This is a genomic window from Nostoc sp., from assembly GCF_036917155.1.
In the GTDB taxonomy this organism is placed as follows: Bacteria; Cyanobacteriota; Cyanobacteriia; order Cyanobacteriales; family Nostocaceae; genus Nostoc.
This window is the reverse complement of the sequence record NZ_JBALDZ010000198.1, coordinates 1-48,637: the sequence shown is the minus strand read 5'-3', so window position 1 is coordinate 48,637 and position 48,637 is coordinate 1. Positions and strand designations below refer to the sequence as shown.

At 41.0% G+C, this 48,637-nt stretch carries 44 protein-coding genes and 1 tRNA gene; 17 read left to right on the top strand and 28 right to left on the bottom strand.

The window, feature by feature from the left end:
- Nucleotides 1-198 precede the first annotated feature (198 nt).
- Both V7K67_RS25305 and V7K67_RS25300 read left to right on the top strand, forming a co-directional pair.
- Nucleotides 199-816, top strand: a complete 618-nt coding sequence (locus V7K67_RS25305; protein WP_334729101.1) for a hypothetical protein — start codon at nucleotides 199-201, stop codon at nucleotides 814-816.
- Between the two features lie 174 nt (nucleotides 817-990).
- Nucleotides 991-1,815: a M90 family metallopeptidase gene (locus tag V7K67_RS25300; RefSeq protein WP_334729100.1), complete on the top strand. Its 825-nt coding sequence runs from the start codon at nucleotides 991-993 to the stop codon at nucleotides 1,813-1,815.
- Nucleotides 1,816-2,046: 231 nt separating this feature from the next.
- On the opposite strand, the gene V7K67_RS25295 is transcribed toward V7K67_RS25300, so the two are convergent.
- From V7K67_RS25295 to V7K67_RS25280, 4 genes are all read right to left on the bottom strand, one after another.
- Nucleotides 2,047-4,572, bottom strand: a complete 2,526-nt coding sequence (locus V7K67_RS25295) for a choice-of-anchor D domain-containing protein (protein ID WP_334729099.1) — start codon at nucleotides 4,570-4,572, stop codon at nucleotides 2,047-2,049.
- Between the two features lie 392 nt (nucleotides 4,573-4,964).
- Entirely contained in the window at nucleotides 4,965-5,144 is a 180-nt protein-coding gene (locus V7K67_RS25290; RefSeq protein WP_334708053.1) for a hypothetical protein, read from the bottom strand.
- 50 nt (nucleotides 5,145-5,194) lie between these two features.
- Nucleotides 5,195-6,730, bottom strand: a complete 1,536-nt coding sequence (locus V7K67_RS25285; RefSeq protein WP_334729096.1) for a hypothetical protein — start codon at nucleotides 6,728-6,730, stop codon at nucleotides 5,195-5,197.
- Nucleotides 6,731-6,989: 259 nt separating this feature from the next.
- Nucleotides 6,990-7,193, bottom strand: coding sequence for a hypothetical protein (locus tag V7K67_RS25280; RefSeq protein ID WP_334729095.1), 204 nt, complete (start codon nucleotides 7,191-7,193; stop codon nucleotides 6,990-6,992).
- 448 nt (nucleotides 7,194-7,641) lie between these two features.
- Here V7K67_RS25280 and V7K67_RS25275 point away from each other — a divergent pair, with 448 nt between their 5' ends.
- The 4 genes from V7K67_RS25275 (at nucleotide 7,642) to V7K67_RS25260 (ending at nucleotide 10,403) form a co-directional block, all read left to right on the top strand.
- On the top strand, nucleotides 7,642-7,764 hold the full coding sequence (locus V7K67_RS25275) for a hypothetical protein (protein WP_334729094.1): 123 nt from the start codon (nucleotides 7,642-7,644) through the stop codon (nucleotides 7,762-7,764).
- Nucleotides 7,765-7,831: 67 nt separating this feature from the next.
- On the top strand, nucleotides 7,832-8,665 hold the full coding sequence (gene thiD / locus V7K67_RS25270) for a bifunctional hydroxymethylpyrimidine kinase/phosphomethylpyrimidine kinase (protein ID WP_334729093.1): 834 nt from the start codon (nucleotides 7,832-7,834) through the stop codon (nucleotides 8,663-8,665).
- Between the two features lie 199 nt (nucleotides 8,666-8,864).
- A complete protein-coding gene (locus V7K67_RS25265; RefSeq protein ID WP_335168887.1) occupies nucleotides 8,865-9,476 on the top strand; it encodes a cell division protein ZapB in 612 nt (203 codons plus the stop codon).
- A 588-nt stretch (nucleotides 9,477-10,064) separates the two neighbouring features.
- Complete coding sequence (locus V7K67_RS25260) at nucleotides 10,065-10,403, top strand: P-II family nitrogen regulator (protein ID WP_012410794.1); 339 nt, start codon at nucleotides 10,065-10,067, stop codon at nucleotides 10,401-10,403.
- A 173-nt stretch (nucleotides 10,404-10,576) separates the two neighbouring features.
- Here V7K67_RS25260 and rdgB read toward each other — a convergent pair whose 3' ends face one another.
- Entirely contained in the window at nucleotides 10,577-11,152 is a 576-nt protein-coding gene (gene rdgB, locus V7K67_RS25255) for an RdgB/HAM1 family non-canonical purine NTP pyrophosphatase (RefSeq protein WP_334732037.1), read from the bottom strand.
- Nucleotides 11,153-11,237: 85 nt separating this feature from the next.
- Nucleotides 11,238-12,674, bottom strand: coding sequence for a phosphoglucomutase/phosphomannomutase family protein (locus V7K67_RS25250; protein WP_334732038.1), 1,437 nt, complete (start codon nucleotides 12,672-12,674; stop codon nucleotides 11,238-11,240).
- Between the two features lie 309 nt (nucleotides 12,675-12,983).
- On the opposite strand from V7K67_RS25250, the gene V7K67_RS25245 reads away from it, so the two are divergent.
- A complete protein-coding gene (locus V7K67_RS25245) occupies nucleotides 12,984-14,174 on the top strand; it encodes a DNA cytosine methyltransferase (protein WP_335168884.1) in 1,191 nt (396 codons plus the stop codon).
- A gap of 301 nt (nucleotides 14,175-14,475) precedes the next feature.
- Here V7K67_RS25245 and V7K67_RS25240 read toward each other — a convergent pair whose 3' ends face one another.
- From V7K67_RS25240 to V7K67_RS25215, 6 genes are all read right to left on the bottom strand, one after another.
- Nucleotides 14,476-16,131, bottom strand: coding sequence for an IS1634 family transposase (locus V7K67_RS25240; RefSeq protein WP_335168882.1), 1,656 nt, complete (start codon nucleotides 16,129-16,131; stop codon nucleotides 14,476-14,478).
- A 351-nt stretch (nucleotides 16,132-16,482) separates the two neighbouring features.
- The gene (locus V7K67_RS25235) at nucleotides 16,483-17,175 is read right to left on the bottom strand and encodes a SinI family restriction endonuclease (protein ID WP_335168880.1); all 693 of its coding nucleotides are present in this window, start codon (nucleotides 17,173-17,175) and stop codon (nucleotides 16,483-16,485) included.
- 433 nt (nucleotides 17,176-17,608) lie between these two features.
- Nucleotides 17,609-18,088, bottom strand: coding sequence for a plasmid segregation centromere-binding protein ParR (locus V7K67_RS25230; RefSeq protein ID WP_334710333.1), 480 nt, complete (start codon nucleotides 18,086-18,088; stop codon nucleotides 17,609-17,611).
- A gap of 5 nt (nucleotides 18,089-18,093) precedes the next feature.
- Nucleotides 18,094-19,248: a ParM/StbA family protein gene (locus V7K67_RS25225; protein WP_334732040.1), complete on the bottom strand. Its 1,155-nt coding sequence runs from the start codon at nucleotides 19,246-19,248 to the stop codon at nucleotides 18,094-18,096.
- Between the two features lie 239 nt (nucleotides 19,249-19,487).
- Nucleotides 19,488-20,111, bottom strand: a complete 624-nt coding sequence (locus V7K67_RS25220) for a DedA family protein (protein ID WP_335168878.1) — start codon at nucleotides 20,109-20,111, stop codon at nucleotides 19,488-19,490.
- A gap of 459 nt (nucleotides 20,112-20,570) precedes the next feature.
- The gene (locus V7K67_RS25215; RefSeq protein WP_334695759.1) at nucleotides 20,571-21,653 is read right to left on the bottom strand and encodes a Gfo/Idh/MocA family oxidoreductase; all 1,083 of its coding nucleotides are present in this window, start codon (nucleotides 21,651-21,653) and stop codon (nucleotides 20,571-20,573) included.
- 338 nt (nucleotides 21,654-21,991) lie between these two features.
- Between V7K67_RS25215 and queC the strand changes: the two genes are divergently transcribed.
- The gene (queC, locus tag V7K67_RS25210) at nucleotides 21,992-22,669 is read left to right on the top strand and encodes a 7-cyano-7-deazaguanine synthase QueC (RefSeq protein WP_334732041.1); all 678 of its coding nucleotides are present in this window, start codon (nucleotides 21,992-21,994) and stop codon (nucleotides 22,667-22,669) included.
- A 111-nt stretch (nucleotides 22,670-22,780) separates the two neighbouring features.
- On the opposite strand, the gene V7K67_RS25205 is transcribed toward queC, so the two are convergent.
- Nucleotides 22,781-24,175, bottom strand: a complete 1,395-nt coding sequence (locus tag V7K67_RS25205) for a hemolysin family protein (RefSeq protein ID WP_334732042.1) — start codon at nucleotides 24,173-24,175, stop codon at nucleotides 22,781-22,783.
- A 129-nt stretch (nucleotides 24,176-24,304) separates the two neighbouring features.
- Nucleotides 24,305-25,006 carry a hypothetical protein gene (locus tag V7K67_RS25200; RefSeq protein WP_334710338.1) on the bottom strand — a complete coding sequence of 234 codons (702 nt, stop codon included), beginning with the start codon at nucleotides 25,004-25,006 and terminating at the stop codon, nucleotides 24,305-24,307.
- Nucleotides 25,007-25,302: 296 nt separating this feature from the next.
- On the opposite strand from V7K67_RS25200, the gene V7K67_RS25195 reads away from it, so the two are divergent.
- Nucleotides 25,303-25,375 (top strand) — tRNA-Ile (locus V7K67_RS25195).
- A 91-nt stretch (nucleotides 25,376-25,466) separates the two neighbouring features.
- On the opposite strand, the gene V7K67_RS25190 is transcribed toward V7K67_RS25195, so the two are convergent.
- Nucleotides 25,467-25,901 (bottom strand): hypothetical protein, encoded by a 435-nt coding sequence (locus V7K67_RS25190; RefSeq protein ID WP_334710339.1) that lies wholly within the window; start codon nucleotides 25,899-25,901, stop codon nucleotides 25,467-25,469.
- A 100-nt stretch (nucleotides 25,902-26,001) separates the two neighbouring features.
- Here V7K67_RS25190 and pyrE point away from each other — a divergent pair, with 100 nt between their 5' ends.
- The gene (gene pyrE / locus V7K67_RS25185) at nucleotides 26,002-26,625 is read left to right on the top strand and encodes an orotate phosphoribosyltransferase (protein ID WP_334732043.1); all 624 of its coding nucleotides are present in this window, start codon (nucleotides 26,002-26,004) and stop codon (nucleotides 26,623-26,625) included.
- Between the two features lie 318 nt (nucleotides 26,626-26,943).
- Here the strand turns inward: pyrE and V7K67_RS25180 are convergent, their stop codons facing one another.
- From V7K67_RS25180 to V7K67_RS25140, 9 genes are all read right to left on the bottom strand, one after another.
- Nucleotides 26,944-27,126: a hypothetical protein gene (locus tag V7K67_RS25180; protein ID WP_334710341.1), complete on the bottom strand. Its 183-nt coding sequence runs from the start codon at nucleotides 27,124-27,126 to the stop codon at nucleotides 26,944-26,946.
- Nucleotides 27,127-27,221: 95 nt separating this feature from the next.
- On the bottom strand, nucleotides 27,222-27,653 hold the full coding sequence (locus V7K67_RS25175) for an HNH endonuclease (protein ID WP_335168875.1): 432 nt from the start codon (nucleotides 27,651-27,653) through the stop codon (nucleotides 27,222-27,224).
- 5 nt (nucleotides 27,654-27,658) lie between these two features.
- Nucleotides 27,659-28,021, bottom strand: a complete 363-nt coding sequence (locus tag V7K67_RS25170) for a hypothetical protein (RefSeq protein WP_335168873.1) — start codon at nucleotides 28,019-28,021, stop codon at nucleotides 27,659-27,661.
- Between the two features lie 456 nt (nucleotides 28,022-28,477).
- A complete protein-coding gene (locus V7K67_RS25165) occupies nucleotides 28,478-28,741 on the bottom strand; it encodes an AbrB/MazE/SpoVT family DNA-binding domain-containing protein (protein WP_335168871.1) in 264 nt (87 codons plus the stop codon).
- Nucleotides 28,742-28,932: 191 nt separating this feature from the next.
- Nucleotides 28,933-30,336 (bottom strand): ferredoxin:protochlorophyllide reductase (ATP-dependent) subunit N, encoded by a 1,404-nt coding sequence (locus V7K67_RS25160; protein WP_179074414.1) that lies wholly within the window; start codon nucleotides 30,334-30,336, stop codon nucleotides 28,933-28,935.
- A gap of 176 nt (nucleotides 30,337-30,512) precedes the next feature.
- Entirely contained in the window at nucleotides 30,513-31,298 is a 786-nt protein-coding gene (locus V7K67_RS25155; protein ID WP_334732047.1) for a DUF5331 domain-containing protein, read from the bottom strand.
- A gap of 32 nt (nucleotides 31,299-31,330) precedes the next feature.
- Complete coding sequence (gene bchL / locus V7K67_RS25150; protein ID WP_012410753.1) at nucleotides 31,331-32,197, bottom strand: ferredoxin:protochlorophyllide reductase (ATP-dependent) iron-sulfur ATP-binding protein; 867 nt, start codon at nucleotides 32,195-32,197, stop codon at nucleotides 31,331-31,333.
- A 665-nt stretch (nucleotides 32,198-32,862) separates the two neighbouring features.
- Complete coding sequence (locus V7K67_RS25145) at nucleotides 32,863-36,558, bottom strand: PAS domain S-box protein (RefSeq protein ID WP_335168869.1); 3,696 nt, start codon at nucleotides 36,556-36,558, stop codon at nucleotides 32,863-32,865.
- Between the two features lies 1 nt (nucleotide 36,559).
- Nucleotides 36,560-36,880 (bottom strand): helix-turn-helix domain-containing protein, encoded by a 321-nt coding sequence (locus V7K67_RS25140; protein ID WP_334732049.1) that lies wholly within the window; start codon nucleotides 36,878-36,880, stop codon nucleotides 36,560-36,562.
- Between the two features lie 1,087 nt (nucleotides 36,881-37,967).
- Between V7K67_RS25140 and V7K67_RS25135 the strand changes: the two genes are divergently transcribed.
- The 3 genes from V7K67_RS25135 to V7K67_RS25125 all read left to right on the top strand — a co-directional run bounded on the left by V7K67_RS25135 (nucleotide 37,968) and on the right by V7K67_RS25125 (nucleotide 39,686).
- Nucleotides 37,968-38,144 carry a hypothetical protein gene (locus V7K67_RS25135; RefSeq protein WP_334732120.1) on the top strand — a complete coding sequence of 59 codons (177 nt, stop codon included), beginning with the start codon at nucleotides 37,968-37,970 and terminating at the stop codon, nucleotides 38,142-38,144.
- On the top strand, nucleotides 38,069-38,314 hold the full coding sequence (locus V7K67_RS25130) for a VOC family protein (protein WP_335168867.1): 246 nt from the start codon (nucleotides 38,069-38,071) through the stop codon (nucleotides 38,312-38,314). The genes V7K67_RS25135 and V7K67_RS25130 overlap by 76 nt, the downstream gene beginning before the upstream one ends.
- A 466-nt stretch (nucleotides 38,315-38,780) precedes the next feature.
- Entirely contained in the window at nucleotides 38,781-39,686 is a 906-nt protein-coding gene (locus V7K67_RS25125; RefSeq protein ID WP_334732051.1) for a bestrophin family protein, read from the top strand.
- A 163-nt stretch (nucleotides 39,687-39,849) separates the two neighbouring features.
- Here V7K67_RS25125 and V7K67_RS25120 read toward each other — a convergent pair whose 3' ends face one another.
- From V7K67_RS25120 to V7K67_RS25110, 3 genes are all read right to left on the bottom strand, one after another.
- On the bottom strand, nucleotides 39,850-40,761 hold the full coding sequence (locus V7K67_RS25120; RefSeq protein WP_335168865.1) for an XcyI family restriction endonuclease: 912 nt from the start codon (nucleotides 40,759-40,761) through the stop codon (nucleotides 39,850-39,852).
- The gene (locus V7K67_RS25115; protein WP_335168863.1) at nucleotides 40,758-42,206 is read right to left on the bottom strand and encodes a site-specific DNA-methyltransferase; all 1,449 of its coding nucleotides are present in this window, start codon (nucleotides 42,204-42,206) and stop codon (nucleotides 40,758-40,760) included. The genes V7K67_RS25120 and V7K67_RS25115 overlap by 4 nt, the downstream gene beginning before the upstream one ends.
- Nucleotides 42,207-42,322: 116 nt before the next feature.
- Entirely contained in the window at nucleotides 42,323-43,171 is an 849-nt protein-coding gene (locus V7K67_RS25110; RefSeq protein WP_335168861.1) for a M28 family peptidase, read from the bottom strand.
- Between the two features lie 426 nt (nucleotides 43,172-43,597).
- On the opposite strand from V7K67_RS25110, the gene dnaK reads away from it, so the two are divergent.
- Nucleotides 43,598-45,679, top strand: a complete 2,082-nt coding sequence (dnaK, locus tag V7K67_RS25105; protein WP_334710353.1) for a molecular chaperone DnaK — start codon at nucleotides 43,598-43,600, stop codon at nucleotides 45,677-45,679.
- Nucleotides 45,680-45,801: 122 nt separating this feature from the next.
- Complete coding sequence (locus V7K67_RS25100) at nucleotides 45,802-46,797, top strand: J domain-containing protein (protein WP_334732055.1); 996 nt, start codon at nucleotides 45,802-45,804, stop codon at nucleotides 46,795-46,797.
- 126 nt (nucleotides 46,798-46,923) lie between these two features.
- Here the strand turns inward: V7K67_RS25100 and V7K67_RS25095 are convergent, their stop codons facing one another.
- Nucleotides 46,924-47,271, bottom strand: a complete 348-nt coding sequence (locus V7K67_RS25095; RefSeq protein WP_334732056.1) for a type II toxin-antitoxin system Phd/YefM family antitoxin — start codon at nucleotides 47,269-47,271, stop codon at nucleotides 46,924-46,926.
- Nucleotides 47,272-47,410: 139 nt separating this feature from the next.
- Between V7K67_RS25095 and V7K67_RS25090 the strand changes: the two genes are divergently transcribed.
- Nucleotides 47,411-47,926, top strand: a complete 516-nt coding sequence (locus tag V7K67_RS25090; protein ID WP_334732117.1) for a J domain-containing protein — start codon at nucleotides 47,411-47,413, stop codon at nucleotides 47,924-47,926.
- 31 nt (nucleotides 47,927-47,957) lie between these two features.
- Nucleotides 47,958-48,230, top strand: coding sequence for a DUF3143 domain-containing protein (locus V7K67_RS25085; protein WP_334732057.1), 273 nt, complete (start codon nucleotides 47,958-47,960; stop codon nucleotides 48,228-48,230).
- The last annotated feature ends 407 nt before the right edge of the window (nucleotides 48,231-48,637 follow it).

Genomic DNA, 48,637 nt, shown 5'->3' with positions numbered 1-48,637 from the left:
AAATAGAATGCCTGCTTTATCACAATATAGTTAACTCTCATGAAATCGAATGTTAGCAACTTTTATTCGCTACCCCGACTTATTGAGCCGATACATGTCTAATGGCTAAAAATAATTTTTTTAGGCTCTTTTAACGTCAGAGTTTATAAGTTGCGAATCTAATGTAGAGTTTTTTATAAGTGATATTTAGGAAACAACGTGGAATTTCAGAAGTTATTGTATATTTTTACTCTAGTAAAGATTGCTACGTTCCCTCTGGGTGTACCTGTATTTGCTCAAATCACACAGACTATCTCCAATTCTTCACAGTCGAGTTGTCGTGCAATTAAAGTAGATACTCCAATTTTTCAAGAACCTTCAACATCATCGAAGGCTATCAGAATATTGTCGGCAAAAACAAAGATTAATTTAGCATATATACCAGCTAGTGGAGATAGATTTGTCAGAATCAAATCTCCGACTTCAGGATTTATTCAAACTGCTGTGCTGAAATTTTGTCAGACGAATAACAACGCTCAAAACCTATGGACTAAACCTACTATTGGCAGTGCATGTCGGCAAATTGTACAACCTGTAACTTTACTTCGCCAACCAAGTACAAAAGGAGCTTTTATTACAACACTTAATCCCAACGCAATCGTGTTTGTGAACTTGGTTACAGGTAATATAGTTAAGTCATACAAATCTGAAAATTACATTTGGGTAGAAATCGACCTTTCCAGAAGTTTCCCTGGAGAGTTATCCGGTAATGGTTGGATAGCCAATACTGACTTAGTAAATACTCCCGGATTAAGCAATCTGGCTTATTGTAGCTAGTAGCTTATTTCGCTCAATATCTCCACTCGACATGAGTTTTTCCATGCGCTTTCTTTGCACCTTCGACTGCACAGCAATAGCCTTAACATTTTTCAGTATTTGCTATGGGCAACGTAAAACAAGTGCCTTTATGACAATCTTTCGGCTCAACACTTGTAACCTGTTCAAAAATTAATGATTAAAACAATAATTTTCTTTTTCACCATTGGGCTAATTATTGCTGGGATTTTAGTCAATCCCATTCTAGTTAAAAGGCGAAGAAAGCGTCTCAAACATCGTCCTTTTCCTCCCCTTTGGAGTGCCATTATTGAGAATAATCTTCCTATTTACCCTTGTCTTTCTCCCGATGAAATCAGACGACTTCAGGGACATATTCAAGTGTTTTTAGCAGAAAAGCAATTTATTGGCTGTAGAGGATTACAAGTTACAGAGGAAATGAAACTGACCCTTGCTGCTGTTGCCTGTTTACTCCTACTTAATGAACGTGGGCAGTACTTTCCTAGACTTCGTTCAATTCTGATGTATCCCAATGCTTATTTTGTTCAGGAAACGACTGCTATTGGAAATTATGTTGTTGAAGAAAGGCGTGTGGCAAGATTAGGCGAATCGTGGACAACTGACCAAGTAGTAGTATCTTGGGAACAAGTGAAACAAGACACTGGTAACTGGAGGGATGGACGTAACGTTATACTTCATGAATTCGCCCATCAGTTGGATCAAGAGGATGGTAAAGCTGAGGGAGTTCCTATACTGCAACATAACTCAGACTATCCTATTTGGTCAAAGGTGATGACAGAAGCATATCAGCAACTTTGTAACGATCTTCTACAAGGGGTAAAGACAGTAATGGATAGCTATGGCGCAACAAATCCCGCAGAATTTTTTGCTGTGGCGACTGAGACATTCTTTGAGAAACCGCACCAATTGTTGTCCAAGCATCCAGCACTTTATGAGCAATTACAACGTTACTATCAATTAGATCCTGTGCAATGGGTTTAAACTACAGCGGATTGCAAGTCAATATATAGGGACACAATAAATATATTAGACATCTCCAGAAATTCAATATGCGTTACCCAAAACCTTTGTAGAGACGTAGCAGTGCTACGTCTCTACATTCTTTTTCGGAGATGTCTATTGCGCCCCTATAAGTGCGATCTATTTAATTGAAAACCATCTTGAAAGTGAATTCATCCTTGGATTACACTTCTACCCAGTTGACCCAACTAACTATGCTTGAATGATGAAGTCGGAGGCAGTAAGAGTAGGCTTACCAGTCAGTTGTGCAAATTGACCACCACTGCCGAAACCAGCAGCGCTACCATTTTGATTGTATAGTAATTGCCCAGTTGCAGGGTCGTAGATAATTACAGCATTACTAACTGCCCCTAAACTAGTGATTTGAAAATCACTGGCGTTACTAAAACCTGTTCCTACAATAGAAGTAATGGCATTAAAGGTGGTCTTATCTAGAACAATCTTATCACCTTCAGAGTGATTGAAGTCAGCGATCGCATCAATACCCACAGCAGCGCTAGTAAAAGCAGCATCGGTGTTGTAGATGAAAGAGTCAGCACCTATACCACCCACAAGAGTATCATTGCCTTGTCCACCAATAAAAAGATCATTGCCAGCACCACCCCGTAGCAGGTCGTTACCACCGTTGCCATTGATAGTGTCATTACCCCCTTGACCATTAATCACATCGTTAGAATTATCAAAACCGGTAATGTTATTGTTCAAGTCATTGAGGAAAGTAACGCTGTTTGTATTGAAAATGCTAGTTTGAGTGGAGTTAGCATTAATCACATCAAAGCTGTCGCTAACACTGGCTTGTCCGTCAAATATGATATTACCGATGGCGGATTGTGTTTTTGATGCAGCTAAGTTCTCTAGGTTTTCTAACTGAAAGTTTTGCAGAGTGACTTTGGTATTAGCCACATCTTCAAAGGTAACTTCTAAATTATTGCCATTTTGAGTTAATTGCAGATTTCTCGCAGTCAAGCCAGCCCCAATAAATTGCAAGGTATCTACTTTGGCAATCACCGCAGCCGAAGGATTTGAGCTAGTCCCTACACCACCAAAATCGCTGATGATGTCATTGCCATTGTTTGGTCGGGTAATAAAGATGTCATTGCCGGCTGTGCCATTAATGATTTTGGGTTTAACTGTGCCACTGATGGCAAAGTCAAAGGGACTTTCATTACTATCGTTGTTGTTTAAACTAAAACTGCCACTATAGATGCCGGGTGTAGTGGTGTTGAGTGCCACCGATATAGTGGTGGAAGCATTAGCAGCTACACTTGTTGGAAGAGTCCCAACCAAACTAAATCCGTTGGGAAGTTGAAGATTACTCAGGTTGAGTGCAGCTGTACCGGTGTTCTTGATGGTAAAGGTTTTGGTTAAAGTGTTACCAGCAATGATATCGCCAAAGTTAATCGCAGTAGTGCTGCCATCGGTAATATCAACTGTGCCATTGAGAACTTGAATTTCTGGAGCAGTAATGGTGATGCGCGGAGCTTCGTATGCGCCAATGTCAATCAATGCAGTACCATTGCCATCACCATCTTGAATAATGTTCGTACTGATGCCATTGAAAAGACTAGAACCAGCATCAATCGCAGCACTTCCAGGTTTAAGTGCAAAATTCTTTCCAGCCGCATTCACAAATTGGGGATCTTTACCCAAAATATTCTGTAACCCAGTGACGTTTGGATTACTTGAAGCTTGGAAGGCATTAGAGTTATAAACAAGGTTGCGATCAAAGGTTATATCTGTGGCGTATTTGATCACATTGGCTTTTTGATTGTCGCTTGCATACAGAATGTTGTTGTTGACACGTACATTGTCTGAGTAAGAAACACCAATCTCTCCAGAATTTGTGAGAACACGGCTATTTTGATAAAGCGTATTATTGACAACGTCTACATTAACCGCTTTAAAAACGTCAATGCCAGAGCTACCATTGTTATAGACTATGTTATTTGCAATTAATGCCTTACCGTTATAGGTTACACCACCTTGAGCCTGCATAGTGGTGTCAAGCATAATACCATGCCCTTCAGTAATTTTACCAGCTGCATACCACGGAACCAGACTTTGATTATCGTAGACAATGTTATCTCTAATAATCATCTTGTAGTTAGTAGTATTGTTATCTGAATTAAAACTGCGAAGAGCAGTAATTCCCTGATTACCATAAGGCGAGTACCAAGCGTTTCCTGACACAACATTCTTCTCAACTGTGATGTAGTCTGCATTACTGATTGCAATACCCCCACCTGAAAAGTTACTAACTGTGTTACCAGTGATGACAATGTGATGAGGATTAGTACCACCCACTCCCTGGCTATTTTTCCAAGATGTTACATAAATTCCATTGGCATTAGTTAAGGGGTTACTCAGATTATCCTTCTGTTGTAAGGCATAAGCTAGAGTGATGTTTTCCCGATTGCCCTCAAAGACAAGTCCTTCAACCCGCACGTAGGATGAACTAAATATATTCATCCCACTTGTCGTCGTTTTTATCTTAGGCGTAGCTCCTGGATAGGCTTTGATTGTTGTCCAGTTGTCTGGTGAGCCATTTTTGTTAAAAAGCGTAAATCCTTTGTCATAAGTTCCGTTCATGACATATAGTGTGTCACCTGTTTGCAGTTGAGACACGGCTTTTGTCAGGGTGCGAAACGCATTTTCTTCGTTTAAACCATTACTTCTATCATTGCCTGTTCCAGAAACGTAGTATGTTTTGCCAGCCATTTGTTTTCTCCGAATGTGTGTAAGGGGAATTAATTGGTAATACACTCTCAGCAACTTTCTTCAGTCGCTAAGTAGTTGTTTGAATAAGTCATCTGTCTGGACTGTTACAGACAGTCATAGTTGTCCAAGGCGACTTGAAATCGCATCGGTTGTAAAAATGCTGTTGTAAAACTGGAAATATTTCTCTTGTCAACCGTTGATGGTTGAACTAGGGGTATTGATACCGTCAATCGTCAGGGTTTTGTTGAGGGTAATCGGACGATTAGCGGGTAAATACTTTGTTTCTAGATTTGTCGTCAGATATCGTTTGATGAGCAAGACTTGAGGTCGAATTGAATCGTATTTTCATCTGTAGTAGCTGCGATCGCTACTCTTTGTAAACTGGCTATTTTTTAGGCTATTTCGTCGCCCCGACTAACAGTGCTGCTATCAGTAATGTCATTTGTGCCATTATTTGCATAGTTAAATGGGCTTTCATTACTATCGTTATTGTTTAAACTGAGGCTACCACTATAAGTGCTTGGTATATTAGTGATGGGAGTATTAGCAGCTATACTCCCTGGATTTCTCATCACAATTCTCAAAGCCTTATCAAATCTAGATTCCAGTTTTTCACACTGCATCAAAAATAATCTTTCAAAAATGCCCTAAATATATTTCGGACAAGGATGATGAGGACTAAAATCGCGGAACTTGTGAGCAATGCGGGACTCATCGGAAGAGTACCGACCAAACTAAATTCTTCGATAAGTTGAAGATTATTCAGGTTGAGTGCAGGTGTAGTAGTATTATTGATGGCAAAGGCTTTACTTATTAGGGTGTTACCAACTATAGTGTCACCAAAATTAATCCCAGTAGTACTACCATCTGCAATCTCAACTGTGCCATTGAGAGCTTGAATTCCTGGGGTGGGAACTTGGTATGTACCAAGATGAAGGTATGCACCAAGATCAACCGCTGCAATGCCAGTACCATTACCAGTGATGCTATTGAAGGCATTGGAGCCAGCACTGATCGCAGGACTTCCAGGTTTGAGGGCAAAATTACTTTGAATCGCATTAACAAATTGGGGATCTTTACCCAAAATATTCAGCAACCCTGTGGCCTTTAAATTATCTGAAGCTTGAAATATGTTGGAGTTATAAACAAGGTTGTGATCAAAAGTTACATTTGTAGCGTACTTGATGGAATTGGCATTTTGATTGTTGCTTGCATACAAAATGTTGTTGTAGACACGTACACTGTCTGAGTAAGAAACACCAATTTCTCCATTATTTGTGAGAACACGACTATTCTGATAGGCTGTGTTGTTAATAACATCTACATGATTAGCCTTGAAAACATTAATACCAGAACTACCATTATTGTAAGTTATGTTATTTGTAATCAAAGCTTTCCCTGTATAAGGTACACCGCCTTTAGCTTGAATAGTAGTATCAAGCATGATACCGTGCCCTTCAGTAATTTTACCAGCTGCATACCACGGAACCAGACTTTGATTATCGTAGACAATGTTACCTCGAAAAATCATCCTGTAGTCAGTAGTATTGTTATCCAAATTAAAACTGCGAAGAGCGGTAATTGCCTGATTACCATAAGGCGAATACCAAGCATTTCCAGACACAACATTTTTCTCAACTGTGATGTAGTCTGCATCACTGATTGCAATACCCCCACCTGAAAAGTTACTAACTGTGTTACCAGTGATGACAATGTGATGAGGATTAGTACCACCTACTCCCTGGCTATTTTTCCAAGATGCTACATAAATTCCATTGGCATTAGTTAAGGGGTTACTCAGGTTATTTTTCTGTTGTAAGGCGTAGTCTAGAGTAATATTTTGCCGATTGCCCTCAAAGATAAGTCCTTCAACCCGCACGTAGGATGAACTAAATATATTCATCGCACTTCCCGTTGTTATGATCTTAGGCGTAGCTCCTGGATAGGCTTTGATTGTTGTCCAATTGTTTGGTGAGCCATTTTTGTTAAATATCACCCCTACGCTACCGTAAGTGCCGTTCATGACAAGGATTGTGTCGCCTGCTTTCAATTGGGGAAGGTAAACTGCTTTGGCTATTGTGCGGAAGGGAGTTGTCGTAGTCAAGCCATTGCTATTATCATTGCCTGTTCCAGAAACGTAGTATGTTGTGCCAGCCATTTGTATTACTCCAAATGTGTGTAAGGGAAATTGGTAGTAGACTCTCGGCAACTTTTTTCAGTTGCTAAGTAGTTATTTGAATAGGTCATCTTTCTGAACTGTTAAAAACAGTCATAGTTGTCCAAGGCGACTTGAAATCGCATCGGTTGTAGAAACACTGCTGTAAAACTGAAAATTTTTCTCTTGTCAACCGTTGATAGTTGAACTAGAGGGATTGATCCCGTCAATCGTCAGGGTTTTGTTGAGGTTAATCGGACGATTAGTACGTACATGCTTCGCCTCTAGATTTGTCGTCAAACATCACCTGATTAATAAGGCTGGTCAAGTCAAATTGAATTGTATCTTCATCTGTTTGCAAGCCAGTTTTACCATCTGCTATATTTGATATAGCGATGATATTTGGCATAAAAATTCTTCTGAACTTTATCCGTTGTTTTAGGTCAGGAGGTTGCCAAATTGGCATGATAAAATGCACCCCTAACTGATAACTGGGGACTTAAAGTTATAGTGGTCAAAGTTAAATTGGTTGAAACTTTAGTAGGTTGACCCCTTAACTTAAGGGAACTAATGTAACAACTTAGTCGAACCTGTTCTAAGCGGTGTAACTGAGCCTTGTGAACTTAGTTAAAAGTAACCTTTACAAACAGCACTTGTTATCAGTAAATGCCCGGAATATAGTAGGTTTTTTTACAACAAAAGCCAAAAAACTATGGAAGTATCTGGTGGAGTCCTGTTAATTTCCAGAGTGATATGGAAATAGAAAGCGCTTTTTGCGAGGATTTGATGAAGTTTATCTAAATCTTTTTAAAGAACAATACCTTTGGTGGGCTACGCCTGAAAAATGGGGAGTGGAGATTGGGGAAGAATGATTAATAACTCATACCCCAATACGGTTCGGTTAAGGTTTTTTGATGAAAATTCTAGATCACAAAGACGCGATAAATCGCCGTCAAGACGAAGAACTGATTATTGTAGAGACGGCGATTTATCGCGTCTCTTGCCTTAACCGAACCGTATTGACTCATACCCGCTAACTCAGCACGTTCATCAATCTTTGAGATAGTTTGGTTTGATGACGCCAATTTACCTAATCTTCATAATATGAACACTGAAATACAGTCCAGCATACCTGTTGCTTTAACCATTGCTGGTTCAGATAGCGGTGGCGGTGCAGGAATTCAAGCTGATTTACGCACCTTTGCTTTTCACTGTGTCCACGGTACTAGTGCCATAACTTGTGTCACGGCACAAAATACTCTGGGAGTGAGGAGAGTTGATGCCATGCCAAGAGAGGCTGTTGTGGCGCAAATTCAGGCAGTAGTTGAGGATATTGGTGTACAAGCTGCCAAAACGGGTATGTTGCTTAATCAGGAAATTATCTTTGCTGTGGCCCAGCAAGTGGAAGCTTTACAAATCAAGAATCTAGTTGTTGATCCAGTAATGGTGTCACGTACAGGGGCACAATTGATTGATGATGATGCAGTGAAGACTCTGTGCCATACCCTGATTCCTAAGGCGGTTATAATCACGCCTAATCGCTATGAAGCCCAGATTTTGAGCGGTTTACAAATTAATTCTTTGGAGGATATGCAGAAGGCTGCTGAAATTATTCACAAGACTTTAAGGACGAAGGCTGTTTTAGTCAAGGGTGGAGGTATGCAGGGAGACTTGCGTGGTGTTGATATCTGGTTTGATGGGGAGAAGTTAGAAGTTTTGACTTGCCAGCAAGTAGAGACAAAAAATACCCACGGTACTGGTTGTACACTATCGGCTGCGATCGCTGCTAATCTAGCTAAGGGAAAAGACTTGTGGCAAGCAGTGCAACAGGCAAAGGAGTATGTGACTACTGCACTCACTTACGCTCTAGACATTGGCGAAGGGCAAGGCCCTGTGGGACACTTCTTTCCATTGTTGGGACTGGGGACTGGGGACTAGAGACTGGGGACTAGGGACTGGGGATTAGAGAAAAGTTTTCTTAGTACCCAATACCTAATACCTAATCCCCAATCCCCAATAAAAAATCTTTGCCCTTTCGGCATTTTTCTATTATTCTTGGGCATAGTTTGAGGGCTGACTATCTCTGTTAGCATCTCTGTACGATCTAATTACCTTGATTTTTAATACCAACCCCCCAATGCGAACAACCATAGGTTCTGTTCACAGAAATTCGCCAATACCGACTACTCAAGCCTACCCTCCCTCTGTACCACTATCTGTATACAGGGAATTGTCAACAGAGTTGCAAGCAGCACAGGCGAGGCTAAATGCACTCACCACCCAAAATCAGCAATTGGCACAAGAAAATCAACTATTACGCCAAGAAATTACCAAAGTCGTTGAGTCTTTTTCCCGGTTGCAAAATTTTGTGGATTCCCATACTACACCTGGTTATCATCAAGCTACCCAAGCTTCTGGTGACTTTCAAAGTGCCGCCAAACAGCCAGTAGCACCAGCGCGTCCACGTCAGGAGGTTTCTCGTTCGCGTCCATCTGTTGTACCCAAAACCCCACGCGAAAAAAGTCGCCGCCAAGACTTTCCTACACCTGTAACGGAAATGAATTTCCCGATACCAGAACCAGTTTTTATAGAAGAGCAACAAGTAAGTTATTATTATTCCACTACTGAGCCAGATGCCAAGGGAATCAATAGCTGGTGGTTAATTATTACCATCTTGTTAATTATGCTGACTGCCTTTAGTGCTGGATATTTCGTTGTGCGTCCCTTGTTTGAACATCAGAAACGTTAGTTGACATTCCCACAGTCAGCAGCAGTAGCAGGCTTTCGGGCTACCGTGCAATTTGTCTGCAATCACTCTCTAAATATCCGACCAAATCTGCTAAATGGTGGAGTTGATATATTATTGGGTTATAAAAGCTACATAAAATGCTAAATTGACAGCAACTTACTTATGTTAGAACTTCAAAGATTATCCAATTGACATTCAGATATTCTGTAAGAAATTAATTAAAGCCGTGCTAGAAGCACAGGGTTTTAAACCCATTTTTCTGATAAAAAACTCCACGCTACTTGCGGGATAGAGTTTTTGAGCATGGGGAATGGGGCATGGGGAAGAATCACCAATGCCCTATGCCTAATGCCCCAAGTCGGCGGGCAGCAGCTATCCCTCCCCACCCACAAAGGGATGGAGTTTCCCGCCGACTTTCAATAAATCCTTGCTGGTTCTCATGTCCCAAACCCTCAAGCAAAGCATCTACGATTTAAAAAAGTGGTAATTATTACATATCTTTTAGGAAAAGCACTGCTGGTTACAGCTTCAGACAGCGGATCTGGTTAGATATATAAACGAAGCTAGTAGAAGTCAGGAGTTAAGAAGATGAAAAAAGTAGAAGCTATTATCCGCCCATTTAAGCTAGATGAGGTAAAAATCGCCTTAGTTAACGCTGGTATTGTTGGCATGACTGTTTCTGAAGTCCGGGGATTCGGACGGCAGAAAGGTCAAACTGAACGGTATCGCGGTTCTGAGTATACTGTTGAGTTTCTGCAAAAACTCAAAGTGGAAATTGTAGTTGACGACAATCAGGTTGATATGGTGGTAGACAAAATTATTGCTGCTGCCCGCACTGGTGAAATCGGCGATGGTAAAATTTTCATCTCGCCTGTTGAGCAAGTGATTCGGATTCGTACTGGCGAAAAGAACACAGAAGCAGTTTAAAAAAGTTAGGAGTTAAGAGTTAGGAGTTAAGAGTTATAAGTCAGGAGTTAAAAGTTATAAGTCAGGAGTAATGAATAAAGATTTAGCAAAATTCATAACTCCTAACTCTTGTGCAGATGCGATTAATCGCGTCTCTCCTAGCTCTTGTACAGACGCGATTAATCGCGTCTCTCCTAATTATTAACTCTCTCCAATTGCGGAAGTAAAGCTGTAAAAGCCTTGCCTCGATGGCTAATTGACCTCTTTAACTCCTTTGTCATCTCAGCAAAGGTCAATTGCAACTCTCGCACATAAAAAATTGGGTCGTAGCCAAAGCCACTATCCCCACGGGGTACGTGGAGAATTTCGCCGCGACAAATACCTTCAGATTGTAATACGATCGCACCATCAGGACTAGCGATCGCTACTGCACAGACAAATTGAGCTTGTCGATTTACCTCGTTGCCTAACTCGCTCAATATCCTAGCAATGCGTTCTGAGTCGGTTTTGGCGTAACGTGCAGAATACACTCCTGGTGCGCCATTCAGGGCATCTACTTGCAAGCCCGAATCATCAGCAATTGCCCAGTTTCCAGTAGCTTTAGCAATTTGTGACGCTTTCAGACAAGCATTGGCGGCAAAAGTTTCGCCCGTCTCTTCAATTTCCAATTCTTCAGGTTTGAGGGCTAATTCCCAACCAGAATTTTCCAGGTAAGCCTCCATTTCCCGCAACTTACCTGGATTTCCTGTGGCTACTACAAGTAATGTCATGAATTTTAAATATCAGTTAAGAGTTAGGAGTTATGAGTTATGAGTTATTAATTCCTAACTCCTAACTCTTAACTCCTCACTAATTTTACTCCGCCCACTGTTTCGCCCAAGCAAGAGTTTGATGCACTTGCTCAATTGTCGGTGCTTCGCAGTAGAGGCGTAAAACTGGCTCAGTACCGCTAAAGCGAATCATTAACCAGCTTTTATCAGCTAGGCGATATTTGTAGCCGTCAATTGTTTGGCAATCAATTACTGCTAAAGAGGCAATTTCCGTTAAGGGTTGGGTTTGCAGTTGTTGCAAAAGACGCGATCGCACTTCCATACTTGCTAAGGGTAAATCAATGCGATCGTAAGCTGAGGTAAACCCTGTTTTTTGCTGCAAGTAGCGATAATACTCACCTAAATCCAAACCAGATTCGACGATCGCCTCTAGCACATACAATGCTGACAGCAGGGCATCACGTTCAGGGATATGGCTACCATAGCCAATTCCTCCCGACTCTTCGCCACCCAGTAACACTTTTGCTGCTAACATTCTGTCAGCGATGTATTTATAACCAACTGCTGTTTCAAAGACTGAGAGGTTATGTAGTGCCGCCACAAGGGGCATCAAGTCGGAACCACTAACAGTTTTGACTATTTCTCCAGTAAAACCGCGCCGTAGGGTTAGATGGTCGATTAATATCGGGATTAATACTTGGGAACTTAGGAAGTTGGCTTCTCCATCTACTGCTGCAATGCGATCGCAGTCTCCATCAAATACTAATCCCACCGTTAAACCTGATTTATTGGTTTCTCGGTCAGCCTTGATGACTTCAAATAGCTTTGAAAGGTATTTAGGTAAGGGTTCCGGCGCACCGCCACCAAATAGGGGGTCGCGATCGCTGTTGATTTCTTTAACCTGATTGCCTAGTAGTCTGGCCAATCCAGTAGCAGCAGCGCCATGCATGACATCGGCAAATAATGTTAATTTGCCAGATGCGATCGCTTCTCTAAGTTTGGCAATATCAACTTTACCTTCTAGCGCTTGGGTATAACTAGGCCAAGGATCGAATTTCTCTTGCTTACCTGGGGTAGCTGCTAGAGGTACTCCCACCGCCAACTGCTCTTCTATCTCTTTTGTGACTTCTGGCGGTACCGATCCACCAAAATAACCCTTGACTTTTAAACCCAAATATTTACCAGGATTATGGCTGGCCGTAATTACCAGCGCCCCTAAAGCATTGAGTTCTTTTGCTGCCCAACTATAAGCTGGGGTTGGGGCATAGCTCTCGCTCAGTAGCACATCAAATCCCACAGCACTGACAGTATCGGCAACAGCACGAGCAAAGTCTTCAGCCATGAATCGGCGATCGTAACCGACAATTATTGTTCGGCTACCAACCGTAGAAAAATACGTATCATATAATACTTTTGCGGCGACTGGTGCGACCAGGGCTAGGCGTTCAAAGGTGAACTCGTCACCAATAATGCCCCGCCAGCCGTCTGTACCAAACTTGATTGAGTTAGCTACAACTGGCATCTAAGTATCCTAACTGTCTACTTGAGGATTCTAGCATTTATACAGTGTGCAGAGTAAAAAAAGAATCTAGTAAAAATATGTACTAATGATATTCAATACAAAAGTTAGCCAATTTGTGTATTGCAGAGGTGCAATGTCTAATGATAAGCCTGTCTACGCGTGCCATATTTAAAAGAGAATAGCGCCTTTGTAACATACTGTTTCAAAAGGCTTACACTATTAGAATTGCAGGTATCTATCGTTAGCACGAAGCAGAATTGAGGGTTCCAGCAAATCGTATATTTGATTAAGGCTGTAAGGATAAAAGCAGTGATAGACAATCGGGCAATATCAATCAGTTTATTTACAGGAGCAGGTGGACTAGATATTGGGATAGAACAGGCAGGTTTTCGGGTAGTAAGTGTTGTTGAGAAAGATCCTGATGCTGCGAAGACTATAGCTTTCAACCGACCTCACCTAAATAGAGCCGTAGGAAGAGATATACAGAAAATCACTGCTCAAAATCTTTTGGAGGAAGGAGCATATGTTATTAACCTTGGTAGACCCCTACGTATTGGAGAAGTAGATTTAGTAACTGGCGGTCCCCCTTGTCAACCCTTCAGCACAGCAGGAAAACGTGGTTCAGTTATGGACCCGCGTGGTAGCTTGTTTATGGACTTTATACGTATTGTTGAACAAGTGCAGCCACGCTTTTTTGTCATGGAGAATGTTAAAGGTTTACTCTCGGCTCCTATTCGTCATAGACCTCATCTGGAACGAGGAACGGGTTATGCTCCTCTGGAACTAGATGAAATACAAGGGAGCGCTCTTGAGATTGTTCTAGAAGAAATGAAGCGCCTTGGTTATCAAGTTATTTATAAAGTAATGGAAGCAGCAGATTACGGTGTTCCGCAAAACAGAGCGCGAGTAATATTTATTGGTTCAAGAGATGGTGAATCAGCTACATTCCCTTTGCCTACTCATAGTAAAGATGGCTCTTTATTACCTCAATGGCGCACTCTTAAAGATGCTCTGATCAACTTAGAAGATCCACAACCGGAGTATACTTCCTACTCAAAAAACCGTCTTCAATATTTAAAGCTTTTAAAAAGTGGACAAAACTGGAGAGATTTACCTAACGACTTGATAAAAGAAGCAATGGGAGGCGCTTACAAATCTGGAGGCGGTAAAGTAGGGTTTTACAGAAGGTTATGTTGGGATAAGCCGTCTCCTACTGTTACTACAAGTCCTTACCAAAAGGCTACAGATATGTGTCATCCAGAGGAACTGCGTCCTCTAAGTGTTCGAGAGTGTGCCAGGATTCAAACCTTTCCTGACTCATGGATTTTCTATGGTTCTACAGCCTCTAAGTACCGACAGATAGGGAATGCTGTACCTGTACTCTTAGCTAAAGCTATTGGTGATTATTTACATAGTTTAATTAGAGAGGAGAAACCTAAAGGAATACCAGTTTTTGAACAGCTTTCACTATTTAATTACTACCCACATTCCGCACCTTAACTGTCACAATCGGTTATTACGGAACTTAATTCAGAGAAAAGGAGTAAAAAATTACATTTATCTCAAAAAAAACAGATTTGGGATAGGAAAATTTATTAAATATATTCTCAATAAGCAGCAATAAATATAAGAGTGGTTTGGTGGAAAATTTTAATAAGACGATTTTATTCTTACAAGCTCAATACATCTTTGTAACTTATGCTTGTCTGAAAATAAAGTTAAAAACGCCATGACTTGTTCAGAACATTAATTTTATTAATGAGCTAAATGGTCTAATTAAAATATTAATAATATTGCTCAATCAACTTATACATCTATAGTAATTACGGCAAGCTTCTGGGAGGAATAGGAGAATGTACTTCATTTCAGATGTCAAATTATAAAATTCTGTTTTTTGTTGAAAAGTCACAAGATGAACTGATTGAAAACATTGAAATATCCACCGCATGGTTGGATTATTTATGGCTTTTCCTAATTGATTTTTTACAGTATAGTTTAAGGATTTTAAAGCTGCTCTAATTTCTCTTTGGGCTAAAGTGTAGACTAGCAAACACAACCCCATTATCACTGCTAATGCTTCTATTCTTTCTGGGCTTTTTAGAAAAATACTATCTGCTAAAAATAAAGGATTCTTGAGAAAACTAAACCCTCTTTCACATGATTGCTGTGCTTTATATTCAGACAGCATTTTCTCATTGCTCAATTCTTTATCTGACAAAACATTTGTAGCAATTATAAACCTTCCTGCACTTAAGATTTCTTGGTCAATAACATCTTGGTTTTCACTAACAGTTGCTGAAATTTGATAGTACTTTGATTGATTCTCTTCTTTGATATTGGGAATTTTTTCGAGAGTTTCAATAGTTTCTACTTGATGATATTTAAATCCTTTACTTATTTTAGTTAATTCTTTTCTAGCGTCAGCAACACAGGCAAATTTTTCTTGTGCTAGTTTTTTTAACTTAGCTTGAGTATTTATCAAAGCTTTTTCTATTTTCTTTGATAATTCCTCTAAGTCAGATTTTTTTCTATCTTGACTTTGTACAACTAACCATCTTTGTTCTATATCTCCATAAGTTATTTTCTTTTGAGCGTATGAATATCCTGTCTTTTCACTTTTCACAAATTCCGATTCTGCTAAACTCCTGACTAAGCTTTTTGCTAATTTTATCGTCAATGGTACTCGTGTCAACCATTTGATACTCGACATTAACTTCATATTTGATTCTGTATATAATGCGCTATCTGCTACTATTAGACTATCAACTTGTATTCTTTTTTGATACTCGACTGCGATTTCTCCAAACCTTTTAGAATCAACTTCATTTCCTGAGACTGATTTGATATATATTGGTATATCTCCATCTCCTGAACATACTAGTTCTGTAATAAATTGTTTTAAGTCTGGACGATGATCACGGGAATAACCGTAGGTTAGTTTTATCGCTTGAGGTGATTTACCTTCTTCATTTTCTTTTCCTAAATAATCTGATTGCTTTTGATTATTAAATATTACTTCCGGTAAACTATATTTATATTCTCCATCTACATGAAATGATGTTGAATCCAAGTGTGATGATGAAAGTGATATATGATATCTTTGTACAGCATTTAAACTGATTGCTAAAAATACTGTATCTAGTCCTTTTATAAATAATTTATCTAGGATTCTCCCCAGCTTATCATCATTCAGGTATTCTGGCTTTACTCCTGTACCAATTAAGTGTTCACAAGCGATTAATTCAAAGAATTTTGGGAACATATATAAAGGCTGTGACATCATGCTTAAGCCGTTTAAAATCATTGCCTTTACCACCTGACCCGCACTGACTTTTTCTCCTGGCTCTGACCCAAGGAAATTATTAATTATTTCTACAATCCCAATTGAATCTACTATTCCTGCTACTATCCCTAAATGATCAATCTTCTTCAATTCCAGGTCTTTAGCACTAAACATGGCAACAGAAACTCCACAAAAGTATCTGTTGAAATTTTCTCCTGATTATGTTGATTCAAAATATTTTTTTATCTTTTTATAGTTATTGAGGATAAAGCTTTCAATGATTTTGAACCAATTTTGACATCAAAATAACCTAAGAACTCAAATTTTGTACTTAGTCGTAAATATTCAACTGTATATCTAAATTAATCATAATAATTCCTATTTAGCTCTAATAGATTCTAGTCAATTCTCTCAATCATTAGTTCTTATGTACTAAATATATCCGTTTCTTTGGAGTGTGACAGTTGTAGGTGCGGAATGTGGGTTACTAAATTCACAGCCTGGTGACTATTTTTAGGACTTTCATTACTGAATCTGTTGCCAATAGTTACTATCTTCTACATACAAAGCTGCGGGATTTTCAGTGATAGTTTGTCTAACAAAGACGGCAAAATCTTCTTCAGAAAGATCAGAACATCCTATTAATTGATTCAGCTTTTTCCAATAGTAAACTCCATTTTTAGCATTGACTCTATGCCATTTCCGAATGATAGTTTCTTTACGGACACTACTGCTCGAACTATTTTCAGAATTACTACGATTTTTAACTTGTAATAGTTCACCTTGATTGGTGCAAAAATCAACCTTGTTTATAGTCTCTCCCCAAGCACAGTACCAACCATAAAATGACAATTTTTCGGCAATATATTCTTCTAAAAGAAGGCCTAAGATGTTTTCTGCCGACATGGAAAGACGATGAGCATCCTTTATGTGATTAATGCCATCAGTGCTGATAGTCGGTAAACGAACTGAAAGAATCGTGTCAATAATTTCGTCTGAAACAGTTCCTATCTTTTTACTAGTTCGCTTTGATGGTCGATTATTATAACCACCAAAATACTTATTTAACCACTTAGTAATGTAATGAGAGCGAGAATTGCATACTCTTAAATATGGAAATAATTCAGGCGAATTACAACAGACGGATAAAACTGTTTTTACAGAATCATTCCAGAACATTCCAGTACGAACTTTAGCAATATTTTCAGCTTCTGACATTATCAGATTGGCATCAAAATCAGGTATTTTTAGGTTCTTGCTCACAGTTACTATTGGGTAAAATTTGCTGTTTAAGTTACTTGTTCTAGTTTTCCCAACAATTCACAAGAAGTAATACCCAAAGCCTTACCTAACTCCAAAAACTTCACCACGTCCAAACTTTGTTTGTCAAGCTCATATTTATAGATCAATACAGTTCAGTTAAGCTTCTCTTCTTTCTCTTCCTTTGCGTCCTTTGCGGTAGCCTGCGGCAAGCCGCTCCGCGTCTACGTTAAAAAAAGGGTTTTAGCCTTAACTGAACCGTATTGATTTATAGATACACAAATCTCAATAATCCCAATATTTCCATATATAAACATTAATAATCCTTAATAGTATTAACTATTAAGGATTGTTAACATGAGCAAAAACTGCTCACCAACCTGATTTTTCCTTAAAAATCATCGAGAAACTGACTAAGGCGACTGATTACGGGGTCAACCTCTTGAGGAGGGGTAGCAACAGTATAAGAAGTATTATTTACTACTTCTAATTGATTTGGAGACGGAATGAATGATCGATCATTGACTATGAGCGCCAGTTGTGCAACTTGTTGAGAAAGTTGCAGTAGATGATGTTCCATCGCCTCCAAACGATTAGATCCCTTGGCAAAAAAACGTTCCTCAAGTCCAGCCACTTGACGTTGCAGTTCACCGATTTGTTGATCAATCGGTGTTGTTGCTGCTGTTTGTGGAGCAGGTTGTACAGGTTCCGGTACACATAAAGATTGCCATAAGGCTTCTTTACAGAGGTCGCTGAAAGTCTTGTCTGGTTGTTTTTCCAAATAACTTTCTACTTGCGCTAACAAGCTTTCATCAGCAAGCTCTGGGTTGAACGTGACGGATTTAACTACCTTTTTTGACCATTGGAACATCAGCTTTATGCCCTAGCAGCGCGATTGGAGGATAATTGTGCCTCTCCATAAATATACTGCCCCAAAGCATTCGCCTGACGGGAAGGTGCTGCTAAATGAGCATTAATCTTTGCTTCTTTGAGCAGACGTTGAACGTCGTCCCAGAAGAACTCACCACCACCGCCAGTCAGAATCACATCGGTGACGCGTTCTGGCAACCAGGCTAGCACACGGCTACAGATTTCGCGAGAAAACATCTCCGTAAGGTTAGGAAGAAAATCATCTAGGTTGGTGGGCTTGCTAGCGCCTTTAGGACGGTAAAAGCGTTCACCTCTGGGTTTGTTAACAGCGGAAATCAGCGCTAGAGATTGACTATCGGCTCCCTCGATTTCGGCAGACACCAATTCATAAAACTTATTCATCCCGAAGTCTTCGCTCTTAGAAGCACCTCTAGCAAAACGGAAGTTATCTACCATCAAAAGATCGACGGTTTGATGTCCAATATCGACGATCGCCACCGATATTTTTGTAAAATCGGGACTGCCAGGACTTTTCTTTGGTTGAGCTTCAGACCACAGCAAACTGCCGTAGCCCTCTGGCATGACCCAAACTTTATTGACGTTCAGCGTCACAGATTCGCCTCGGAAGTTCAACACATGAGGCCCACCTACTTGGCTAATCAACTGTGCTTTTTCCTTTTCAAATTGCTCTAAAGAAAGAAAAGGTAGACCTAGTACGACTGAGATATCATTTTTGAGTTTGAAGTAGCCAGCACTTGCTAACACTTTTACTAGTGCAGCCTCTACCTTAGATTGTCCGACTCCTAAATTCGCCCCAAAATCGGCTGCCAGTTGACCAACGGCATATCCATTGCCTTGATACTCCAGCCACAAATCCATTAAGGGGTCGGTAGCTCTGGCTTCAAAAACACCGCCGCGTACTTGCTCTATTGACATCTGCTTGACGTTGGCAGGTACGAACACTACATTACCAGGTTCGCGACTCACACAAGTTTTTGTGGAAGTTCTGCCTAAATCAACACTGAGAATGGTTTTTCCTGAAACCGTTCCTGTGCTTGGGTTAGGATTATTAACAGCATTTATGGGAGTGGATGCCGACACTCTATTCATCGGTATAGCAGCGGCATTAATAGGGGTAGCGGCGGAAGGTTGGTCTGTCATGAAAGCTCCTAGTTCAAACTTAACTGTAAAAAGTTGTCATGCTCATCTTACAAAAATGCGAGCAACCAGAAATTCTAGGTTGCGTCAAGTGTAGCTAGAAATACGCCAAAAATTAATTCCGGCGATATCTCCGGTAAGCTCTGCCAACGCACATCTAGTATTATTTGGCATAGTGTAGGCGAATTTTGGCCAGATGTAACCCCTGCTTTCACTGCTTTCAAACCAAAAGCGTCCGTGTTTCATCTTCTAGTACGTCTTAACTGGCGCTGGGACATCCAGAAAATAAATGCCAAAACTAAACCCCCAAGTACGATTTTGGATACAGGAGCAAGGTACTTGTCCACAAGTTCATACTGACTACCCAACGCGTATCCTGAGTATGTTAGCAAACCCACCCAAGCTGCGCTACCTAATGTTGTGTAAAACAAAAATGGTAGCAAAGGCATATTGCTGATCCCTGCGGGGACAGAAATCAAGGTGCGGATTCCTGGTACAAGACGACCAATTAATACTGCTTTTCTACCTTGTCGATCAAACCACACTTTGGCCTTGGTGATATCTTTACTGGATATAGCCAGCCATTTGCCATATTTATCAGCCCAAGCTTTCAAACGGGTTTCGCCCAAAAACTTACCTGGATAGTACCAAATAAGTGCGCCTAATACAGAACCCAAAAGTCCTGCAAAAAACACACCAATGATATTCAGCTTTGGGCCTCCTGGTTGATATGGACTTGCTGTAAATCCAGCCAGTGGCATGATCAATTCTGAAGGAATGGGGGGAAAAAGGTTCTCTAAGAACATTAGTAGGGCAATTCCCCAATGGCCAAAATAGTTGATAGTATTAGTTATCCATTCAAGCATTAAGTCAATTCCTGAAATTGCTGTACTAGTTCTGTTACTAAAATTCCGCCTTAGCTTTTTTAAAAGGTAATTGTTCTGGATTGTTAGAGTCAAGGTAACTTGGCTGTACTAAAAGTTGACATCGCAACTGAAAAACAGAGTAAGACAGGTGGAAGTTAAGGATCTGTTTCATTAATTTTGCGGGGCTGCGAGATCCCCGACTTCTTCAAGAATTCGGGGATCTGATCACCCTTATTTATCACAATTTAATTAATGACATGAACCACTAGGTTTTATTTTCCAATTTTTTAGATCCCCCTTAGTCATTTTTTTGAAGGACTAGGGAGGATCTAAAGATTTGATGGCAAATTTCAAAACATACTTTAGGGTTTTCTTCTGAGTTGATGCTGTGGGGAATCAGGAACAGAGAAGGAAGAAAGTTTTACCTTGTCCTCTTCGTCCCCCTCATCCCCTCTTCTTTTAGGCTGTCGGAGTCAATGATTGTACTCTTGGTTCCGATTGCCAGTCTAAGGGATTCCAAACTCGATCTTCCAGTGCCATCTGCTCAATCAAACTTGCCAGTCTCAGGGCTTTGAGAGCTTGTTCACCGCCTACTGAGGGCTGATTGCCACCATGTACACAGTTGACAAAATGCTCTAATTCTGCACTTAGAGGTTGAATATTGCTGGTGTAGACTTTTTCAATTACACCATCTTGCCTGTAAAGTACTTGTCGGTGGTCGGTGAGAGAATTGGCAGTGGTTTGCCGATGAATCAAAATTTCATTCTTGAGGAAATCTGCCTCAGTAAATGAATTTTTGCAATGGGCGACAATCCGGCGAATTTTTCGGTGGGTGACTTTACTGGCAGTCAGAGTAGCAACAATACCATTGGCAAACCCCAAGGTGGCGGTTACGTAATCTAAATAACCAGAGTCTAGGGAGCGAGTACCGCTAGCAGTCAATTTTGTGACTGGGGAAGCAGCTAATTCCAGAAGTAGGTCGATGTCATGGATCATTAAATCCAGCACAACTGAAACATCATTTGCCCGATCTGAGTAAGGACTCATTCTGTGGGCTTCTAGCGCCAGCAATTCCTCTGTTTTCAGTACTTGGCTCAATTCTTTAAAAGCTGGGTTGAAACGCTCAATATGACCCACTTGCAGGATACACTGAGACTCAGCCGCAGCATTGACTAAAGACTCTGCCTCTGAAATACTGGCTGCGATCGGTTTTTCAATCAAAACATGAATTCCCGCTAACAGACAGTTGATGCCCACAGCATAGTGCAGACGGGTGGGAACAGCTACACAAACTGCTTCCACAAGGGGTAGCAGGTCACAGTAATCTTCAAAAAAACGCACCTTATACTTGCTGGCAGTTTCTAATCCTCGCTCGACGTTAATATCTGCCACTCCGACTAGTTCAACATCTTTCATTGAACTCAGCACGCGAGCGTGGTGTTGTCCCATGTTACCCACTCCAATCACGCCTATGCGGATTGGTCGTGGCTGGTTGCGCTGTGTGTATGGATTCGGTTCTGCCACTGACATGCTATCTTGCACTATTATTCTCTCCTCAACCACCAAATTTAGAGACGCTACGGCCGTTGGCGTTTATACTCGAAAGCCAGTTACGATCCGTCTAAAACCATCCAGATGGTAACATAGAGCCTATGTTTATGAAGAATTTCAAAGTTTGTGATCGGTTCCCGTAATCCAAATATCTTTTGTATAGATATTTCGGGTTTGTTTGGGATTTTGTACTTTCTCCAAAAAAATATGTCTTTTGATTAACTTTAAAAAATTCGGTAAGACCTAAGTGTAAATTCTTCTTGGCATTGCTTTCTGGCATTTTGTTAAGGTTTGATTTGGCGATTTGAAATCCAAAATTTGCAACTGAGATGAAAGCTGTAATTCTGTTATCTGGGGGATTGGACTCTTCCACAATTTTGTATAAAGCTCAGGCTGATGGCTGTGAATGTCATGCTATTTCCTTTGATTACCAGCAGCGACACCGAAAAGAGTTAAAGTCAGCCCTTGCTGTTGCTCAAAAAGCTGCGATCGCAAAACATCAAGTTGTTAATTTTGACTTACGACAATGGGGTGGTTCGGCACTTACCGATGACACCATTGATTTACCCCAGGAGCGATCGCTGGATGAAATGTCTCAAAATATTCCTGTCACTTATGTTCCGGCTCGTAATACCATCTTTTTAAGCTTTGCTCTTGGTTACGCCGAAGCGATCGCCGCAGAGCGTGTCTATATCGGCGTTAATGCCTTAGATTATTCAGGATATCCTGATTGTCGCCCTGACTATATCGAAGCAATGCAAGAAGTTTTTCGCCTGGGAACTAAACAAGGGCGTGAGGGACAACCAATTAAAATTGTTGCGCCCCTAATCAACCTGAAAAAAACCGAAATCATCCAACTGGGGAACCAATTAGGAGTTCCTTGGGAGTTAACTTGGTCTTGCTATGCTGGTGATGATGTCGCCTGTGGCGTATGTGATTCTTGTCGCTTGCGGCTAGCAGCTTTTGCCGAATTGGGACTTGTTGATCCACTGACGTATGATTCTTGAAGAGTGAGGAGTTAGGAGTTAGGAGTGAGGAGTTAGGAGTTAGGAGTTAGGAGTTAGGAGTTAGGAGTTAGGAGTGAGGAGTGAGGAGTTAGGAGTTAAAATTCATAACTCCTAACTCTCAACTCCTAACTCTTGTAAGCGTCGCAGTTGAATCTGATGTAGGCGTGGGCCAACAATTGATACGACAGTGAATTCGAGATTTTGATAACAGAATATTTCGCCAATGGCCGGAATTTTCTGTAACTCGTACAGCAAAAAGCCCCCTAGTGTTTGGTATTCTCTGGTCAGGGGCAAATTGAGATGCAAAACTTCGTTGAGGTCTTCGAGGTTGATTTGTGCCTGTACCAAAAATTTCTCCTCATCTAACATCTGAATCAGTAATTCGTCGCTGTTTTCAGGTTCGCTTGCGTCGCCAATGATTTCGGCAATGACATCTTTGATTGTCACTAGTCCCACAGTACCGCCAAATTCATTCACTACCATGACCATAGCGGGTTTCTCTTGCTGCATCATGGGCAAAAGTTCACTCAAGGGCGTGTGTTCTGGAACAAACCGAGCGGGACGCATCCAAGGTTGGATCTGTGTCTCTAAACTGAGCTTTCCTACGGCTAAAGGTTGTGCCAAATCTTTAAAATAAACAATGCCGCGAACATCATCCAAAGATTCACCAATCACGGGATAGCGAGAGTAACCAGTAGAAGCCATTTCCCTTAGTAATGTTTGGAAGGTAGCATCTTTTGGCAGCGTGATAATACTGGTGCGGGGGATCATCACATCTTGGGCCATGACATCGCCAAACTCAAAAACATTATTGAGCAATTCTCGCTCTGCACGCTGTAAACCAGTAGATCCCCATTCTGTAGAGATAATCAGTTGCAATTCTTCGGGAGTCACAGGTGGCCTCCAGCCTTGACCTGTGTATTGGATGCCAAAAATCCGCAATAAAAAACGAGTTGATTGGTTGAGAATCCAGATGAAGGGGCCAAAAAAACGCACGATCGCTTTTACTGAAGGCCCCAAAAACCTCGCTAGCTGTTCTGAGTACAACATGGCTAAGGATTTGGGACATAGTTCTCCAATCACAATTTGCAAATAGGCAATTAAGAAAAAGGCAATAGGAATTGATAGGGAATGTGCCAGGAAGGTGGTCATGCTAACTGGTAAAGGCCAGGATCTTAACCAGGCATTCACCAGCACAACAATCGTACTTTCGCCAATCCATCCCAGCGCCAAACTAGAGAGGGTAATACCTAACTGGGTGGTAGATAAAAGTCGGTCAATACTGCGTTGTAGCATTTCCACAGCGATCGCAGGAATATCCCCAGCCTTAACTAACTGGTGAATACGTGATCGCCGCACGCTGACCATCGAAAATTCCGCCGTCACAAAAAAGGCATTTATGGCAATCAGTAGTAGCACTGATAACAACCGCAGCGCCACGTCTGTCCAAATTAAATTAGGAAAACCACTCACTGCCAAAGCTCGTGTAAAACTCACGTCCTCCATTTAAGGGGATTGGGGATTGGGTATCAGGGATTGGGTATTGGGAAGAATTCAGTCCCTAGTCACCAGTCACCAGTCCCCAGTCCCCAGTCCCCAGTCCCCAGTCCCCAGTCCCCAGTCCCCGATCCCCAACTACCTTCCTACAGGAATATTCGATGCCTCTAGCTTCAATTGTTGAGCAGGATAATCAGTAAGAGCAAGTGATATTTTCTTGACATCATCAAGTAAAGCTGTGGGAATGCTCACTGTACCTGAAAATGCTGGCCCATTTACAGGCAATTCTGTTGGTAAGCCCTCTGTACTCGCACTTAGAGTTCGTCCTTTGTCATCGGTAACATCTAAAAAACTATACAGGAAGCGCACAGAATCCTTACCTTTGTTCTGCATTTTCACTTTCAATAGCAAATCACCGCCAGAGTAGTGAGCAGATTGCACAATCATGGTTACACCCTGACTTTGGGCAGTAACCGGAAAACCTGGCAGGGGTTTTTCTTCAACCACTTCTGGGGGTTTTTCCTCTGGCTTCTGCTTGCTGCTATTGGTTTCTTCATCATCTTCCTCTAGCTTTTCAGATTTAGCCGCCTTGGTCTTACCCTCAACTCGTGCCTTAACAATTTTCAGAATCTCTTCCTCTTTTAATAGCACTAGCCCCCCCTGTTGGGAGTTATTTGCCTTATTGCTGGCAAATTTGGTTGTGGGACGCCCATCTGGTGTAGTAACGCCTTTAAGTGCTGAACTCCCTAGTTCAAAGCCCAAAAACGCGCTCACAGAGCCGGCTCCCATCATCAGAATTAGCAAAATCAAAGTAAGAAGTACAGTAGAATTTATTTTCATCGCTGACAAGCTATCACAATAGAATGCTGGTCTATTTAAGAATAGTGAAGCTTTTGACCTCAATCCTTAAAGGAACTTAATCAATATTAGTTTGCACTATATCTATGATCAAATTATGTAGTATAGAAAGCTGGTAAATTATTGTCCAGTCTTCACAAACGGGAAATTTGTGATACAATCATACAATTGGCTAAAGTCAGTGCGTAAAGATTTTATTAACGCTAAAATTAGCAAATAAAGTTGACCTAAGAGTTAAAGCAAATTTACTCATAGCAACCTGAAACCCAGCAAAACATGCGCCTTTGGCCGATTGGGGAGGCAGCGAACTCATAATTCGCCTTAAGGCTGGTTCGATTCCAGCAGGGCGCACTGAATCATCAAAAATGGGCATGGGGCATTGGGCATTGGGCATGGTTTATTCTCCTTGTCCCTGCATTTTCCCACTCCCCATTCCCTAATCTTACCGAGATGGTAAAGTTTCAAACCTGAATTCAGTTCCTAGTTTGAGTTTGTTGCTATTCAAACGAGGAGACATCATCATGGATGTGTCATAAGGATTTGGTAAATCAGGAGTGCGAATATAAGGATCGTTGCCGGCTTGCTGAGTCAGGACATCATGATATAAAGTGTTAACCAATTCGGCATCGTGGGCAATTTCATTTTCTGGGAAGGAACCACCAAAACCGGAACCAGATCCGAACAATGAGTCTAGCTGACGCTTGAGGCTGCCATTTTCGTAGAAATTGCGATCGTGACTAAAATAAGCTCGTTCAAAGACATCACTCGTCGTTTCATAATTGGGTGTTGCCGTTTGGGCAGATGCAACAGAGGGAAAAGCGATACCAGCGGCAAGCAGCACTAATAAACCACCAAAGGTTTTGAATTTTATACGCACGTTTCTGACTCCTCAATTTTTGGGCAATCTTAATTTATGCTTAAGTTCAGAACTCTGATGAGTTCAACCTTTGGTGTAGCACAACTTTTAATGTTTTGTAATGACGTATCCTACTGAAACTCTTACCCACTCAGATATTTGGGCAACCACTCCTGATTTGACCATTTTGCGCCACAAGCTACTAGATTTATTTTGTCAACTTGCTTATCAAGAAGGTGATTTTCTCCTCTCTTCTGGGCTGCGTAGTTCTTATTACGTCAACAAGACACAGGTAACACTCCATCCTCAAGGCGCTTTGGCAGTTGGACGCTTACTGTTTCCTTTATTACCTGTAGATACACAGGCTGTAGGTGGTTTAACAATGGGGGCTGATCCAATTGTGACAGCAGTGAGTGTGGTTTCTGTTTATGAAAACCGACCGATACCAGCGCTGATTATTCGTAAGGAAGCCAAGGGTTATGGGACGAGAGCTTATATAGAAGGCCCTAGTTTACCTGAAGGTGCAAAAGTAGTAGTTTTGGAAGATGTGGTGACAACTGGGCAATCTGCTCTGAAAGCGGTTGAGCGTCTTAAGGATGCGGGTTATACCGTAAATCAAGTAATTTCACTAGTAGATAGAGAGCAAGGGGGAGGTGAGTTGTATCAGTCAGCTGGGTTGAAGTTTGAAACTTTGTTTTCGATTCAGGAAGTTCAGGAACGCTACCGACAACTTGCGAATTCATAAATAAGGGGACTTGTATTAATTCGTAATTCGTAATTCGTAATTATGAATTGGTATAAGTTCTGAAGATGAAATATCCGTTTTAGTTTTATAAAGTATTGGGCGAATAGAATTCGCTACTACACAAACAAAGTCCACCTCCGTGGACTAAGAGAAATTAAGAGTTTTTAACCTGCGTAGGCAGGTAAAGTCTCGTGTAGCCACGACTTCTAGTCGCTAGGGCTAGTATGAATTGAGACTTTACAAATATCCTCTAAAACAATATCTCTGCCTCAATGAACTTTATTGCTCATAATGATATTTGCAAGTCAAAATAATCAATCAGTCGTCTTCAATTTTATAAGTTTGTGGTTCAAAGACAATTTTTTCATATTCATCTAAATTAACAAAGATTAAGTTACCTTTTTCTACATTTTCTAAAGCTTTGAGTAGATGTTTTTTGTTAGTTTCTGATTTCAGAAGATAGGTAGTTTCGTCTTCTTCAGATGGTGGTTCAACTAGCATAATTACTTGTACTAAAGTTTCCGCATCTTTCCCACCCGATTGTAACTGTATTTGAGTGAGATGAATTGGAGCGATCGCTCTCCTCTACGGTTTGTTCAATCTTCTGGAGGATGCCAACCCGCAAGTACCCAATAACTGCGAACTTCCAGCGCATCTGCATCATCACTCAAATGTAGAACTGCAACAGTTGCTCTACCAGTCGGCGTTTTGCCGACAATACGTAGACCATCTTCACTCCAGCCAAAATGCTCAAACCAGATTTGAGTACGAGGGTTAAATAGCCTTACTGTTTCGTTCGTCTCTGGGTTAACCCCTGTAGTTTTATCACTTTTGTAGCGATTACACAGTGGACAAGCTAGCCACAAGTTTGATTCATCATTGCTACCACCTTTAGATATGGGAATAATGTGTTCAATTTCCAAACGTGCCATTACTAAATGCTGAGGACTCAGACAATAACCGCAGCGATTTCGAGCATCGGTGCGGACACGACGTTCTATTTCTACAGAAATGTAAAAGCGGGCCATTGCTGTTAATTGAGGGCTGGTTTCAAGCCGCGTTCAACAGCCACTTTTAATGCTCTTGCTTTACTTATTAAGCCACGTCGGTAGACCTGCATGAGTTCATCTAGTTGAAGAACTTCTGCATCATTAAGCTGTCCCTCTCGGTGAAGCGCTTGCAAGTCACTGAAAACCTCTTGCTGCTGAGTTTCCATCTGCATATCGCACATAGCCAAAACCTGTTCATCTGGTAGAGACTCCATAGGTAGTTCGGTAATGGCGCGGTCAATCCATTCTAGTAATACATCTTCAAGCCGCCGATGTCTGAAAGCAGCGATTTCCTTTGCTTTTTGTGCCAGTGTTTCAGGGAGTTGAAGGGTGACAATTTCAGCCATTTTCTACCTGCTTGCCTTTTACTTATGATTGTATCTGCGATCACTCTGCATCCTCTGGTTAAAAAGAGCGATCGCTCTTAGACAGAATAGAACTCAAATTGGGAATACTGAGTAAAGCGCAGCTATTTACCAAGCCGCTTCGGGGCGGGAACAGGGAACTCTTAACAGGGAACAGAAAAAAAATTAGCCCCGAATACAGGGTTTAAAGCCCCTAAATTTATTTATGAAAAGAGATAAAAATATTTGAAACGAGATGGCGTCAGCCACGATGTTTCAATGTGTCCTTGTACAAATCCCCTGATTTTAATTATGGGGATTTCCCTGTTGCCTGTTGCCCGTTCCCTGTTCCCTTTTAAGGTATCTGAAATAAAAATATCTTGAGTCTGGAAAATCTCTCTGCTCCTTTGAAACTGTAACTCATCATCTTGAGTCAAAAATCTAACAATTATATTTGTATCAGCTGCAATTATGCCACGATTCCTCTACACCTTGGCGAATTGCATTGTCCATATCCTCAAGACTTTTAGGTTTTCCTTGATATTTTAAACAACCTGCTACATCATCTAATTTAGTTTCTGGAAGAATTTTCTTAGGCTTTAAAAGAATTCCATCACCCATATCAATAATAATAAATTCTTGACCTACTTTCCATTGATGAGCTTCCCGCAAAGATTGGGGAATAATTACTTGTCCTTGAGGAGACAATTTTGTAATTTCCATTAAGTTAAGAAGTAAAAAACTAAGAGTAATATAAAAATTTTAGCATTTTTGATTATCTTCATTCCTCCTCTTCCTCTGCCTTCTCTGCGCCTCTGCGGTAGCCTGCGCCGCTCCGCGTCTACGTAAAAAAGGCGAACCCAAAAGTTCGCCTGTAACATAGTATTATGCTGTTGCTAAATCCAAACCCAAATTTAAATCTTCGCTTCTTCTCTCACCAACTTATCCCAACCCAAATCTTTCAAATTATTATTCCGACGCAACGGACGAGTCACCAACTCTAACATGTCACGCGCATTCGTAAAGCCGTGAATTTGAGCAAAAGTGAACTCCACAGACCACTTTGTATTAATACCGCGTGCTTCCAACGGGTTAGCGTGCGCCATACCAGTAATTACCAAATCTGGTTTCAACTCATAAATTCGCTGAAGTTGATTGTAATTATCCGGCTTCTCCACAATCCTTGGCAGGGGTGAATTCATTTCCTGGCAAGTTTTCTCCAGCAATGCCAACTCAGCAGCTTGATAGCGCTTATCCATGTAGGGAATACCTATTTCGTGAACAGTCATCCCACAACGGATTAAGAATCTTGCTTGGGAAACTTCCAGCAAGTTATCACCCATGAAGAATACAGATTTACCGCGAATCAGTTTCACGTAATCTTCCAAACCTGCCCAAATTTGGGCTTCCCGTTCATCCAAACCCTTGGGAGTAATACCAAACACCGAGCAGATTTTCTCAATCCAAGCGCGGGTACCATCGGGGCCAATGGGGAAGGGTGCGCCAATAAGTTTACACTTGCGGCGGCGCATTAAGGTAGTAGCTGTACGGCTGAGGAAGGGGTTGACACCAGCGACATAATACCCTTCTTCTAGTACTGGCAATTCTGTGAAGCGCTTCGCGGGTAGCCAGCCGGAAACTTTGATGCCTTGTTTCTTCAGTTCCAAGGTTAACTGAGTAACCACAGGGTCGGGAAGGGAGCCAAAGAGAACTAAGGGTGGATGATCTACGTACTCAGACTCATCTTGGGCGACATCTTCTTTCTTTTTACCAAAGTTGAGCAATTTAGCGATCGCATTACGTTCAATTTTCTCAGTTTCCGCCACCGGAGCCTTATCAGGACAACGGTTAGCCATAGCAGCTAACACAGTGTCTTCCCCTTGGGTGAAGGCGTAATCTAGACCATTTGCCCGCGCTACAACAATGGGAATCCCGATTTCGGATTCTAGTTTCGGTGCCAAACCTTCCAAATCTGTTTTGATAATTTCGGTGGTGCAAGTGCCAATCCAGACAATTACACTAGGATTGCGATCGCGTTTGATCTGCAAGCACAACCGCTTTAACTCTTCATAATCACTCAGTTGTGCGGAAATATCGCCCTCTTCCAACTCTGCCATTGCATAGCGGGGTTCAGCAAAAATCATCACCCCCATCGCATTTTGCAGGAAGTAGCCACAAGTTTTTGTTCCAATCACCAAAAAGAAGCTATCTTCAATTTTTTGGTATAACCACGCCACGCAGCTAATTGGACAAAAAGTATGGTAATTCCCAGTTTCACATTCAAAGCTTAAAGCTTCTGGTTGTTGAGCGACAGTCATTTTGGTTTTTTCTCCCCTTGATATTTAATGGCAGTTCAACCAATTTCAGATTTTAGATTGATAATTTTGGATTGAAGGCTGGGACAACAAAAGTATCCGCTGTCTAACGACAATTTCCCTAATTCCTCATCCAAAACCCCAAATCTAAAACTTAAAATTGCGAAGAACGGCAATAATTAAGCGTTGGGGAAGAGACGGGCAATTTCTGATTCATCAAAAACGCCTGCTGGCAGTTCTTCCCCCAAAAAATCGTTATTTTCTTCAGCCTTTTGCAAAGCTGTTTCATCACCCCAGACATCTGATAACACGTCTTTAAACGCATTCTCATCTAGTGGGCTATCTTCAAGCGCCTCTTCTTCATCCAGCTTTACTTCGATTGCAGCTGTTGAATCGAAAGCGATTTCCCCAAACTCATCTGCTTCTAAACTAGAGGTTTGGAGAGACTCATCTTTTGAGTCGTGTCCGTTGGTTAAGGAAGTATCGCCAAAGCCATTTTCGGTTTCCTCCAACTCGCCAATACCCAGATTTTCATCATCGGAATCCAGGATTACGAATTCTGGAACTGCCGCCGCCGCAAAGCCATTTGTATGAGAATGTGTCAATGTTTCATCTTCAGGCTTTTCGTCAACGATAGCTGCTGCTTCTTCTGCGTATCTCTCGACATCTGGGTTGCCGACGAAGCGATTACCGAGAGCTAAATCTGGGTCAAAATGCAAATCCAGCACTTCAATCAGGGTATCGGCGTCAGGATTGAGTTTGGCAAAGGGCAACATTAACTGCGCTAGCTTTGGCTCTAGGGCGTTAAGAACTCCCAGGATGAGGTAAGAAGGTGGTCGCTTCCCGCCATCAGGGGTGTACACTGATTCTACTTCCATGTGCAGGGTAATCCAGTCTCGATTATTCTGGAAAAATTGCAACCACTTTTGCTTTATTGAATCTGTAAAGCTGTGAAAGAAAGCCATATTATTGTCCCCCATCCTGAGAACTTGATGATTTATACAATCATCAAGTCTAGTTCCTCTTCTGAATTAGGAACCTGGGGTTTACCCGGATTTAGATAAAAATCGGACAACAAAGAGAACAACTCCCGATCTGGTGTATCGTTAGGTACAACACCTTCGGGACGCGCCAGAATTTGGTCGGCGATGTTGAGGTAGTAGTCGCAAACGTAGTCTAGGGAAGGATCTTGCTCTGCCATCTCGAATAAAGTTTTCCCTTTCACACGGGAAACACGGATATCTTCAATTAAAGGCAAAACTTCCAAAACTGGCATGGGCACAGCTTCTATATATTTTTCAATCAAGTCGCGCTTGGAGGTGCGATTACCAATTAACCCAGCTAAACGCAGTGGGTGAGTTCTTGCTTTTTCGCGGACGGAAGCAGCAATCCGATTGGCAGCAAATAAAGCATCAAAGCCGTTGTCTGTAACAATCAGGCAGTAATCTGCATAGTTGAGTGGTGCTGCAAAACCACCGCAAACTACGTCACCCAGAACGTCAAAAAGAATTACATCGTATTCGTCAAAGGCATTGAGTTCTTTAAGTAATTTTACTGTCTCGCCGACTACGTAGCCGCCACATCCAGCACCCGCAGGTGGTCCACCCGCTTCTACGCAATCAACACCGCCGTAGCCTTTATAAATCACATCTTCTGGCCAGACATCTTCGTAGTGATAATCCTTTTCTTGGAGGGTGTCGATAATTGTCGGAATCAAAAACCCAGTCAGGGTAAAGGTACTGTCATGTTTGGGGTCGCAACCAATTTGCAGCACTTTTTTGCCACGTTTAGCTAGGGCGACGGATATATTACAGCTAGTTGTGGATTTACCGATACCACCTTTTCCGTAGACTGCTAGTTTCACTGTTGTTTCCCTCTTATAGCTTTTGGTCAAACTTGTGGCTCAAACATTTGCCTTCACCTTTCCTGAGATGGCGATGCGTGAGGTCTGTGAATGTCATTATTAGGCAAATTACATAGAAAAGAAAGTGGGTCATAATTTTTAAAACGGTCTTATTCAATGAATTAAAGCTTAATTAAGTCTATTTAGATTTTTATCAGCCTTAAAGACTTTAAAAGCTCTAAAAATAGAGAATAAAAAGATTTTATTACTTATTTTTATAAAAATAGTTACAAAATAAAAAAAGCTAAAATCGGCTTTTTTGAATGCTTTTCATAGAATTAGCTGATGTTATGACAACGTGTTTTCAAGGCATTGGGGCGCAGGGTCAAGGCTAAAGAGAGGTATATGCAGCCTGATACTGGAAATACTACTGGAATTTGCGTTAGCGTAGCTCACCGTTCGCGTAGCGTCTCGTAGAGAAGGTATCGCAGATAAATCGCTAGTTTTCAGTCGGTAGCCAAGACCGTTTAATTGCTGCTTGAGAGTAAGTTAGTGCGATTTTGTAAAAAATTATTAATTTGCCAAATATTAGCAGGCGGCGATTAAGTACAAATTGATTGAGCTATTTCCGACAGCAGCCCCACGCCGTCCCGAAGGGCGGCGCGGGGAGTATGTCACTCTCTCAATTAACAATTGCTACGACTATAAATTAGGTTAGTGATCGCTCGAAGTAATTTAGCTGGCTCCACAGGCTTGGTGATATGCCGCTCAAATCCGGCGGCAATTACCTGTTGATAATCAGCCTCACCAGCATAAGCTGTCAGGGCGATCGCAGGAATTTTCCCTCCTTCTTCTAGTGACATCGCTCTAATTTGACGAATCAGCATATAGCCGTCTACTTCCGGCATTCCAATGTCGCTTAACAGCAGATTTGGCTGAAACTGAGGCATAATTTCTAGTGCTTCCATCGCCGATGCAGTTTGGATTACTACCGCACCAGATTGCTCTAAAATGAAAGCAATTAATTCTCGCGTATCACGCTCATCATCTACAAGCAAAACTTTCAACCCATTTAAATCGGGCAAATCATCAGGTTGAGAGAGAACTTGGTGAGTATTTAGATCAATCTCGATCAGCGGTAACATGACTGTAAAGGTTGCTCCCTGTTCTTCACCTAAACTTTCTGCCTTAACTGTGCCGCCATGTAACTCGACAATGTGACGAACAATAGCTAATCCTAATCCCAGTCCGCCGAATTTTCTGGTGGTTGCGCCATCAGCTTGTCGGAAGTAGTCAAAGACATAAGGTAAAAAGTCAGGGCTAATTCCCTTACCTGTATCACTGACTCGAAGTTGAACTTGAGAACCAATAGACTGTAAACTGATTTCTACCTGTCCACCTTGGGGTGTAAACTTAATCGCATTGGAAAGTAAATTCCAGATAACTTGTTGCAAGCGACCGGAATCACCTGTTACTAAAAATTTGGAGTTGCAACTTTGTTGCATTTCCAGCGCAACATGAATTTGGGATTTGAGATTGTCTGGTTGCTGATTAAAATCGATCGATTCTAAATTTCTGTCAGAATTTTCTAATCCAAAATCTAAAATCGTAAATTGCAAATTAATAGATTTGGCTTCAGCGGCTAGACGCACAGTTTCTATGGCTGCGGCAATCGCAGTTTCCAGATTCACAGGAGCAATATTCAGGCTCAGTTTACCTTGCAGAATGCGAGATACATCCAACAAATCTTCGATTAATTGGGTTTGAAGCTTGGCATTGCGTTCAATGGTTTCAAGAGCGCGAGTGGTGGTTGCTTCATCATACTTTTTCATTTGGAGTAACTTCGACCATCCCAAGATCGGGTTTAGCGGCGTGCGAAGTTCGTGAGAAAGAACCGCCAAAAATTCATCTTTGATTCGGTTAGCTTGGATCAATTCTTCTTTTCGTCGCTGTAACGAAGCCATTAACTGAGCGCGTTCCAGAGCAACCGCCACCTGATCGGAGGTTGCTTGTAATAGAGCAATTTCCCCAGAAGTAAAGTGAGTACGGGTGCGACTGGCAAAAGAGAGGACACCAAGCAGCTTTCCCTGAGCAATTAATGGTTGACCTGCGTAGGCTGTAATTTCTAAAGCACGGAGAATGTGAGCTTTTGGATGGGTAGAATGCGGCACATTATTGACGACGATTTGACGGCGTTCTTGCACCACTATTCCGCACATCCCCTCATTAAATTCCAGGTATTCAATTGCTTGAAATACTTCATCAGTAATACCGTTCCAAGCTACTAATCGAAGTTTCTGCTTATTTTCGTGTGTATCAATTAGATAGTGAAAGTAAAAATGCAAATCCATCTGCGCCGATAGTTTGCTAAACAAGCTGTTCATAAGATCCAAGGGGCGCTCGGTTGAAAGCAAATCACTGGTTGTCTCTGAGAGGAGTTTAAGTCTTTCACTGCGCTCTTGTAAGGCTTGTTCTGCAAGCTGACGTTCGCGAAGGGCGCGTTCGCGTTCGGTGATGTCAATCGCAACTCCCCCTACTAGGCGTTGCCCAGATGCATCGGCGATGGGAAACTTATAGATCAAAAATTCGCCAAGAGTGCCATCTGTGCGTGGAGCAGACTCGATGGTTTGAATAACTTGATTCGTCTCGGCAACTATTCTAATGTTATCGAGGAGGGGTTGAGCGATTTGGACTGGGTATAGGTCAAAAATGTTTTTATTAATCGCCTTATTTGTTGCTAAATTGAATGTCCTGAAATAAGTTGGACTGAGGTAAAGTAGACGCCCTTCTGCATTCGTAATCCAGGCGGCGGCCGGAATATTGTCCATAAAAGCTTGAAATTGCTCTTGACTCTGACTCAGCGCTTTTTTAGCTTGTTTGAGATCGCTAATATCCAGAATTAATGCGACTGATTTCTGACGAGATTCTCCTAAAAGGGAATAGCCAACTACAACCGGGACAATGGAACCATCTTTGCGAATACATTCTTTTTCATAAGGAGTGCAGGTTCCCTTCGCTGTTGCTTCGGAAATAGCTAGTTCATCTAAATAAAGATACTCAGAGGGGGTGATATCAGCCCACCGTAATTTACCTGCTTGAATATCCTCCTGGGTATAGCCGACAATTCGCAAAAACTCGTCGTTGGCTTCCGTGATGCTACCATTAACATCACCAAAAATAATACCAACTACATTCGCTTTGACAAAACTCCTGAGCCGCTCCTCGCTTGCTTGGATAGCCTTCTCTGCCTGCTTACGAGCGCTGATATCTGTAGTGCTACCAACTAAGCGTATCGGATTTCCATCAGCATCCCGTTGTACCACTACCCCTTGATCCAACACATAGATGTACTGATTATTCTGATGGCGAATTCGATACTCAGCAGTATAGCGATCGCTATTTGCCAAAGCAACTACCGCCTCCTCTTGTACACGTTGCAAATCTTCGGGATGGACAAGTTCACACCACCAATTACCCGTTGGTTGAGCTTCTGCGAGGGAATAGCCCAAAATTCGGGTTAACCCCTGGGTTCTTTCAACAGTATCCTGTTCTAGATTCCAGTCATAGATGAGACAATTGACCGCAGAGGCGGCTAACTCAAACCGCTCGTTAGCTTGCTTTAATGCCATTTCTGATTGTTTGTGTACACTCAAATCAACAACAAAGCCAATGACGGTTTCTTGAGTGTCTCCCAACATCACAGAACCGATTAGAACCGGAATGCGATCGCCATCTTTACGAATGTATTCTTTTTCAAAGGGCTTACATACTCCAGTAGTTTTCAGTTCTTCCACTGAACGCTCACTTAAAAGAAGATACTCAGGCGGGGTAATCTGGCGCCAGTTCATTTGATTAGTAGACAAATCTTCTCGCGTATAGCCAACCATATTCAGAAAAGCATCATTGGCTTCCACGATCGAGCCGTTATTCATATCACTGACAATTACCCCAATGATGTTGGATTCTGCCAGTCGGCTAAACCGCATTTCGCTATTTTGCAACAAGTTTAGGCTTGTCTCTGCCTTGCGTCTGGCAGTTCGTAACTCTGAAGAGAGGGCGGTAATTAAAAAAGATACTAGTGAGAATGTGGTTAGTCGTACCAAAACTTTCAGGCTGAGGAAATCAAAGGAGTAGACTGGCTCAATCAAAAAATAGAGCGAGATTGTAACAGATAAAGCGATCGCTAACACTCCCAGTCTCATACCGCCATACCAAGCGCTCACTGCTACAGCTGCATAAAATAATGTAAATATGCTCGGTTCAAAAACTGGCAGTAACAGTTTTGTCAACAGTAGGGCCGCTATGACTGTCAAAATCATCACACCATAAGCTATTAACCGAGAACGCATCATCAAAAATTTTTCCGGTACTTTCACCATCATCTTAAGAGTCCTCCCGTTGCTCCGGTTTTGGGAGATACTCGTTCACCAGTCTTTTGCCTACTTCACCCATCTTTTCTAACATTTCTTCAATTAGCTTTAGTGCCATTGGCGAAGGCACTGTAGATCCGTTTTCCCAACGATTCACTGTTCGCAGGGAAACTCCCAACTTGGCTGCAAACTTTTCTTGAGATAGATCGAGTTGCTGCCGAAGTTCACGGATTAAATCTGAAATTTTGAGTGGCTTTCCTAGTTCCATAGTAGGAAGAGTAGGACAGGTGTCTCGCCATTTGTCTCCAGCTTGAGGAAGAATTTCAATAATCATCAGTTGTTATCAATTTCATCTTTTGGCGAAATACCAATATTCAGTTATCAGTGTTCACGGATTACTGTTCACTGTAGAAGCTATATATAAAATAAATATTAAATTTTGTCTAATAAGCGATCGAAAATAGTATGATATTTAAAAATTTTATTGATAAATTTCAGCGATCGCACACAACCAAAAACTTTGTGGTGCGTTATATTTTCACTGATTTATACCCAAGCTAATTTTATATATAGATAACCTATATATAAGTTCTGGTTAATACTTTTCGTTTGATAAAATTTTCCAAATCATTGCTAATTTTGGCAACTAAATCTGAACATAGATTTTAAAATCTGTTGTTAACTTTACTTCTATGGTTAGATGCCAATGACAAAACTAGAAAGCTATAGTTCACCTTTATTGAAGAAGAATTCTGACTCCTGAATTCTGTTCGATAATGAAAAAACTCCAGAAATGTTTGTAACAAATCTGGAGTCAGGAAAGATACGCATTTACCTATACCAAATTTTCACCCTGAGAAAATCCTACGTCATCAGGGTATACACTCAAATGTAGGTCAAAGGGAATAGGGGACAGGGAATAGGGGACGGGAGCAATGCTCTAACAGTGAGGTGGGGAGGCAGGGGGAGAGAAAGAAATAAGTATATTTAGGACTATAACGGTCGTAAAAAATACTAAAATTTTCTCTTCACTTCCCCTGCCTCCCCTGCTCTTTTCACGATGATCTCACTTTTTCGCGTTGCTCCCATAGGGAACCTTCTCGATTGGAAGTAACGCAAAACAGCCCCAGATAAACTGAGGCTGTTTTGCGAGAGTTGTTTGGCAGGAAGGGTACATCAATTAAGTGATGCCCTGTGTTAGATATAGATAATTCAGTATGCATCCTTATTCAGCCACCTTTTGGTATATCAGGATGATTGGGAAAATTTTGTAGGCGCAGCCCGTCGTAGACATCGCTTTTTCCAAAAAGAAACTCCAGATGCACTAAAGGCATTCTGGAGCAGTAACAGGTTTCTAACATGAATCAATTTTTACATCTGCGATCGCCCAATGTCGTTAGGGTATATACTCAAATGTATTTATGTCTACTCATCCGCAAATCGAACAGCAAATTACCTTCTTGTCTACCCATAACCTCAATGTATCTACAGAATTCTACCGACTGTTAATGCCTCTGCGTACTTGGGATTGTGTGAAGCCAGCGAAAAATCAACTCCTGCAACCAACAAACAATCAAGTGTCATTTTTACCCTGGTAACACAGCAGGTGGATGAATGGTTTGAATATCTCAAAGAACGTGGCGTCGATTTTGAAAAGCCGCCTACACTAAACAAAAAGTACAATATTTACCACTGTTTTTTCCGCGATCCTGATGGTTATTTGATTGAAATTCAACGTTTCGAGACTAACGATAAGAAAAAGACATAACTTATTTAGTTATGCCTAAGCGTTTAATTTACAGGGCAGGATTTTACAGATTAGAACTTTTTGATTTACTGGGGTACATGATACGAATAATACTGTATGGACATCATCAATAACTATGTACCTTTTCTTCTATAGATTTATCAAGGTAGGATGCAGGATTTATGCAGACACCAGAAAAGATTTACATTTCTTTACAATTGCTGCACGACTATGGGCATTTATATAATATATACCTAATTACTGATCAAAAATTCTCTGTATCAGTTCTAATAATAGGTATTTAACCGGACTCGATATTGTATAACAGAAGCTAGAATACAATCATTGTTATCAGAATATAATGCTTCTTGAACAAAATTATTTTCAAAGTAGCTTCTTTGCCAGTTGTGCTATTTCTATAGTTATTACTTTTAACCTCTATGATATTTAATGTATTCAATTTAATAAATATTTTTCCGGTAAATGCATGAAAGCCAAAACACTCACTTGGCTACGCGCAATACTACAACTTAAGGGTTCGGTAATGAAATCAATTTACAGACATATCTTATGGTGTGGAGCTTTCGGATTTTTGATTTCTCTACTTTACCATTTTGACAAACCTGTATCCCAACCTATTTTAGGAAATGTGATTCCTAGTATTGTTTTAGGGTTGTTACTTGTCTTTCGTACAAATACTGCTTATGAGCGATTTTGGGAAGGGAGAAAATGCTGGGGTTCTATAGTAAATAATGTCCGAAATCTAGCGCGGCAAATTTGGGTATCAGTTGATGAAATTTCACCAGAAGATAAAGAAAATAAAATTACGGCATTAAACTTATTGGCAGCTTTTGCTGTAACAACTAAATTACATTTGCGAGGAGAAGCTGTCAATCGCGAGTTAGAAGACTTAATGCCGTCTACTAAGTACAGAAAACTGAAGATTATGAATAATCCCCCCATAGAGGTTGCCTTTTGGATAGGAGATTATTTACAACAACAGTACAATCGTAATTGTCTTAACAGTTACCAGCTAACATCTATGCAAGAATTATTGAATAATCTTGTGGATAATTTAGGTGCTTGCGAACGTATTTTAAAAACACCTATGCCCCTTGCTTATGCTATTCATTTGAAGCAATTACTGATACTATATTGTTTTCTGCTACCATTTCAAATAGTAGAAAGTCTCGGTTGGTGGACAGGTTTAATTTCTGCTTTGGTTGGGTTTACTGTGTTTGGCATTGAAGCCATTGGCTTAGAGATAGAAAACCCCTTTGGCTATGATGCGAATGATTTACCATTAGATGCAATTTGCGAGACAATGAAACGCAATATTGACGATTTAATTACTTTGACTCCAAATGCGCGATCGCATACAGAAAATATCTAATTTAAGGATATTACAAATTATTGTAGTATTGAAAATACTTCTTGAACAAACTGGTCATATAGTGTTGAATCTTCGCTCAATACTTGCGTCAAATTGAAATAGGTGGATATTATTGGATCATTTTGAATCCGAACCTCTACTTCAGTAGTGATACAACTGGCAATTAGAATAGATTTAACCTTTGGGTTCCTCCGAAAAACTTCTTCAAAAGATTTTTTAGCAGCACCATAACGTTACGTTCTAACGCTCCCGCCGGATCAGTTCCTCCTTTTATTTCAATGACACCGACTGTTGTACCTTGATTGCTTAAAAGTGAAATATCTGGCTCACTTGAAAAAAGTATAGAAGTATGATTAGCCAACATTACGCCTCGATAGTCCTCAATATTTCTTAGTTGTTCTTCAAGCCTGCCAGGATTATATACTTCAACTCCTGTACCCTGACGGGGAATAAAAGCAGCAAGAAGATTGCGTTCTTTAACCTCTTTGATAAGAAGTCGCTGTACAACTTTTTCTGCTTCTTCCCCAATAGCATTACGCCAAGAACTGTCTATTTGTGTTCCTGTTGAGGCTAGTAGTATTCCATATAATTCTTCCTCAGTTAAACTTTCTATAGAACTATCAATTATGAGCGATATATGTTCATTAAAAAGTCGAGAAAGTGCTAATGCTTTATCTTCTCCTAGAGGATATTTATTTTCTTGATCGAGTTCAATTTTCTTTACATCAATTGCTGCTAAATACTTAACAGCTTTCTGGGAAAGTGCTGCAATATTACGATAGTAAGCTAACAATGAAGAGTATTCTCGGATTAACCTGGGATGGCAAAATACCTGCATTAGTTGCAAGTTAGAATGCTCATTGATGTAGGTAAATGCTTCTTCTCCAATACCCCATTCTGCCCAATTATCCCAACTGTATAAATGATTTACAGATAATAAGGCATCAATTTTAGTCCGCAAAGATAGCGTTTTATAATCCTTAAGCTTGCGATAAAAGAAGGTTGAACGCAAGCGATAGTTTATACGATGTGCCTCACTTAAGAGATTTGTTTCGTCTAATGGCACTGTACTCACTTTTCCCAAATATAAACGCATTTACGTAGTTCTGTGCGTCCGTGATTTCCCATTTGCTGACTACTATTTCCTTTACCTCGTCCTAATGTCCAAATGTATCGCGTTTTCAGTCCAAAAGACTCTGCTATATCTGATAAAATAATGTCTACAGGAATTTCCTCTCCAGCATATCTGACGTTATCATTTACCATTGCGACTATACCACCAGGTTTGAGAACACGAGATAATTCATAAATTACAAAGCACATTTCGTAAAAGTAATTACCTACCATTCTGACAATATTCTCATTATTTAACTTACCTTCTTTTTTATAACTTTCTAGTATTATTAATACTTCTTGTAAGGCAGCCTGACTTTTAAAGGTAAAATCTATTTTTAAGAAATCCTGATAGCGTTCTTTAGCAGTATAATAGTCTTCTAAGTAATTACGCTTGTCACGGTTCTCTACGGTGCATGATAGCATTTTCTGACGTAAATACTTTACTTTTTCTTCACTACATCCCAAAAATGCAAGTTCAAGAGCATACGTGCGAGTGTAATCATATCTATTAACGTATGGTGGAGACGTAATGACAAAATCAATACTATTCTCTTGAAGAGTTGGAAGAATTTCTAAACAAGAACCTTCATAAAGGTTAGGTTCTGTATTTTTGACAATACTAGATTTTTTGGTTGCTAATTCTAACAGTGAATCATCACTAAATAAATCTAGTTGGATAGAATTAATATTTAAATCTGATATAATCTGCTTTAGCTTTCGATTAATTGCATCTTCAAAAGATAAAATTTCTCCTTTATTAAATTCACTATTTCCCTTTGAACGACCTGAACGACTATCCCAGCGCAGATATTGTCCATCTTTCCTGGTATAACTAATATCCTCCAGAATACAAAATGCAGCATATAGAAGTATTCTACTGATATCTTTATTTTGAATAACATTATTGCAATAAGATATATAACCAATTAGTTGTTCTTCATTTATAGCAGAAAATGCTCCACGGGTTATTGCTAAATGATTAAATTTAAACAATTGATCGTAATAATCTTGAAAATTGATTTGTGTTAACTTTTTAATTTCTAATTTTAATAATTCTACATCTATTTTCTGAATGACGATTCGAGCTTGTGTAGCGAAAATGCCAACAGGTAATAGTTCAATTCCTGTAGTTTGCCATCCTAATGCACTTGCAGCAAATAGAGATGAGCCAACTCCTGAAAATGGGTCTATCAGTACACCTGGTTCTGGTTTAAATGTTTGAAGAAGATAGGTAACTAAGCGTTCTGAAAATCCTTCTCTATACTTGAACCAAGAAGAAAATGGAGTTTGTTTATTACCCTGATAACTAACTAAGGTTCTATCTAAACAAGAATTATGAATAATTTTGAGTTTAAATTTTTCGTAAAGCTCAGTTCTTTGAGTTGAAGAGGATATAATTTGCATAAAAATACTGAATATTAAATTGTTAATAACGATTATATTAATATCATTTAGCTACTTACCAATTTTTATTTATTCTCAATCTAGTTATTATTATTCATAATATAATCATTAACTTTTCATAGACTCCGAATCGCAATTTCTAACCCTTCACAGACACGAGTCAGGAAATCTAAATCCAAAGTAGCGATCGCATCACTAGCTTTGTGATAATGTGGATTTCGCAAGAATGCTGTATCTGTCACCATCATCGCCGGATAACCCAAATCCCAGAAAGGTGCATGATCGCTAAGTCTGGTTTGGGGAACTATTAAACCTCGATTTGGCACGGGTAGCCATTGACTAGGTACGCCAGCTTTGCGAATATTACGGCTCATCCCAATTAAGTCGGGCAATATCCGCAAGTTGCCAATTAAAGCAATAAAATCACCTGTATCTGGGTAGAAGCGTTCCAGAGGAGGGGGGTAATTTTGGGAACCAGGTGTAGAATCCTTATAGCCCAGCATTTCCAAGGAGATCATTAAGCGTAGTTGTTGCTTTTGTTGATGCAACAGGGCTGCATAGTCAGCACTACCCAATAAGCCATATTCTTCCATATCGAAAGCAACTAACCTTAAAGGATATCTGACAGCTTGGGCAGCAAACTTTCTCGCCAATTCCAGCAACACTGCCACACCTGTAGCATTATCATCAGCTGCAACTGTTCCCGGAACGCTATCATAATGAGCGCCAATTAAAATAGGTGGTAAATCCTTTTTTTGCCCTCTAGTTTGGGAGGGTAAATTTAATATCAAGTTATTACAAGCTTTGCCTCGGACTTCAAAGGTGTGGATTTCCACACTCCCCCATTGGGAAAATTGCTGGCGGATGTATTCTTGGACGAAAAAATGTCCAGCCGTTGCCATGTAAGGATCGCGTTCTCGCGCGATCGCACTCAGGGAAGTCTGTAATCGCTCTGTTAAATTCAAATTTTTCAGATAGTGATAATAGTATGAGAGTCTTGCACTAGGCGACTATAAGTCGCGGCTACACGAGACAAAACCTGCCTACGCGGGTTTAAATCCTTGATTTTCCCTAAGTCCTCGTAGGCGGACGAGAGTTTGTATAGCTGCGATTTCTAATCGCCAGGGCTTGGTGCAAAATATGCATTTACCAACTTGCGGATATCGTAAATAGAACTAGGCGGATAACAAGAATTGAGGCTGCTTGGGCACACCAACCATCTCAATGCTATTCTAGTCTTGCAACTATCTCCTCTAGCTGCACATCTTAGCTTACTGCTTTAATGATGACTATCATACCATTGAGGTGTTTTCATCTTGTAGCACAAAGCTAGAAGTAGTTCCGCCCAATCATAATAAATATATAAAGACACTTTAGGAGAAGAGTAACGCATGGGCAAGGTAGTCGGCATCGACTTGGGTACAACCAACTCAGTAGTCGCCGTTATGGAGGGTGGCAAGCCGGTGGTGATTGCCAATGCAGAAGGAATGCGAACAACCCCCTCCGTAGTTGGCTTCAGCAAAGAAGGTGAAAGAGTAGTTGGGCAAATGGCACGGCGACAAACCGTCCTCAATCCCCAAAATACCTTTTTTGCAGTTAAACGCTTCATTGGGCGGAAGTATGGTGAACTGAATGCAGATTCTAAGCGTGTGCCCTACACAATCCGCAAAGACGAAGTAGGTAATATTAAAATTGCCTGTCCTCGTCTGAATAAAGATTTTGCCCCAGAAGAAATTTCGGCAATGGTGCTGAAGAAATTGGCAGACGATGCTAGTCGCTATTTGGGTGAACCAGTTACCGGGGCAGTGATTACAGTACCCGCCTATTTTAATGATTCTCAGCGCCAGGCAACCCGTGATGCTGGCAGAATTGCCGGTTTAGAAGTGCTGCGGATTCTGAATGAACCGACGGCGGCATCTTTGGCTTATGGATTAGATCGGGGTGACACGGAAACTATCTTAGTCTTTGACTTGGGTGGTGGCACTTTTGACGTGTCGATTTTAGAAGTTGGTGACGGGATATTTGAAGTCAAAGCTACCAGTGGAGATACACAACTTGGTGGGAATGACTTTGACAAAATAATCGTAGATTGGTTAGCAGAGCAATTTCTGGAGACAGAAGAGGTAGACTTAAGACGCGATCGCCAAGCTTTGCAACGTCTCATGGAAGCTGCGGAAAAGGCCAAAATTGAGCTTTCTGCTGTTAGCGTCACCGACATTAACTTACCCTTCATCACCGCCACTGAAGATGGCCCCAAACATCTGGAAACTCGTTTAACTCGTTCCCAGTTTGAAGGTTTGTGTGGTGATTTGGTGGGACGCTTACGGACACCAGTGAAACGTGCCCTCAAAGATGCCGGACTTTCACCTAGAGACATTGAAGAAGTTGTGTTAGTTGGCGGTTCTACACGGATGCCAATGGTGAAGCAGCTAGTGCGAGACTTGATTGGCACAGAACCCAATGAAAATGTCAACCCCGATGAAGTTGTGGGAGTGGGTGCAGCAATTCAAGCCGGAATTCTCGCAGGTGAACTTAAAGATGTGCTGCTTTTGGATGTTACACCCCTTTCTATGGGATTGGAAACCATTGGCGGCGTGATGAAAAAACTCATTCCCCGCAACACCACCATCCCAGTCCGCCGTTCTGACATTTTTTCTACGTCTGAAAATAACCAGAATACTGTAGAAATTCACGTAGTCCAGGGCGAACGGGAAATGGCTGCAAACAACAAGTCCTTAGGACGGTTCAAGCTGTATGGCATCCCGCCAGCGCCACGAGGAATTCCTCAAGTTCAGGTGTCATTTGATATTGATGCTAATGGCATTTTACAGGTAACAGCCCTAGATAGAACCACTGGGCGAGAACAGAGTATCACCATTCAAGGCGCTTCCACCTTGAACGAGTCGGAAGTGAATCGGATGATTCAAGACGCTCAAAAATACGCTGATGTCGATCGCGAACGTAAAGAAAGAGTAGAAAAGCGGACTCGTTCTGAGGCGTTGATTTTCCAAGCAGAACGACAACTCCGAGAAGTAGCGCTGGAATTTGGTATGCAGTTTGCCCGAAACCGTCGCCAAAGAATTGATAATATTTGCCGACAACTAAAGGAGAGTCTGAAGGAAAATAGCGATCGCGGTATCGATCAAGCCTACGCCGACTTACAAGATGCTCTCTATGAGCTAAATCGCGAAGTCCGGGAGACTTATGCTGAAGATGAAGACGACGACTTATTTGGTACTATCCGTGACATCTTTACTGGCGGCGATAAAGATAAAGAACGCGAATCTCCCAGAGATACATACCGAGAACGCGACTCATACAGCCAAGGCTATGGCAAAGATTACGGTAAAGATTATGGCAGAGATTATAACCGAGATAATCGTTCTTCCTCTTATGAAAGCCGTCCTCCACGCAAAGCCCGTCCTAGCTACCAAGATAACTGGGATGACGAAGAAGACAATGATTGGTTGTAAGAAAAGTTAGGAGTTAGGAGTGAGGAGTTAAAAATTAAATCTTTCAACTCATAACTCATAACTCCTAACTCCTAACTCATAACTCATAATTAATCTAAAATCTAAAATTTAAACAACTAACTATGCAAAATTTGCCGAACTTTCGCGATTATTACGAGATTTTAGGAGTATCTAAAGATGCCTCTGGTGAGGAAATTAAAAAGGTTTATCGGCGGTTAGCCAGGCAATATCACCCCGATCTCAATCCGGGTAATAAAGAATCTGAGGAAAAATTTAAGGATATCGGCGAGGCTTATGAAGTTCTTTCAGATCCAGCCAAGCGATCGCAGTACGACCAGTTTAGCCGCTACTGGAAGCAAAAAGGCTTTGCAGGTAACAAACAAGCGCCAAAGGCGAAAACTTGGCAAAGTAGTGCTAGCGATCGTAACGGCAATCAGGACGTAGATCCCAGCCAATTCTCCGACTTTGAAAGCTTTATTAATCAAGTTATCGGCGTTAAAAATAAGAGTGCGGCAAATAACTCCAGTAATGGCAATACTAGCGATCCGTTTCGTTCCCCTAGAACAAAAGTTGCCTACACCGTTAACACCCCACCTCGCACAACCCGGCGGGATATAGAAGCCAGATTGACTCTACCCTTAGAAAAGGCTTATCAAGGTGGTAATGAGCGCATTCGTTTGGAAGATGGGCGATCGCTAGAAGTTAATATGCCTCCAGGGATGGTATCAGGTCAAACCATCCGTTTGCGGAATCAAGGTGTTGGCGGTGGCGACTTATACTTAAAAATTACTGTTGAGCCTCATCCATTATTTAAGCTAGAAGGTTCAAATATCCTCTGCCAAGTTCCAGTTACTCCCAGCGAGGCAGTTTTAGGAGGACAGGTAGAAGCACCAACTCTTGATGGACCTGTGAAAATGACTACCCCTCCCGGAGTTAGGTCTGGTCAAAAATTTCGGCTAGGGAATAAAGGCTATCCCAGTGATGACGGTAAACGTGGCGATCAATTAGTAGAAATTCAAATAGTTACACCAAAAAATATTAGTCAAGAAGAACGGGAACTTTACGAAAAGCTACGGCAAATTGAAACCTTTAAACCCCGTGCTGATTTAATCCGTTAGGGATAATACAGCAGAATTCAGAATTCAGAATTCAGGAGTCAGAATTCAGGAGTGAAACAGGCTCTATAACTGGTTTTAAGACTTAGTTTGTGTACTTTACTAACTTGAAATCGTCTGTATATAAAGCTATTGATCAAAATTTTGCTGTCCTCGTGCTTTAATATTTGCAAAAAAAGCTGGAAGTGACTCGTCGTTATATTCAGTATACTGTCCACTATCGAGTTGCTTAATACCAATGTCAATCTGACTGCGTAACGCTTCTAACTTGAGTTTTTGCAGTTCTTCCTCAAGGCGCTGGAGTTCATCTATCATTTGCTGAAATGCTTGTGCTTCATGCACCACAACCTCAGCTTTCCCATTTACTGTTAGTACAAGCGGGGACTTTGTGGCTTTGATTCGCTCTACGTAATCTTTAGCATTGCGCTTAAAGTCAGTAAGAGTTTGAATATTTTCGAGATTAATTCTGATCTGCATCGCATCTAATTAAATGCTTTATTAAGATATCTTATCAGATACTAGACCTGCTGTGTCTTCTCAAATTCACAAAGGATTTAAAATATAAAAAATATCTTTGAGCAAAGTGACTCAAACAGCCGTGAATCAAAACGGGGCAATGCCACAAAGCAGCGAACCAACTTATTACTCCCTGCTAGGACTGCATCCCTGGGCATCGGTAATTGACATTCGTCGTGCTTATCGGCAACTGAGCAAACTCTATCATCCAGATACTACAGACTTGCCGACTGCGATCGCCACTCCCAAATTCCAGCAAATCAACGAAGCTTACGCCACCCTTAGCCATCCAGAACGGCGCTTCGGCTACGATTTAAAAATTGGCTATTCCCGCTTTGGAGTGATTCAGCCACCCGCTGATTTAAATCATCCCGTATCACATTCTCATGACTGGTCAAAATCAGCTTACCTCAATGCGAGCGATCGCCCCTTATCATCTGGCGAAATCTTTGCTTTATTTATACTGGTGTTAACATTTGTAGGCTGCCTACTGTTAGCAGTTGCCATTGGCTTAACTCGTGGCGAAGCTGCTATCCATTCCCATCAGCTGCAATCAATTGTATCTATACAACAGCAGATTACTTATATGTCGCAACTAATTAGCCATCTTAATTAAAAAATTCCCTAATCCAAAATCCAAAATTCCTATGCCTCTTCTTCCCTCCAATACCCCCCTATATAATCATCCCCTGCCACAAATTGAACAGTGGCTAAAAGACCAAGGCTGTCAACAAGACGAAACACAGAGACATTGCTGGCGTGTGCAGCGGCCTAGTTGGCAAGCTGAATTATGGCTCGATGTTGAGCAAATTGTAGTGCGATATGTCCAATCTGGGGAAAATGGACAAGATATCCAACGCTCATTTAAGTATTCTCTGAGTCGGGATGATGTAGAACAAGCGGTTTTTTCTGGCCCATAAGAGAGTATTTATAAAGTAAAAATAAAATTCTTGTAGGGTGTGTTAGGCGCATACTTCGATATGATTTGTCACGAGAAATACAATCTGAGCGCCTAACGCACCGTGTTATATAAAGGTGCGTTAGGCTAAAGCCGTAACACACCCTACTTTTTGATTTACTTTATAAATGGTCTCTAAGAAAGTGCTAAGTATAATTCATCGTAAATTTAGACAAAAGTCGATAGCGATCGCATTTCGATAAACTGTAAAATTTGTTTGGTATAAAATGCCTGACATCAGAAATCATAGCTTTTACCCATCGATGAAGGAAGGGTCAGGGTTCTCTAGTTGAGTACCAACCCCATAGCTGAAGCTAGGGGCTTGTAGGAGACTTCACCTGACCAGACTAACCGTTTAGAGCAAGAGTT

Bases quoted from the DNA above. Each gene is read 5' to 3' on its own strand.
- V7K67_RS25300 (WP_334729100.1), top strand. From the start codon at position 991: ATGATTAAAACAATAATTTTCTTTTTCACCATTGGGCTAATTATTGCT.
- V7K67_RS25295 (WP_334729099.1), bottom strand. From the start codon at position 4,572: ATGGCTGGCAAAACATACTACGTTTCTGGAACAGGCAATGATAGAAGT.
- V7K67_RS25290 (WP_334708053.1), bottom strand. From the start codon at position 5,144: ATGAGAAATCCAGGGAGTATAGCTGCTAATACTCCCATCACTAATATA.
- V7K67_RS25285 (WP_334729096.1), bottom strand. From the start codon at position 6,730: ATGGCTGGCACAACATACTACGTTTCTGGAACAGGCAATGATAATAGC.
- V7K67_RS25280 (WP_334729095.1), bottom strand. From the start codon at position 7,193: ATGCCAATTTGGCAACCTCCTGACCTAAAACAACGGATAAAGTTCAGA.
- V7K67_RS25275 (WP_334729094.1), top strand. From the start codon at position 7,642: ATGAAAATTCTAGATCACAAAGACGCGATAAATCGCCGTCAAGACGAA.
- thiD (WP_334729093.1), top strand. From the start codon at position 7,832: ATGAACACTGAAATACAGTCCAGCATACCTGTTGCTTTAACCATTGCT.
- V7K67_RS25265 (WP_335168887.1), top strand. From the start codon at position 8,865: ATGCGAACAACCATAGGTTCTGTTCACAGAAATTCGCCAATACCGACT.
- V7K67_RS25260 (WP_012410794.1), top strand. From the start codon at position 10,065: ATGAAAAAAGTAGAAGCTATTATCCGCCCATTTAAGCTAGATGAGGTA.
- rdgB (WP_334732037.1), bottom strand. From the start codon at position 11,152: ATGACATTACTTGTAGTAGCCACAGGAAATCCAGGTAAGTTGCGGGAA.
- V7K67_RS25250 (WP_334732038.1), bottom strand. From the start codon at position 12,674: ATGCCAGTTGTAGCTAACTCAATCAAGTTTGGTACAGACGGCTGGCGG.
- V7K67_RS25240 (WP_335168882.1), bottom strand. From the start codon at position 16,131: ATGTTTAGTGCTAAAGACCTGGAATTGAAGAAGATTGATCATTTAGGG.
- V7K67_RS25235 (WP_335168880.1), bottom strand. From the start codon at position 17,175: ATGTCAGAAGCTGAAAATATTGCTAAAGTTCGTACTGGAATGTTCTGG.
- V7K67_RS25230 (WP_334710333.1), bottom strand. From the start codon at position 18,088: ATGTTCCAATGGTCAAAAAAGGTAGTTAAATCCGTCACGTTCAACCCA.
- V7K67_RS25225 (WP_334732040.1), bottom strand. From the start codon at position 19,248: ATGACAGACCAACCTTCCGCCGCTACCCCTATTAATGCCGCTGCTATA.
- V7K67_RS25220 (WP_335168878.1), bottom strand. From the start codon at position 20,111: ATGCTTGAATGGATAACTAATACTATCAACTATTTTGGCCATTGGGGA.
- queC (WP_334732041.1), top strand. From the start codon at position 21,992: ATGAAAGCTGTAATTCTGTTATCTGGGGGATTGGACTCTTCCACAATT.
- V7K67_RS25205 (WP_334732042.1), bottom strand. From the start codon at position 24,175: ATGGAGGACGTGAGTTTTACACGAGCTTTGGCAGTGAGTGGTTTTCCT.
- V7K67_RS25200 (WP_334710338.1), bottom strand. From the start codon at position 25,006: ATGAAAATAAATTCTACTGTACTTCTTACTTTGATTTTGCTAATTCTG.
- pyrE (WP_334732043.1), top strand. From the start codon at position 26,002: ATGACGTATCCTACTGAAACTCTTACCCACTCAGATATTTGGGCAACC.
- V7K67_RS25180 (WP_334710341.1), bottom strand. From the start codon at position 27,126: ATGCTAGTTGAACCACCATCTGAAGAAGACGAAACTACCTATCTTCTG.
- V7K67_RS25175 (WP_335168875.1), bottom strand. From the start codon at position 27,653: ATGGCCCGCTTTTACATTTCTGTAGAAATAGAACGTCGTGTCCGCACC.
- V7K67_RS25170 (WP_335168873.1), bottom strand. From the start codon at position 28,021: ATGGCTGAAATTGTCACCCTTCAACTCCCTGAAACACTGGCACAAAAA.
- V7K67_RS25165 (WP_335168871.1), bottom strand. From the start codon at position 28,741: ATGGAAATTACAAAATTGTCTCCTCAAGGACAAGTAATTATTCCCCAA.
- V7K67_RS25160 (WP_179074414.1), bottom strand. From the start codon at position 30,336: ATGACTGTCGCTCAACAACCAGAAGCTTTAAGCTTTGAATGTGAAACT.
- V7K67_RS25155 (WP_334732047.1), bottom strand. From the start codon at position 31,298: ATGGCTTTCTTTCACAGCTTTACAGATTCAATAAAGCAAAAGTGGTTG.
- V7K67_RS25145 (WP_335168869.1), bottom strand. From the start codon at position 36,558: ATGATGGTGAAAGTACCGGAAAAATTTTTGATGATGCGTTCTCGGTTA.
- V7K67_RS25140 (WP_334732049.1), bottom strand. From the start codon at position 36,880: ATGATTATTGAAATTCTTCCTCAAGCTGGAGACAAATGGCGAGACACC.
- V7K67_RS25135 (WP_334732120.1), top strand. From the start codon at position 37,968: ATGTCTACTCATCCGCAAATCGAACAGCAAATTACCTTCTTGTCTACC.
- V7K67_RS25125 (WP_334732051.1), top strand. From the start codon at position 38,781: ATGAAAGCCAAAACACTCACTTGGCTACGCGCAATACTACAACTTAAG.
- V7K67_RS25115 (WP_335168863.1), bottom strand. From the start codon at position 42,206: ATGCAAATTATATCCTCTTCAACTCAAAGAACTGAGCTTTACGAAAAA.
- dnaK (WP_334710353.1), top strand. From the start codon at position 43,598: ATGGGCAAGGTAGTCGGCATCGACTTGGGTACAACCAACTCAGTAGTC.
- V7K67_RS25100 (WP_334732055.1), top strand. From the start codon at position 45,802: ATGCAAAATTTGCCGAACTTTCGCGATTATTACGAGATTTTAGGAGTA.
- V7K67_RS25095 (WP_334732056.1), bottom strand. From the start codon at position 47,271: ATGCAGATCAGAATTAATCTCGAAAATATTCAAACTCTTACTGACTTT.
- V7K67_RS25090 (WP_334732117.1), top strand. From the start codon at position 47,411: ATGCCACAAAGCAGCGAACCAACTTATTACTCCCTGCTAGGACTGCAT.
- V7K67_RS25085 (WP_334732057.1), top strand. From the start codon at position 47,958: ATGCCTCTTCTTCCCTCCAATACCCCCCTATATAATCATCCCCTGCCA.